Source organism: Paenibacillus glycinis (assembly GCF_009909185.1).
GTDB lineage: Bacteria > Bacillota > Bacilli > Paenibacillales > Paenibacillaceae > Paenibacillus_Z > Paenibacillus_Z glycinis.
The window spans coordinates 227,832-285,502 of the sequence record NZ_JAAAMV010000009.1; the positions used below are offsets into that span (position 1 = coordinate 227,832).

The 57,671-nt window shown below is 52.7% G+C and carries 53 protein-coding genes and 1 pseudogene (2 of these 54 cut by a window edge); 38 read left to right on the plus strand and 16 right to left on the minus strand.

Annotation, left to right across the window (positions count from 1 at the left end):
- The 3 genes from GT019_RS13715 to GT019_RS13725 all read left to right on the plus strand — a co-directional run.
- A protein-coding gene (locus GT019_RS13715) for an ATP-binding protein (RefSeq protein ID WP_161743740.1) crosses the window boundary here: on the plus strand, nucleotides 1-341 show its 3' end. It extends 1,249 nt beyond the left edge of the window; the window shows 341 of its 1,590 coding nt (coding positions 1,250-1,590); the start codon falls outside the window, past its left edge; its stop codon occupies nucleotides 339-341.
- Nucleotides 342-491: 150 nt separating this feature from the next.
- Nucleotides 492-2,336, plus strand: coding sequence for an ABC transporter ATP-binding protein (locus GT019_RS13720; RefSeq protein ID WP_161743741.1), 1,845 nt, complete (start codon nucleotides 492-494; stop codon nucleotides 2,334-2,336).
- Complete coding sequence (locus GT019_RS13725; protein WP_161743742.1) at nucleotides 2,311-4,140, plus strand: ABC transporter ATP-binding protein; 1,830 nt, start codon at nucleotides 2,311-2,313, stop codon at nucleotides 4,138-4,140. The genes GT019_RS13720 and GT019_RS13725 overlap by 26 nt, the downstream gene beginning before the upstream one ends.
- Nucleotides 4,141-4,182: 42 nt before the next feature.
- Here GT019_RS13725 and GT019_RS13730 read toward each other — a convergent pair whose 3' ends face one another.
- On the minus strand, nucleotides 4,183-4,683 hold the full coding sequence (locus tag GT019_RS13730) for a CBO0543 family protein (protein ID WP_161743743.1): 501 nt from the start codon (nucleotides 4,681-4,683) through the stop codon (nucleotides 4,183-4,185).
- Between the two features lie 158 nt (nucleotides 4,684-4,841).
- Nucleotides 4,842-5,282 carry a hypothetical protein gene (locus GT019_RS13735; protein WP_161743744.1) on the minus strand — a complete coding sequence of 147 codons (441 nt, stop codon included), beginning with the start codon at nucleotides 5,280-5,282 and terminating at the stop codon, nucleotides 4,842-4,844.
- A gap of 340 nt (nucleotides 5,283-5,622) precedes the next feature.
- On the opposite strand from GT019_RS13735, the gene GT019_RS13740 reads away from it, so the two are divergent.
- The 3 genes from GT019_RS13740 to GT019_RS13750 all read left to right on the plus strand — a co-directional run bounded on the left by GT019_RS13740 (nucleotide 5,623) and on the right by GT019_RS13750 (nucleotide 9,471).
- On the plus strand, nucleotides 5,623-6,402 hold the full coding sequence (locus GT019_RS13740) for a hypothetical protein (protein WP_161743745.1): 780 nt from the start codon (nucleotides 5,623-5,625) through the stop codon (nucleotides 6,400-6,402).
- A 393-nt stretch (nucleotides 6,403-6,795) separates the two neighbouring features.
- Complete coding sequence (locus GT019_RS13745; protein ID WP_161743746.1) at nucleotides 6,796-8,337, plus strand: RCC1 domain-containing protein; 1,542 nt, start codon at nucleotides 6,796-6,798, stop codon at nucleotides 8,335-8,337.
- A 45-nt stretch (nucleotides 8,338-8,382) separates the two neighbouring features.
- Complete coding sequence (locus GT019_RS13750; protein ID WP_161743747.1) at nucleotides 8,383-9,471, plus strand: mandelate racemase/muconate lactonizing enzyme family protein; 1,089 nt, start codon at nucleotides 8,383-8,385, stop codon at nucleotides 9,469-9,471.
- A gap of 130 nt (nucleotides 9,472-9,601) precedes the next feature.
- Here the strand turns inward: GT019_RS13750 and GT019_RS13755 are convergent, their stop codons facing one another.
- Nucleotides 9,602-10,540, minus strand: coding sequence for a helix-turn-helix transcriptional regulator (locus GT019_RS13755; protein WP_161743748.1), 939 nt, complete (start codon nucleotides 10,538-10,540; stop codon nucleotides 9,602-9,604).
- 147 nt (nucleotides 10,541-10,687) lie between these two features.
- Between GT019_RS13755 and GT019_RS13760 the strand changes: the two genes are divergently transcribed.
- From GT019_RS13760 to GT019_RS13770, 3 genes are all read left to right on the plus strand, one after another.
- Entirely contained in the window at nucleotides 10,688-11,167 is a 480-nt protein-coding gene (locus GT019_RS13760) for a hypothetical protein (protein ID WP_161743749.1), read from the plus strand.
- Between the two features lie 14 nt (nucleotides 11,168-11,181).
- Complete coding sequence (locus GT019_RS13765; RefSeq protein WP_161743750.1) at nucleotides 11,182-11,658, plus strand: GyrI-like domain-containing protein; 477 nt, start codon at nucleotides 11,182-11,184, stop codon at nucleotides 11,656-11,658.
- A 183-nt stretch (nucleotides 11,659-11,841) separates the two neighbouring features.
- Entirely contained in the window at nucleotides 11,842-12,738 is an 897-nt protein-coding gene (locus GT019_RS13770; RefSeq protein ID WP_161743751.1) for a LysR family transcriptional regulator, read from the plus strand.
- Between the two features lie 183 nt (nucleotides 12,739-12,921).
- On the opposite strand, the gene GT019_RS13775 is transcribed toward GT019_RS13770, so the two are convergent.
- Nucleotides 12,922-13,134 (minus strand): alpha/beta-type small acid-soluble spore protein, encoded by a 213-nt coding sequence (locus GT019_RS13775; protein ID WP_161743752.1) that lies wholly within the window; start codon nucleotides 13,132-13,134, stop codon nucleotides 12,922-12,924.
- A 284-nt stretch (nucleotides 13,135-13,418) separates the two neighbouring features.
- Between GT019_RS13775 and GT019_RS13780 the strand changes: the two genes are divergently transcribed.
- The 3 genes from GT019_RS13780 to GT019_RS13790 all read left to right on the plus strand — a co-directional run bounded on the left by GT019_RS13780 (nucleotide 13,419) and on the right by GT019_RS13790 (nucleotide 16,314).
- Entirely contained in the window at nucleotides 13,419-13,910 is a 492-nt protein-coding gene (locus GT019_RS13780) for a quercetin 2,3-dioxygenase (protein WP_161743753.1), read from the plus strand.
- 140 nt (nucleotides 13,911-14,050) lie between these two features.
- Complete coding sequence (locus GT019_RS13785; protein ID WP_161743754.1) at nucleotides 14,051-14,803, plus strand: hypothetical protein; 753 nt, start codon at nucleotides 14,051-14,053, stop codon at nucleotides 14,801-14,803.
- 53 nt (nucleotides 14,804-14,856) lie between these two features.
- A complete protein-coding gene (locus GT019_RS13790) occupies nucleotides 14,857-16,314 on the plus strand; it encodes a hypothetical protein (protein WP_161743755.1) in 1,458 nt (485 codons plus the stop codon).
- A gap of 215 nt (nucleotides 16,315-16,529) precedes the next feature.
- Here the strand turns inward: GT019_RS13790 and GT019_RS13795 are convergent, their stop codons facing one another.
- Nucleotides 16,530-17,075, minus strand: a complete 546-nt coding sequence (locus GT019_RS13795) for a TetR/AcrR family transcriptional regulator (protein ID WP_161743756.1) — start codon at nucleotides 17,073-17,075, stop codon at nucleotides 16,530-16,532.
- Nucleotides 17,076-17,085: 10 nt separating this feature from the next.
- On the opposite strand from GT019_RS13795, the gene GT019_RS13800 reads away from it, so the two are divergent.
- A complete protein-coding gene (locus tag GT019_RS13800; RefSeq protein ID WP_161743757.1) occupies nucleotides 17,086-18,069 on the plus strand; it encodes an alpha/beta fold hydrolase in 984 nt (327 codons plus the stop codon).
- A gap of 67 nt (nucleotides 18,070-18,136) precedes the next feature.
- Here GT019_RS13800 and GT019_RS13805 read toward each other — a convergent pair whose 3' ends face one another.
- Nucleotides 18,137-18,886 (minus strand): IclR family transcriptional regulator, encoded by a 750-nt coding sequence (locus GT019_RS13805; RefSeq protein WP_161743758.1) that lies wholly within the window; start codon nucleotides 18,884-18,886, stop codon nucleotides 18,137-18,139.
- A gap of 197 nt (nucleotides 18,887-19,083) precedes the next feature.
- Here GT019_RS13805 and GT019_RS13810 point away from each other — a divergent pair, with 197 nt between their 5' ends.
- Entirely contained in the window at nucleotides 19,084-21,288 is a 2,205-nt protein-coding gene (locus tag GT019_RS13810) for a malate synthase G (RefSeq protein ID WP_161743759.1), read from the plus strand.
- Between the two features lie 426 nt (nucleotides 21,289-21,714).
- Nucleotides 21,715-22,425, plus strand: a complete 711-nt coding sequence (locus GT019_RS13815) for an MFS transporter (protein WP_235947931.1) — start codon at nucleotides 21,715-21,717, stop codon at nucleotides 22,423-22,425.
- Nucleotides 22,426-22,523: 98 nt separating this feature from the next.
- On the opposite strand, the gene GT019_RS13820 is transcribed toward GT019_RS13815, so the two are convergent.
- Nucleotides 22,524-23,072, minus strand: coding sequence for a TetR/AcrR family transcriptional regulator (locus tag GT019_RS13820; protein WP_161743761.1), 549 nt, complete (start codon nucleotides 23,070-23,072; stop codon nucleotides 22,524-22,526).
- 224 nt (nucleotides 23,073-23,296) lie between these two features.
- Between GT019_RS13820 and GT019_RS13825 the strand changes: the two genes are divergently transcribed.
- The 3 genes from GT019_RS13825 (at nucleotide 23,297) to GT019_RS13835 (ending at nucleotide 25,826) form a co-directional block, all read left to right on the plus strand.
- Entirely contained in the window at nucleotides 23,297-24,301 is a 1,005-nt protein-coding gene (locus GT019_RS13825) for an LLM class flavin-dependent oxidoreductase (protein WP_161743762.1), read from the plus strand.
- 107 nt (nucleotides 24,302-24,408) lie between these two features.
- Nucleotides 24,409-25,401: a CapA family protein gene (locus tag GT019_RS13830; RefSeq protein ID WP_161743763.1), complete on the plus strand. Its 993-nt coding sequence runs from the start codon at nucleotides 24,409-24,411 to the stop codon at nucleotides 25,399-25,401.
- Between the two features lie 125 nt (nucleotides 25,402-25,526).
- A complete protein-coding gene (locus GT019_RS13835) occupies nucleotides 25,527-25,826 on the plus strand; it encodes a hypothetical protein (protein WP_161743764.1) in 300 nt (99 codons plus the stop codon).
- 138 nt (nucleotides 25,827-25,964) lie between these two features.
- On the opposite strand, the gene GT019_RS13840 is transcribed toward GT019_RS13835, so the two are convergent.
- The gene (locus GT019_RS13840; RefSeq protein WP_161743765.1) at nucleotides 25,965-26,576 is read right to left on the minus strand and encodes a TetR/AcrR family transcriptional regulator; all 612 of its coding nucleotides are present in this window, start codon (nucleotides 26,574-26,576) and stop codon (nucleotides 25,965-25,967) included.
- 143 nt (nucleotides 26,577-26,719) lie between these two features.
- Between GT019_RS13840 and GT019_RS13845 the strand changes: the two genes are divergently transcribed.
- The gene (locus GT019_RS13845; RefSeq protein ID WP_161743766.1) at nucleotides 26,720-27,580 is read left to right on the plus strand and encodes an NADPH-dependent F420 reductase; all 861 of its coding nucleotides are present in this window, start codon (nucleotides 26,720-26,722) and stop codon (nucleotides 27,578-27,580) included.
- Between the two features lie 129 nt (nucleotides 27,581-27,709).
- Here the strand turns inward: GT019_RS13845 and arsC are convergent, their stop codons facing one another.
- The 5 genes and pseudogenes from arsC to GT019_RS13870 form a co-directional block, all read right to left on the minus strand.
- Nucleotides 27,710-28,135, minus strand: a complete 426-nt coding sequence (gene arsC / locus GT019_RS13850) for an arsenate reductase (thioredoxin) (protein ID WP_161743767.1) — start codon at nucleotides 28,133-28,135, stop codon at nucleotides 27,710-27,712.
- Between the two features lie 43 nt (nucleotides 28,136-28,178).
- Nucleotides 28,179-29,471, minus strand: a complete 1,293-nt coding sequence (locus tag GT019_RS13855) for an arsenic transporter (protein ID WP_161743768.1) — start codon at nucleotides 29,469-29,471, stop codon at nucleotides 28,179-28,181.
- Between the two features lie 13 nt (nucleotides 29,472-29,484).
- A complete protein-coding gene (locus GT019_RS13860; RefSeq protein WP_161743769.1) occupies nucleotides 29,485-29,799 on the minus strand; it encodes an ArsR/SmtB family transcription factor in 315 nt (104 codons plus the stop codon).
- A 211-nt stretch (nucleotides 29,800-30,010) separates the two neighbouring features.
- Nucleotides 30,011-31,344 (minus strand): annotated as a pseudogene (locus GT019_RS13865) (FAD-binding oxidoreductase).
- Between the two features lie 93 nt (nucleotides 31,345-31,437).
- Nucleotides 31,438-31,839: a VOC family protein gene (locus tag GT019_RS13870; protein ID WP_161743770.1), complete on the minus strand. Its 402-nt coding sequence runs from the start codon at nucleotides 31,837-31,839 to the stop codon at nucleotides 31,438-31,440.
- A 179-nt stretch (nucleotides 31,840-32,018) separates the two neighbouring features.
- On the opposite strand from GT019_RS13870, the gene GT019_RS13875 reads away from it, so the two are divergent.
- The 3 genes from GT019_RS13875 to GT019_RS13885 all read left to right on the plus strand — a co-directional run bounded on the left by GT019_RS13875 (nucleotide 32,019) and on the right by GT019_RS13885 (nucleotide 34,989).
- Nucleotides 32,019-32,615, plus strand: a complete 597-nt coding sequence (locus GT019_RS13875; protein WP_161743771.1) for a TetR/AcrR family transcriptional regulator — start codon at nucleotides 32,019-32,021, stop codon at nucleotides 32,613-32,615.
- A 136-nt stretch (nucleotides 32,616-32,751) separates the two neighbouring features.
- A complete protein-coding gene (locus GT019_RS13880; RefSeq protein ID WP_161743772.1) occupies nucleotides 32,752-32,898 on the plus strand; it encodes a hypothetical protein in 147 nt (48 codons plus the stop codon).
- A 159-nt stretch (nucleotides 32,899-33,057) separates the two neighbouring features.
- Nucleotides 33,058-34,989 (plus strand): fructose-1,6-bisphosphatase, encoded by a 1,932-nt coding sequence (locus tag GT019_RS13885; RefSeq protein ID WP_161743773.1) that lies wholly within the window; start codon nucleotides 33,058-33,060, stop codon nucleotides 34,987-34,989.
- A 209-nt stretch (nucleotides 34,990-35,198) separates the two neighbouring features.
- On the opposite strand, the gene GT019_RS13890 is transcribed toward GT019_RS13885, so the two are convergent.
- Entirely contained in the window at nucleotides 35,199-35,591 is a 393-nt protein-coding gene (locus GT019_RS13890; RefSeq protein WP_161743774.1) for a hypothetical protein, read from the minus strand.
- Nucleotides 35,592-35,805: 214 nt separating this feature from the next.
- On the opposite strand from GT019_RS13890, the gene GT019_RS13895 reads away from it, so the two are divergent.
- From GT019_RS13895 to GT019_RS13930, 8 genes are all read left to right on the plus strand, one after another.
- Nucleotides 35,806-36,993 (plus strand): epoxide hydrolase family protein, encoded by a 1,188-nt coding sequence (locus tag GT019_RS13895; protein WP_161743775.1) that lies wholly within the window; start codon nucleotides 35,806-35,808, stop codon nucleotides 36,991-36,993.
- A 136-nt stretch (nucleotides 36,994-37,129) separates the two neighbouring features.
- The gene (locus GT019_RS13900) at nucleotides 37,130-37,648 is read left to right on the plus strand and encodes an NAD(P)H-binding protein (RefSeq protein ID WP_161743776.1); all 519 of its coding nucleotides are present in this window, start codon (nucleotides 37,130-37,132) and stop codon (nucleotides 37,646-37,648) included.
- A 123-nt stretch (nucleotides 37,649-37,771) separates the two neighbouring features.
- Nucleotides 37,772-40,879 carry an efflux RND transporter permease subunit gene (locus tag GT019_RS13905; protein WP_161743777.1) on the plus strand — a complete coding sequence of 1,036 codons (3,108 nt, stop codon included), beginning with the start codon at nucleotides 37,772-37,774 and terminating at the stop codon, nucleotides 40,877-40,879.
- 39 nt (nucleotides 40,880-40,918) lie between these two features.
- Nucleotides 40,919-42,220, plus strand: coding sequence for a VTT domain-containing protein (locus tag GT019_RS13910; protein WP_161743778.1), 1,302 nt, complete (start codon nucleotides 40,919-40,921; stop codon nucleotides 42,218-42,220).
- A gap of 44 nt (nucleotides 42,221-42,264) precedes the next feature.
- Nucleotides 42,265-42,798 carry an RNA polymerase sigma factor gene (locus GT019_RS13915; protein WP_328803961.1) on the plus strand — a complete coding sequence of 178 codons (534 nt, stop codon included), beginning with the start codon at nucleotides 42,265-42,267 and terminating at the stop codon, nucleotides 42,796-42,798.
- A gap of 6 nt (nucleotides 42,799-42,804) precedes the next feature.
- The gene (locus tag GT019_RS13920) at nucleotides 42,805-43,290 is read left to right on the plus strand and encodes an anti-sigma factor family protein (RefSeq protein WP_161743780.1); all 486 of its coding nucleotides are present in this window, start codon (nucleotides 42,805-42,807) and stop codon (nucleotides 43,288-43,290) included.
- 14 nt (nucleotides 43,291-43,304) lie between these two features.
- Nucleotides 43,305-44,135, plus strand: coding sequence for a hypothetical protein (locus tag GT019_RS13925; RefSeq protein WP_161743781.1), 831 nt, complete (start codon nucleotides 43,305-43,307; stop codon nucleotides 44,133-44,135).
- Nucleotides 44,136-44,481: 346 nt separating this feature from the next.
- Nucleotides 44,482-45,276 carry a class I SAM-dependent DNA methyltransferase gene (locus GT019_RS13930; protein ID WP_161743782.1) on the plus strand — a complete coding sequence of 265 codons (795 nt, stop codon included), beginning with the start codon at nucleotides 44,482-44,484 and terminating at the stop codon, nucleotides 45,274-45,276.
- A 154-nt stretch (nucleotides 45,277-45,430) separates the two neighbouring features.
- On the opposite strand, the gene GT019_RS13935 is transcribed toward GT019_RS13930, so the two are convergent.
- A complete protein-coding gene (locus GT019_RS13935) occupies nucleotides 45,431-46,012 on the minus strand; it encodes a TetR/AcrR family transcriptional regulator (protein ID WP_161743783.1) in 582 nt (193 codons plus the stop codon).
- Nucleotides 46,013-46,169: 157 nt separating this feature from the next.
- On the opposite strand from GT019_RS13935, the gene GT019_RS13940 reads away from it, so the two are divergent.
- Nucleotides 46,170-47,060, plus strand: a complete 891-nt coding sequence (locus GT019_RS13940) for a ketopantoate reductase family protein (protein ID WP_161743784.1) — start codon at nucleotides 46,170-46,172, stop codon at nucleotides 47,058-47,060.
- Between the two features lie 151 nt (nucleotides 47,061-47,211).
- Here GT019_RS13940 and GT019_RS13945 read toward each other — a convergent pair whose 3' ends face one another.
- Nucleotides 47,212-48,402 carry an MFS transporter gene (locus GT019_RS13945; RefSeq protein ID WP_161743785.1) on the minus strand — a complete coding sequence of 397 codons (1,191 nt, stop codon included), beginning with the start codon at nucleotides 48,400-48,402 and terminating at the stop codon, nucleotides 47,212-47,214.
- 269 nt (nucleotides 48,403-48,671) lie between these two features.
- On the opposite strand from GT019_RS13945, the gene GT019_RS13950 reads away from it, so the two are divergent.
- The 7 genes from GT019_RS13950 to GT019_RS13980 form a co-directional block, all read left to right on the plus strand.
- Nucleotides 48,672-50,120 (plus strand): spore germination protein, encoded by a 1,449-nt coding sequence (locus tag GT019_RS13950; RefSeq protein WP_161743786.1) that lies wholly within the window; start codon nucleotides 48,672-48,674, stop codon nucleotides 50,118-50,120.
- Nucleotides 50,120-51,223, plus strand: a complete 1,104-nt coding sequence (locus tag GT019_RS13955) for a GerAB/ArcD/ProY family transporter (RefSeq protein ID WP_235948054.1) — start codon at nucleotides 50,120-50,122, stop codon at nucleotides 51,221-51,223. The genes GT019_RS13950 and GT019_RS13955 overlap by 1 nt, the downstream gene beginning before the upstream one ends.
- A complete protein-coding gene (locus GT019_RS13960; RefSeq protein WP_161743788.1) occupies nucleotides 51,223-52,299 on the plus strand; it encodes a Ger(x)C family spore germination protein in 1,077 nt (358 codons plus the stop codon). Before GT019_RS13955 ends, GT019_RS13960 begins: the two co-directional genes overlap by 1 nt.
- 95 nt (nucleotides 52,300-52,394) lie before the next feature.
- Nucleotides 52,395-53,672: a hypothetical protein gene (locus GT019_RS13965; protein ID WP_161743789.1), complete on the plus strand. Its 1,278-nt coding sequence runs from the start codon at nucleotides 52,395-52,397 to the stop codon at nucleotides 53,670-53,672.
- A 142-nt stretch (nucleotides 53,673-53,814) separates the two neighbouring features.
- A complete protein-coding gene (locus tag GT019_RS13970) occupies nucleotides 53,815-54,117 on the plus strand; it encodes an ArsR/SmtB family transcription factor (protein WP_161743790.1) in 303 nt (100 codons plus the stop codon).
- Between the two features lie 247 nt (nucleotides 54,118-54,364).
- A complete protein-coding gene (locus GT019_RS13975) occupies nucleotides 54,365-55,081 on the plus strand; it encodes an SDR family oxidoreductase (protein ID WP_161743791.1) in 717 nt (238 codons plus the stop codon).
- Nucleotides 55,082-55,409: 328 nt separating this feature from the next.
- A protein-coding gene (locus tag GT019_RS13980; RefSeq protein WP_161743792.1) for an InlB B-repeat-containing protein crosses the window boundary here: on the plus strand, nucleotides 55,410-57,671 show its beginning. The gene runs 3,141 nt beyond the window's last position; the window shows 2,262 of its 5,403 coding nt (coding positions 1-2,262); its start codon is at nucleotides 55,410-55,412; its stop codon lies off the right edge, out of view.

A 57,671-nucleotide genomic window follows, 5' to 3' on the forward strand; every position in this document is an offset into this window, starting at 1 on the left:
TCGTGAAAGTAGAGCGGGATAAAATCGTGCAAGTGCTCGTGAATTTGTTCAAAAACGCGATCGACGCCATGGAGGACCTTGGCCGAATCGGCGTGAAAATATACGGAATCGATCAATCGGTATGCATCGAGGTGTCCGACACGGGATCGGGGATGTCCGAGGCTACGAGAGAAAAGGTATTCGAACCGTTCTATACCACGAAGGGGCATGGCACGGGGCTCGGGTTGTCCATCTCGCACAAGATTATTCAGGATCACGGGGGACGAATGGAAGTCTTGCACACGAGTCCGAACGGCACGGTATTCTCCATCCTGCTTCCGGTCGTTCCGCCAACCGCGTAATCAAAGGTTCCGTATCGGACCGACTCAACCCGCGGTTGAATCCAGGCCGAGGCAGCCATTCAACCAACGCTTTATAGGCTTGCATGCGGGAATGCGCTATGCTCTTCACGACAGTGCGCACTGTTCACGTACAACGAAGGAGGTACTCGCATGTCAAAAGTAAAAACGCCGTATTCCGCATGGTCGAACATCGCTTATTCGATGCGGTTGCACTTGCGGGCAAGGCCACTCACGCTAATCTGTTGCGCCATCACGGCGCTTGTCGGCGTCGCCGTGCCTTTCGTCAATATCCTGATGCCCAAAATCGTCATCGACAAGCTTACCGCACATGTCACGCCGGGCGAGTTTATCCTGTCGGTGGGCATGATGGGGCTGCTCCTGGCCGCGCTGAGCTGCGCGAAAAGCTACGCCGACCTCATGACCAATGAATCCGTGGGTACCATCAGCATATTGAGCCACCTTCAGATCGCCATGCGCAAACTGCTGAACATGGACTTCGAGGTGCTGGAGAGCCCCGGTTACGCTAAGCTGGGCGAGAAGGCGGGACGCGCGATGCAAAGCAATCACTCTCCCGCCTCCAATATCCCGCGCGTGATGGCGCAGCTATTATTGAACCTCTTGGGGTTTCTTACATACGGAGCGGTTATTGTTACCGTACACCCCCTGATCATTCTGTTCCTTGCCCTATCGGCGGGGATGAATTGGCTTGCGCTCTCGCATGCCCGCAAGATCGAGAGGGATACGCGCGAAGAGCGGTCGAAGCTGCAAGGCAAGCTCTGGTATATGCACAAGGCTGCGAAAGAACCTTCCGGCGGCAAGGACGTGCGGCTCTATGACCTTAGCCGTTTGATCCGCGGCGTCTTTCACAACGTGCTTGCCGCGTCAAACGGCAAAGAACGCCAAGTAGCGACGGGCGACATGAACGCGCAGCTGTCGGACGCCTTGCTTAGCCTGATCCGCGACGGCGGAGCGTACGCTTTTCTGATCTACCTGCTGCTGAACGACCAGATCACGTTAGGCAATTTCGTGCTGGCGTTTGCCGCGATCGGCGCGTTTGCGGGATGGCTGTCGGGGATCATGACCCATACGAGCGAGCTGTTGCGCGCCCTCAGCGAGCTGTCGGACATCCGCGTCTACCTGGACGTGCCGGATCGCGCGAATACCGGACCCGGCCACGCGCTGCCCTCCGGCGAGAAGCTGCCGCCGGCCATTACGCTTAAGAACGTCGGGTACGCCTATCCCGATGCGGAGAAGCCGACGCTTTCCGGCATCGACCTCGAGATCGAGCCGGGTGAGCGCATCGCCATCGTCGGCGCGAACGGCGCGGGCAAGACGACGCTGATCAAGCTCATATGCGGGCTTTATCGGCCGACAAGCGGCGAGATTACGCTCGGCGGCGTCGATGTTGCGCGCTATAACAGGGACGAGTACTATACGCTGCTCTCTACGGTATTCCAGGACATCCATCTCTTCTGCGTGGATATCGCGGGCAACGTATCGCAGCAGACCGCCGATCGGACCGACCGCGAGAAGGTCATGAAATGCCTCGAGCTGGCCGGGCTGATCGATAAGGTAAACGGACTGGAGCAAGGCGAGCGGACGCATCTCGTGCGGCGCGTGCACAACGACGCCATCGAGCTCTCGGGCGGCGAGAAGCAGAAGCTCGCGCTGGCGCGGGCGCTGTACAAAGACGCGCCGGTGATCATTCTGGATGAGCCGACGGCGGCGCTCGACCCCATCGCCGAGAGCGAGATCTACCAGCGTTACGCCGAATTGACCGCGGGCAAAACATCGATCTATATCTCGCACAGGCTGGCAAGCACGCGCTTTTGCGACCGGATCCTGTTGATCGACGGGGGCGGCATAGCCGAGTGCGGCACGCATGACGAGCTGATGAGACTTGGCGGAAAATACGCCGAGATGTTCATCGTGCAGTCGCACTACTATCAGGAAGGGGAGGTGGCCGAGCATGAAAACGCGCTCCATCTGGCGTAACCTGTGGCGGGGCTACGGGATCGTAAATCAATTGACGCCTGCCTATATTCCGCTGACGGTCGTCGGCTCCTTCATCAAGGCCGCGCAGCCGTTCGCGGTGCTCTTCCTGTCCGCACGGATCATCAACGAGCTGGCCGGCGACCGCGACATCGGCCGAATAATGCTGTACGCCGCGCTTGCCGTGGGGCTCGCGTTCGTCCTGTCGGCATTAAACGCCGTGGTGACGCGCCGGATTACGACCATGAACAGCACGCTGTGGGCGCGCTTCTATTTCTTCCTCGGCAATCGGTACATGCAGCTGAACTATGATCAGATCGAAGATGCTGCCAATAACGAGAATCTGGCGGATATCGAGGCTAAGGCCAACGGCAACGGGCTCGGCATCCTGCGCCTGCATTGGAGCCTTCCTGAACTGCTCCAGCCCTTGTTTGAACTGGCGGCGGCGATCGTGCTGGTGTTCGGCATGTTTTCCTCGGCCTCGAATTACGAACGGACCTTCATCACGTCGCCGTTCGCCACCGGTTTGTTGATCTTGCTCGTGCTGCTCATTCTTCCCTTTACGTATGTCGTCAAGAAGCGGGAGCAGCGAATCCTGCAGCAAGCGTTCGAGATCAACCCGAAGGCGAACACCTATATCCAGTTTTTCAACGAATATATGCAGGCGAAGAACGCCGCGAAAGACATTCGCCTCTATAAACAAGCGCCTGCGATCGAGGAGCATTACAAGAAATCGGACGGGCTGGCGTACTGGTACAAGTTCTTCGACTACCTGGGCAAAAATAACGCGTTGGCGGCGGGGATGAATGCCCTGCTGGCAGGCTGCGTCTATCTGTTTATCGGCCTGCGGGCGCTGTACGGCATGTATCCCTTGGGCAGCGTGGTGCAGTATATCGGCGCGGTCACCGGCGCGGTCGGAGCCTTGGCCAATCTGATCGGGGTGCTGGGAAACTATATCACCAATAACCCGTATCTCGATCTGATGTTCCATTATCTCGACCTGCCGGACAACATCCGGAAGAGCGGCAGCGCCCGGCCAATCCCGCAAGACGAGCTGGAGTTCGAATTTCGCGACGTGTCGTTCAAGTACCCGGGCGGGAGCGACTACGCCATCGAGCGGCTTAGCATGAAGCTGCATGTCGGCCGGCGGCTTGCCATCGTGGGCATGAACGGCAGCGGCAAGACGACGATGATCAAGCTCCTGTGCCGGCTGTATGAGCCGACGGATGGCGTGATTACATTGAACGGCGTGGATATAAGGGAGTACGACTACGCAGCGTATATGAGGATCTTCAGCGTCGTGTTTCAGGATTTCAAGCTGTATTCCTTCTCGCTTGGACAAAACGTAGCCGCTTCCGAGACGTATGACGCGAAATTGGCGGAGGAGTGCCTGCAAACGGCGGGGTTCGGCGAGAAGCTAAAGGCCATGCCGGGCGGGCTGGAAACCTGCTTGCACAAGGATTTCTCGGATGAGGGCGTCGAGATCTCGGGAGGCGAAGCGCAGAAGGTGGCGCTGGCCAGGGCGCTGTACAAGAACGCGCCGTTCGTGATCCTCGACGAGCCGACGGCGGCGCTGGATCCCATCGCGGAGTTCGAGATCTACGCGCGCTTTCATGAAATCATCGGCGACAAGACGGCGATCTTCGTCTCGCACCGGCTCTCGTCCTGCCGGTTCTGCCATGACATCGCGGTGTTTCATGAGGGGCGGCTCATTCAGCGCGGTTCCCACGACGAGCTTGTCGCCGATAGGGGCGGGAAATACGCCGAGCTATGGAACGCGCAGGCGCAATATTACGTAAGCGCGTGACCATTTTAAGCGAACCGGTTATGTCAAGGGGACAGAGAACGTTCATTTTATCGGAACCTTGAAAACAATCACGATCGCAACGGCAAGCGGTATGGAGATCGCGTACGTCAGTAATGGCCGATAACAATGCAATAGCAGCATCGGGAACATCGTCATATTGAATAGAACGGAATCAAGCATCGTCCAACCGTTAAAATGTTTTATCGCGCCGCAAAACAAATAGATGACCTCAATGCAGGAATACACGGCCACCCAACAAGCAATCCATGCGATCGACTTGCCGACCCCTTTCGGGAATCGACCTAAGTAAATCAGCGTGGTACACGCGAAGCATACGAAACAACATAATTCGACGCCTATGTACGTAGAGATGGGCGGCCAGGGCTGATGCTGCCATAGCAGGCGATTCCGTGTCAGCACCATATAGAGAACGTCGCCAAGCAAGAAATACAAAATGGTCGCATGGTATCGCTGCCAGTGTCGCCAATCTCCCCAGCGCCATGCCGCAAGCATGAAAACGACGTCCAAAGCTATGAAGGGCATTGCGCGTACTCCTTTGACTATCTTTCATGTACCGATTATCGTTCGCAAATCGATCCGTATGTATACGATTCGCTGCAGGGGGGACAACCGGGATAGCGCGCGGGAACTCTCCTCACGTCAGTCGGAAAAACGACAGCCATAATCGGCTGTCGTTTTTTTTAATCCGTATAGACCGACGCATTGAAATTCTCCGGCCCGGACCGCAGGACGAACGGACCCGCATTGGGCGTTTCCAGAAAAAGCGTGTAGACGAGCTCGCCGCCGGCAGGGGCAGGAACGTTGTAGTCCGAGGCAGAGAACGGAATGAGTTGATTGTTGTTGACCGTATCGAAGCTGCTGAAGGATTCGTACACGATGTCGTCCGTCGGCAAGAATCCCCTGACGAGCGTCAAGGTTACGAAGATTCCGCCCGTTGGCGTTTCCGGCAATTGAATGCCTACGATCCCGTCGAATTGAGCCCGGATGATGCCCGGCGTCGTGCTTGGCACGTTCAGCCCGACTTGTCCCACCAGCACGGGCGTGTCCGAAGGAAACGGATCGGGATTGAAATCCGTTGCATTGATCCCCATCGACGTTCGCGCATCGATTAATCGAGTCACATGACCATCCCCTTTCTATGATGCTATATTTATATGTCTATTTTTGAGTTATTGTATCGGCTCGCATGGACTTTAAGAGAGAATTAGGCGTTTGGCGGAAGGGCGTCGAGTCCCCGCGCGAGATATGGAAGCGCGACTGTACATTATGCTTCCGAAGGCACGGTTGTGCTGATCAGCCGGTCGATTGAAGCTCCGAAGATGCCCCGGCTGATCATCCGGCAAGCGAAATAGTTATCATGAATACACGGCGTCCGAAATATATTTGGGTGGAGAAAACGAATGCCCTACGGGCTGCGATGCGACCTTAATCTAATAGCGGATAAATACAGGGGGGAAGACGATGATGGCAAAGCGAAAACCAACGCTCAAAAAAACGCGGGGAACTCGCACAGCCGCGGCATCCCGAATTGCAGCCGCAATGCGCGGCAAGCCCCCGATCGATCCGCTTGTTTCGATTTCGGCTCGACACGAACGTAGTCACGCCCCCGGTTCCGTATCCCAAGAAGGGGCCTCCGGGTCCTTCAGCAACAACGCGATCGCAAGTATGCCGCCCGGACAGCCGGTCCCAGCAACGAAGCCAGAACAGATCCTTGGCATCAAGATTGCGAGAGCGATGTTGTCCGGCCCTCGGAACATCACCCGCGATGCAACCGTTGCGGAAATGGACGCAGACGGCGATCTGGTCATCCTGCGACGCGGGACCAACAACTGGGTTTGTTTTCCGGGCGACGAGAATCAGATCGGCAACCCTCCCATGTGTGCCGATCCCATGGGATTGCAATGGATGATGGACCTAATCGCCAAGAGGCCGCGGCCCACGAATCGGGCTCCTGGCCTCATCTATATGCTGTGCGGCGCATCGCAGCACAGTACCACCGATCCTTTCGACCGAACGAGCCCGGCCATTCCGATCGGTCCCCACTGGATGATCATATGGCCATTCGACGCGAAGCAGAGCGGGCTGCCGACTTCGGTCAGGGATGCGGGCGCCTGGGTGATGTTCGACGGCACGCCATACGCCTATCTGCACATCTGCGGCACGCCATGGACGGGCAATGTGTACGATGAAGGCTCGGAGCCAGTCTGGACCATGGCCTATGGCCCTCGTATAGACTGTTAGTTCGCCGAACGCATGCGCCTGTGATACAAGTTATCGCAGCCAAACGGCTGCCTATAAACCGCGGCGTTTTACGCGGTTTTTTTGTATTCAAGTCCTAGTTCTTCTCAAAGGAATGTTATATTATTGTCCATGATTATACATATATCGCTGTTTTTCTCCGTTCTAATTCTCGGGTACCAGATGCCTGGAGAAAGACGTCAATCTCTAGTATGAGCGCCCTCAGCGACCTATCCCATGCCGCCGCAGCATCTTGCGGTCCTGATCGTTGTCGACGAGAAGCCGCGGGCAAAGTAGTCCCATCAGCACATTGAAACCTGAATTTAGCATGGTAAAATTTAGGTGCTCAAAAGGTTGGTTGTTGACGCGTCCGAGCAGGAGGAGAGGAGAATCAAGATGGTAAAACGATCTCTGCGATTCATGGTCATCGTCTGTCTGGTTGTGGGTCTTGTATCGGTATCCAACGTAGCGGCGGCTGCGGAAAAAACGACGCAACGGGCTGACGGAGGGGCATTTCATACGATCGCGCTCTCAAGCGACGGTACGGTATGGGCATGGGGAGAGAACTGGAATGGCCAGCTCGGCAATGGAAGCATGGACATCGGCAGCAACGCTCCCGTGCAGGTCGATGGCGTCACGGATGCGGTCGACGTAGCTGCGGGAGCTGCGCATAATTTGGCGCTCAAAAGCGATGGAACCGTTTGGGCTTGGGGATTGAATTACGCCGGACAAGTCGGCGACGGCACAACGACAACGCGCACGACTCCCGTTCAAGTCCAGGGTCTCGATTCGGTAGTCGCCATCGCTGCCGGCGCCGTTCATAGTTTGGCACTCAAAAGCGACGGAACCCTCTGGGCTTGGGGAGCGAATGATCAAGGACAGCTCGGTGACGGAACAACGACAAACCGCGCGGCGCCCGTTCAAGTCATCACGCAAGATTCGGCCGGCCATGCGCTCGATGTCGTGGCCATCGCTGCTGGCGATTACGCTAATTTGGCGCTCGATCGCGACGGTACCGTCTGGGCCTGGGGATCCAACGATAACGGCCAGATCGGTACGGGCTCCCTAGGGAAACCGTCGAATCTCGTTCAAGTACCCAACCTCGCTTCGGTGGTCGCCGTCGATGCTTCCATGTTTCAATGTCTGGCCCTCGCAAGCGACGGGACCGTCTGGGAATGGGGCGGACTTCAATCCGATTACGAATGGGGCGGAGATCGAATCGATCCGCCGTTCAAGGTGCAGGGTCTCGACTCGGTCGGTTCCATTGCTGCAGGCGGTTACATTAATTTGGCCGTCAAAGACGACGGGAACGTCTGGGCGTGGGGATCCAGCGAAGGCGGTCAACCGATTAAACTGGGCGATGAGCTGAGAACGGAACCTCCGGTTCAGGTGCGGGGTCTTCGTTCGGTAGCTGCCATCGCCACAGGCGATTACCATAATTTGGCCATCGAAAGCGATGGAACCCTCTGGTCGTGGGGGTTGAACGGCCAAGGCCAACTCGGCGACGGAACGACGGCAGACCGTAATGCCCCCGTTCGGATTGCACTGAACCAAACGGGTTCTTTCCAGCTTTCCGATACCAAATCCGCTTCGAACGGAGGGGTCATGAACGAGTATGCGTTATATTACGGATACGTTTCGTCCCCTGGGCAAGAGCTGAGCGGATCTTGGAGTCCCCCTGCGGGTTTCCACGGAACCGTTACGGTCTCCATGGTTTCTCCGGAAGGCAAAATGTACGACCTCAGCATGGAGACCGCGGTTGACGGTCGCCAAGTTCCGATTACGGTGAAGAAGCTCCCGGATGGTACCGCGTACGGCACGGCGGAAATACCTGAAGGGTACGCCGCATCGTGGAGCGTTAAAGGACATACGGCCCAAGATTACAGTCCGAATCAGAAGGTTTTCGTATACGTCAGGTTCCAATATGATAATCGCTGAAGATATGGCTAGGTTCCCATATTCGAGATACAAGGAGGTAGTCCGATGAAGATAACCGACATGACCACGTACCTGTTTCCTTGGGGCAGTCTGTTCATCAAATTGGAGACGGACGAAGGGATTAGCGGATGGGGGGAGTGCTCGCCCATGGGCGGGCATGTTCTTCAAGCGATGGCCGTGCATGCCTTGAAGCCGCACGTGATCGGCGGCAACCCTTTCGATGTCGAAGTGCTGTGGCAGAAATTGCTGCTTGCGCCTTATAAGCTTGGTCCGTCCGGCGCGCAGTCGGAAGCGATCTCGGGCATTGATCTGGCCATGTGGGACATTATCGGCAAAGCGACGAACAAACCGATCTATCAGCTGCAGGGCGGGCGTTTTCGGGATCGGGTGAACATTTATTACAGCTACGGATGGGATGGACGGGCAACGATCGAAGAGGTTGCCCGCATCATGAGCGCCCAGGTAGAAAATGGTTATACGGTGCTTAAATTGCGCATGAATTACGGGCCATTAAAGGGCGAAATCGCGAACGATCCGGCGATTCCGATGATGAAAGCGATTCGCGCCGCGGTAGGCGAGGAGGTGAAAATCGGCTTCGATGCGAACAACGGCTATACCGCCCATAAAGCCATTCAGATCGGGCGCTATCTGGAAGAGCATGTCGGTCTTGCATGGTTCGAGGAACCGACGCCGCAATACGATTATTTGGCCATGGCGCAGGTAGCGGATGCGCTCGATACTCCGGTCAGCGCCGGGGAGCATGAATATACGCTATGGCAATTCCGCGATCTCATCCTGCAAGGCAAGGCGGATATCATTCAACCGGATCTGGTCAAATGCGGCGGATTCACCGAAGCCAAGAAAATCGCAGCCTTATGCGAAGCTTGGAGTAAACCCATCGTCGTCCATAACACCCAGCCGACCATCGGAACCGCCGCAAGCTTGCACTTCTGCGCAAGCGTCTCCAATGCCATGTACCATCAGGAGTTTACCGGACATAACGAGAAGCTGTCGGCGCTATTTCATAATCAATTGGAATTCAAGAACGGCTATCTGTTCGTGCCCGACGGTCCGGGGCTCGGATTAGAGGTGAACGAACAGAAGGTGAGAGAAACGGCGATTTCGATCATGTAATCAAGGCGAACGACTTGTGCGAACTGGATAACGGTCATGCAATGGCAAAAGAAGCTGCCGGCAAATTTGTTGCCGGCAGCTTGCTGTTTACTGAAGATAACGAAGGCTTGCCAACAAATCCGCATTTCCGTTAAAATGCCGGCGGTACCTTTAATCGCGCTTCCAACATCGCGCGCAGCTCATCGGGAATCCGTTCGAACGCGACCCCTTTCCCCAAGAACAAAAGCCAATCCGCATAATACGCCAACGACTCGACATCGTTCACATCCAGTTGAACGTTGAACATCCCGCTCGACTGGAACATTCCGGTAAAGGACAGAATAATCCCCGGGGGGTGCAGGCGCTTAAAGCGCAGAATCCCAGTCGCATCGAGCTTCACGATCAGATTGGACTCACGCGCGCCAAACCGTTTTTTATTTACGATTTCTTGTTCGGACCATTTCATCGCTTGATCGGAAATGGCCGAATCCCGCAGCATCTCAACAGGCAAATAACGAAATTCATCCGTGCCGAAATCATAAACCTCGGCAAGCCACCGCGCGTTCGAGTTGAAAATATGCAGCAAAAATACGTCTATCAACTGCGGCCAGCCAGGACTCTCCTCATACGTCAAGCGCAAGTGCTTGTCCCGCACGGCAAGCGATATCAGCTGGTTCAGCTCCGAAGGCGCCGAATCATCGAGCTCCAAGAGATTCGGATTGGCGGGATTCGTATTTTCGAAGAGCAAAATATTATTCAGCTCGATCAGCTCGTCCTGCTGGGTTTGCGACGCGATGCCGATGAGCTTTTCGGTGATGGAACGGCGATTTTGCAGATATGGCAGCTGGGAATTTTTCGAGGCGATAAAGCTGATAAAAATCGCTTTCAACTCTTCCGGCGTGAAGCGGACGGCAGGCAGGTACTGATTTTGCAGGACATGGTAGCCGCCGCCGCGCCCAAGCTCCGTCGTCAGCGGAAAGCCCATCGCCTGAATCTCGTTAATGTCGCGGATCGCCGTCGCGCGGGAAATCTTGAACTCCCGCTGAATCTCGCCGATCGTAAACTGCGCGCGGTTATTGATGTAGCGCATGATCAGGTTCACTCGTTCTGTTTTTTTCATGCTATTATTGTAGCAAAAACGCAGCAAAAATACCTTCCGAATAAAAAGTATCACTTTTTGATACATTCTCGAAATAGAATCAATCTTGTAAAGACAAACCACAAAGGAGCGAATAAAATGACTACCTACGCGATCAAAACCATCTCGGATAACTACAAAATGACGGCTTACGGCGTTTTGCTCGAAGACTACAACGACTGGGCAGGGAATGCGGCGAAAACTGCGGCGAAAAAAGCCGAAATCACCGAAAACGGCAAGCTTGCCGAACTACTCGCGCTCGCCGACGGGCAAGAATATCAAATCAACTACGTCATCGGCGGCAAGGCTTGGCGCGGCTTCGGCGTGATGGGCGAGTTCGACGCGGAGGGCACGGTCGTGCTCGACTTCCTCGCTGGCGACTACATCGTCGTGCCTGGCACCGGCGACGATAAAGACCGCCTGGCGGACGAAATCACGGGCAGCGTATTCGGCGGCCTCCTGCAACAAATCACGGACTACAAGTACGTCGGTCCGGGTAACTCGACCTTCGTCAAAGCGGCCGATAACGGTGGATTCTACGGCGAAATGTGGCTACGCGCAAATAAAATCGAAGGCTAAAAAGGAGCATTCACATGGCAGATTACACGCTGGAACACAAAAAATCATTCACGTTGACCGCTTATGGATTTTCCATCCAGTCGAATTTCCAAGACATGCCGGCCATGCAAAAGGAAAAAGCCGCGTTTTGGGGAGGACTCAAGGCCGACGGGCGGTTCGATAAGCTCAAAGGCGCCGCGAAAGACGATCGCGAATGGTCGGTCAATGAGGTCTATCAAGGCAAACCGTGGAATTATTTTGCGGTGGAAGCCGGAAAGTCCGTGGCTGACGCCACGCGCATCATCGAGTTTCCGGAGAGCGAGTACATCGTGGTCGCGGGTCACGGCGACAAGGAAGCTTTGTTCGATCAGCTGACCTACCGTGCTTTCGGCGAAGTCTTGTCCCAAATCACCGACTACGCTTACATCGGCGGTCCAAATGCGACGTATCGCAAAGATAACGGCGACGGCACGTTTTACGGCGAATTTTGGGTGCCGGTGGTAAAAAAATAACCATGCACTGACTCCGTAAAATAAGATGATGTTTTATGAGGCAACCGTTAGGCATGCGTTCGGTCTTGTACCGGGCTCATGCCTTTTGTAGTCAAGGGCGAATCGGCACCACCTATCATTCATTCCAATACATTTCATGGTATACTCTGATTTATCAGAAAGAATGAATGGAGGCGTGCGAAATTGGAGCTTCTTCAACTGCATTACTTTCTCGCGGTAGCGCGCTCGGAACATATGACCGAGGCCGCCCGGAGCCTGCACGTAACGCAATCCTCCTTAAGCAGGACGATTCAACGCCTGGAGGAAGATCTGGGAGTCTGCCTGTTCGATCGCGTCGGCAGGAAGCTGCAATTGAACGAGTTCGGACGAAGATTTCTTCGGCGTGCGGAAAGGGCCTTGTTCGAATTGGAGCAAGGGAAGCTGGAGCTTAGCGAATTGGCCAGTCCCGATCACGGCACCATCGAATTAGGGGTGACCAGCGCAAGCGTACTGCACGACATTCTCCGGAAATTTCGAAGCAAGCGGCCAAATATTCAATTTCATGTGCAAATGCTGTCTACGCAGGAAATGATTACGCTTCTGGAGAGGGGCGAGGTCGATTATTGTTTGTCCTCGCCTCCGGTCGAACGGGATGACATCGAATGCCAGGTCGTGTACGTCGACCCCATCCTGGTCGCCGTTCCAACGGGGCATCGGTTGGCGGATCGAAGCAGCGTGTCCTTGACCGAGCTGAAGGAGGAATGGTTTGTCGGAGTAAAGGCCGGTTACGGCACGCGCGATTTAGTGGACGCGATATGCAGATCGGTTGGTTTTGCGCCTCGTTACGTGTATGAGGGGGATGAGCCGGCAAGACTGGTCAATCTGGTGGAAGCCGACATCGGCATCGCCTTCATACCGAGCACGGCAAGGAATGAACGCGCGCACATCAAGTATTTGCAGATCGAGACGCACGAAGTGGTGCGGGAAATCGCTTTACTGTGGCATAAGAGTCGTTACATATCGCCGGCTGCGCTGGAATTCCGGGAGGTCGTACTGGAATATTTCGCGGCCTTGTCCAAACAGAAGAAAAATCAAAATTAACCGGCAAAGGCAATCATGCACGCCTGGAAGCGGCAGGTATGAACAGTGGTTGAATAAAGCTCGCGCGACATCTATACGCTGTTCGACAACGGCGATTATATCGCGCTCCTTGGTTGGCGCGCCGAGGAAAACGGCGAATTGCAAAAAAAACAGGACAGCTATCCGCTGCCCTGTTTTTGCGTCTTAACGGAAGCTTTGCGCTCCCCCGAGGCTTTGTTCGGCAATTTGAACCAATCTGCGCGTGATCGAGCCGCCTATCTTGCCGGCATTGTACGTTGTTAAGTTTCCGTTGTAACCATCGGGAGAAAGCTGAATACCGAGCTCTTGAGCGATTTCGAACTTGAGTTGATCAAGCGCGTGAGACGATTGTGGTACGACCAACGAATTTTTTGCCATTTGAATGCCTCCTATATTGGGATTGGCGTTAATTTCCCCCAAAAAAACAAAACTATGCAGGCAGGCACGAGCTCCGCTGCGTAAAGTTGTTGACCTTCGTCGATCGCGGCAGAATGTCCGTTACGATTATTCGGAAGCGCTCAGCGGCATTTACATATTATTAATGTCAGAATTGTTGACATAAAACAAAGGGAGTAGTTATACTCAAGTAGTTGCAAAAAACTTACCGGCCGGTTAGTAAGCACGATTCACATGATTTCACATCAAGAAGGAGCCTACAAAAGATGAGTAATCAAAGCAAAGCAGGCATGATGTACCGAAATATCAACAAAGACAATACGTACCTGTTTCTAAGCGACATTAATTCCATCTTGGTGAGCGGCGACGATACGAACGGAGAGTTCTGCGTCGTGCATTGTTCCGCGAAGAAAGATGATGGACCTCCATTGCATTTGCATGAAAAAGAAGACGAATCCTTTTACGTTCTGGATGGAGAAATAGAGATGACGCTCGGTACGGAGACGATTTCGGTGAAGACCGGCGAATATGTGTTCGCGCCTCGCGGCATTCCGCACACGTTCAAGGTGAAATCGGATACGGTTAAGTTTCTGGTTACCGCCTACCCTGCGGGATTTGATTCTTTTGTGAAGGAACTGGGCGTCCCTTACGTGGAAGGAATGGAGGCTCATATCGAGCCGCCTACGCCGGAAGCCATGCAGAAACTGCTAGAAGTTTCCACTAAATATCGTATCTCGTATCCTGGTCTTTTATTATAAAGAAAATACCGGAATTGAAAATAATTTAAAGGCTCGCAAAGTTATATAAAAACATCGGCCTGCTGGGCTAATGGTTCCTTCGTGGGACGATTGGCCGCAGGCCGATGATTTTCAGTGCGAGACGCATGGAGGACAACAAGATGAACACAGGTCTCAAAAAACAAACGGCAGCGTTAATGGCGGCCGCCGTTATCGCAATCAGCTTGCCTGCGGTTGTATCCGCAAGCGAAGGGGAACTCACGATCTCCATTAATGGCACGAAATTGGTATCGTCCGCCAATCATGTTGCAGACGGCAGGGTCTACGTCGATCTGAAAAAATTCGCCGCTTTCACCGGATTTACATACGCTTACGACGGCAAAAATCATTCCGCGACCATAAATGGAAAAGTAGTCAAGGCCGTGGAAACGAATGGCGCGCCAACGGTGGCCATTAAAGAACTCGCGGACGCAGTAGACGTGAACGATCTCTCCTGGAACGGAAAGACCAAAACGGCGCAGCTTTCCTTCGCATCCAAACTGGTCGTCTACGGGGATGTCGTATCCGAGCTCGCAGGTTGCGTGCTGCAGAACCGGTTCACCGTCGGTGACGGCATCGTCTTCCGTATGAAAGCATTAAACCCGGTTACGGGCAAGCTGGCCGAAGACGCGAAACTGCAAGTTCATCTCGCCACGGGCGAAGTGCTTGACATGCAGCTGGGGCTGCACCCGCCGGACGCGCCTGGCGGCGAGAAGTTTTGGACCGCGAATTACAAAGTAACGGATAAAACGCCGAAGGGAACGCTCGGCTACTACATTTCCGCGCAATCGGGTTCCATGAAAGGCGAATACAAGCCTTTCCAAGTCATGCCTTCGCTCATTACGATCGTTGACCCTGAACCGGCGGCAAAGTAAGCCCCGATGAATAACGAACAGCTATGATCTACAGACGAAAGAGGTTAAATGCATTGCATGCGATGATACGAATGGTCAAAACCTACGCAATTCTAAGTTCGCTGCTTTTGCTTGCCGCCGTTTTTTTCGAGTCGCACGCTTCGGCCGAAAAAAAGTCAGCGTCCGTTACGCCGACCGTTACGATCGAGGAAAACAACGGCACGGTAGGCGCTGTCGTTCATTTCTCGTCCAAAGGTCTGGAACCGAACGCGCCGGTCAAGCTGCAGTGGGAAACCGAAAAGGGCCGTTATGACATTCAAGGTATTTACAGCTTCATCGGCCCGTCCTACCAGCTTGAAGAGTCTACGATGACGATGGGCACGACCGACAGTACGGGCAAATGGAATGGAAGCTTTGTCGTGCCGAAAGGCTTCGGGGGAGACCATACGATATACCTAAGACAGAACAACAAGAAAGTCGCCCAAACGAATATATTCGTTGCTCCGACCTTCCGTTTGTTCCCGGAGTCGGGACCTGTCGGCACGGAAATCACGGTGCAGGCCGAGGGCATCAGCTACGCGACCATGGAGAGCAACTGGCAGTTGTCCTACGATAACAAAATGACGGGACTTATCTCCGCCGTGTCCACGAACGGGAGCGCAAGCGCGAAGATACGAGCCGCAGGTCCCGCCGGCAAGCATTCGATCACCATCTGGCATGGTTACTTAGGGATGCCGTACGTGAACTTCACGGAAGCTCCGAACGCTTATCTGCCGGTGCCAAGCTTTACGTTTACCGTCACGGATGCAGCGCCGATCGTCCGTAACGAAGTAGAAGCGCAACCGATAGCCGCCGGGGGCGGCGTGCAAATGCCGACGCTCGCGAACAAGTCCGGCGTCAACGCGACGTTGAGCCGATCCATCGGCCATGTCGGGGATTCGGTGACGTTGAAGGCTAGCGGATTGCCTGCAGGCAAACAAGCGGACGTGGTTTGGCATACCATGGAGGGCAGCCGGATTACGGGCGCGGGCTTCACGGAGAAGACGAGAAAGCTCGGAACGGCCCGCACGGACGGCAACGGCAGCTTGAGCTATGACTTTCCGATCCCGGACGATCTGGGAGGCGTTCCCCACCGAATTGAATTGAAGGTGGGAGGCCTCGCGTATGCGGAGGTATACTTGGCGATTTCGCCGTCGATTACCAAAATCACGCCATCCGCCGGGCCGGCAGGGACCGAGATCGCCATTCAAATTAAAGGCGTCGGCTGGACGGAATACGACAACGCGTATTATTTGGATTACGATAATGCCTATCTGGGGTATATGTGCGGATTCAACAGCCAGGGAACCGTGACATTCACGGTTACGGCTACCGGCGAGCCCGGTTATCATATCCTCGATCTGTATCCGGGCATTTACCGGGGCAAGCAGGCCAATCCGGACGTGTACGTCGCGCCGCAATTGACCTACGGTGCAGACCATCCGGGTTCGGCGATACCCGCTATTCGTATGGGCTTCACGCTTACCGAGTAATGGTTGGTTCTATAGGAAGACGAACACGCGTACTTTGAGGGAAGTTGAAGGTTAGTAACCGCATTAAGGGATTAAGTTCTGGCCGTCCGCAGTTTATCATGGCCAGAACGAATCTCATTTATTAATTCGCGTTTGGAATCGACGATGAAGACAAGAAAAAGAGCCGCATTAGGCAGCCCATGATTTTTTTGCGCTTATCTTGCGCATTCGCGCGACTATTTTAATAGACGATTAATTCCATACAGGATATCGGGAATGAAATTGTCACGCATGGAGCGATTGTACAGCAGTGCTCCCTTGACCGCGGACAGGATTGTGATCGCCAAAGCACGCATATTGATTGCAGGATCAGTTTGTCCTTTCCTAACGATTTCTTCGATGATACACAGTTCTAATTCAGCTATCTCTAGCAGTTTTTGCCTCATTGATTCCGGCAGTAGTTCATAATCAGACGTCAACGAAGTGAGCGGACATATGTCATACTCTTCAAACCGTTTGGACCGGTAACGGAAATATTCGATGAGCTTCTCTTCAATCGACTGAGACGGAAGTTGAACAATAGACTTAAAGTTGATCAAACTCTGATAAGATTGATCCAATACGGCCAATCCTAAATCTTCCTTTTTCCCGAAATGATAGTGAATGCTTGCCTTCGTAAGGCTTAAATGCTTTGAAATTTCGTCAAAAGTAAAGGTCGAATAACCTTTTTTTCGAATCAGCGATGTTGCCAGATCTATGATTTGCGTTTTTCTGTTATCCATGTAGCAATTATTGCTTACGGCAATACAAGAGTCAAGTACTTTCTATATGAAACTGTATACAAAGAATCCCGTATTTGAACATGAACCGAAAGAGGGAATAGCCATGACTACATTTAACTTTCAAGCCTCCAATGAAGCACTGCCTACGCACGAGGTCGTCATCGACGGTATCCGACAAGCGTATCATATTGCGGGGGAAGGACCGGTTTGTCTCGTTCATGCGGGAGGCCCCGGTTTTCATTGGGGCTACATGCGCATGCCGCTGCTGGAAAAATCCATGACCGTGATCTATTTGGAGCCCGTAGGCACCGGGAATTCCGAAAACCTTCCCGACGGAGATTATACGATGTCGAGGTACGCTTACTTCGCTCATCAAGTAGCCAAGCACGTCGGAGCACGTCAGCCCTATTTCCTGGGCCACTCGCATGGCGGTTTCGTTGGACTTCAATATGCGCTTGATTATCCGGATGAGCTCGGGGGCCTTATGCTCTACAGCTCGGCTCCGTGCATGAATCAAGAACTTGGCATGGAACAAGTTCAACAACTCGAGACGTTCGCGCAGCGTTGGTCGGATCGACCCGAAGCTCTGGATGCGAAGCAGGCTTGGATGGATATGATTACGGGCAAAGCGACGGATAGAGAAGCGATCCTGAACGTTTTAAAGCGCTTGATGCCTGCATTCTTCGGCAACTATTGGACGCTTCCGGCAGGATTCGACGAATGGCAGGAGGGGTTGGATTTCTCCGTCGATCCGAATCGCAAGCCGTATACGTGGGATGTTCGCGAAGTCTTGGAAACCATTCGAACCGCGACGCTAATCCTCGTCGGCGAGCACGATTTCAACTGCGGACCGCGATGGGCCAAGGAGATGGATGAGCGAATACCGGCTTCGCAGCTCAAGATGTTCGAACAAGGCGGGCATATGAACCATGTGGAGACGCCGCAGGCGTTCGTGCAAGCAGTGAATGATTTTGTTTCGCAAACCTTGAAATAACGCCTCATTCGCTTGATACGAAGCAAACAAAGACGCGTCCATGGCCGATGGACGCGTCTTTTTGACATTAAATGCCGGGTGAAAGCAGGCGGGCAAGCGCGACGATTTCCCTTGTCGCGTCTTCCTTCTTGCCTTCCCAATGATGGATCGGCATCGAGCAGCTGACCGCGGCCAGCGTCGTGCCGTCGGGCCGGCGGATCGGAGCCGCCACGCAGCAAAATCCCATGACGCCTTCCTGAATATCCGTCGCATAGCCGTTCTCGTGCGCCTGGCGGATATCCTGCAGAAGCGCATCCCGCGAGCCGATGGTATGTACCGTCGATTTCGGCAGCGCCGCCTGCGGAAATATTTGCACGATCGCTACTTCGCCGAGACCGGTCATCAAGGCTTTGCCGAGACCGGTCGCATGGGCGGGGAACCGAACGCCGGGACCCGACACCATCTGCACGGGGCCGCTGGCCGCCACCTTGGCCAAATACAACACGTCGGCGCCTTCGAGAACCGCCAGCTGTACCGATTCCTTCAGCTTCAGCATGACGGGCTCGGCCAGCCGCTTGAAATCTTCGGTCAAATCGAACTGGCGGAAGAACGCCCCGCCAAGCTGCCCCAGGGCTCTGCCGACCGCATAGGTTTCGTTGCGGTCGCGGCTGATCCATTGCAGGCGTTCCAGCGTCTGCAGCAGGGAAAACAACGTGCTCTTGCTGATGTCGAGCCGCTTGGAGAGATCGGAAAGCTTCCACGCATAGGGCTGCTCCGAGAGGAGCGTCAACACGGCGTTGGCGCGTTCCAGAGCGGGGACGCTGTATTTATGTTCCATGACTCACCTTCCTTGTATTTGGAGCGACGTTCGGTATTATGAACTGATCTGATCCTAACACCGGCGACAAGTGCAGTCAATTTAAGCTTGGCGCGGATTCAAGGAAGATAAATTGACCGATCCGAGGACGGGTGATAGTATCTAATAAACAACGTTCATTATTATGAACGCAAGCAGCACTAAAAGGAGGAAAGATGATGACACACTGCGTCAACGTGCAGCGTCTTCAGGTAGACCGTCGTTTATTTGAATTCGTTGAAAAGGAAGCGCTTCCGGGAACCGGCGTCCAGAGCGATGCGTTCTGGTCCGGATTCGATCGACTGATCCATGACTTGTCGCCACGCAACGCGGAATTGCTGCAGCGTCGGGATAAGATGCAGCGCCAGCTGGACGAATGGCATCTGGAGAACCGGGACCGCTTTGACTTCGCAGCCTACAAATCGTTCCTGCTTGCCATCGGATATCTCGAACCTGACGTTGAAGAGGTTCAAATCTCCACGACGAACGTCGACGACGAAGTCGCCCTGCAGGCCGGACCGCAGCTCGTCGTTCCCGTGAACAACGCGCGGTATGCGCTGAATGCGGCCAACGCGCGCTGGGGCAGCCTGTACGACGCGCTGTACGGCACGGATGCGATCGGCGATGAAGACGGCGCGGGACGAACCTCCGGCTACAACGCCGTGCGAGGCGGCAATGTCGTGGCGTTCGCGCGTGCGTTCCTGGACCGTGCGATTCCGCTCGCGCAGGGATCGCACGCGGATGCGGCGAACTATGCCGTGTCGGGCGGCCGGTTGGCGGTTCGGCTGCGAAGCGGGGACGCGACCGGACTTCGGGAGAACGGCAAGCTGATCGGCTATCAAGGGACGCCGGATAGCCCGTCCGCGCTGCTCTTCCGCAATCATGGCCTGCATGTTGAAATCCAGATCGACCGCAGCCATCCCATAGGGGGGGCCGACGACGCCGGTATCAAAGACATCCTGATGGAGGCGGCGCTGACGACGATCATGGATGCGGAAGATTCCGTGACGGCCGTCGACGGAGAGGACAAGGTGCTTGTCTACCGTAACTGGCTGGGGCTGATGAAGGGCGACTTGGAATCGACCTTCCTTAAGGACGGGAAAGAGGTCGTGCGTTCTCTCCGCGCGGAGCGTGACTATTTGTCTCCCTCCGGCGAAGCGTTCAGCGTTCGCGGCAGATCGCTTCTATTCGTCCGCAACGTCGGTCACTTCATGACGACCCCCGCGATACTGGGCCAGGACGGCCGCGAAGCGTACGAGGGCATGATGGATGCCGTGATCACCGCGCTCATCGCCAAGCACGATTTGCTCGGAAACGGCAAGTTTACGAATTCGGCCAAGGGCTCGGTCTATATCGTCAAGCCGAAGATGCACGGCTCCGAAGAGGCCGCATTTGCAGGCGAGCTGTTCGACCGCGTGGAAGACCTTCTCGGACTTGAACGGCACACGCTCAAGATCGGGGTCATGGACGAGGAGCGTCGAACGTCCCTGAACCTGAAAGCCTGCATCCGAAGCGTGAAGGAACGGGTCGTCTTCATCAACACCGGATTCCTGGACCGCACCGGCGATGAGATCCATACGTCCATGGAAGCCGGCGCAATGATTCGGAAGCACGAGATGAGAACGGCGAGATGGCTGCAGAGCTATGAACAATCGAATGTTGCCGTGGGATTGGCCAGCGGGCTTCAAGGAATCGCTCAGATCGGCAAGGGAATGTGGGCGATGCCGGACTTGATGCAGGAGATGCTGAAGCTCAAAATCGGCCATCCCCGGGCCGGCGCCACCACCGCCTGGGTTCCGTCCCCGACCGCGGCCGTGCTGCATGCGCTTCATTACCATGAAGTGGACGTCACGGCGGTTCAGAACCGGTTGAAGGAGGCCTTTGCCGATCGGCGTGACGACATGCTGAGCATCCCGTTGGCGCAGAATGCCGACTGGAGCGAGACGGAAATCGCGCAAGAGCTGGACAACAACGCGCAGGGAATTCTCGGCTACGTCGTCCGCTGGGTCGAACAGGGGATCGGGTGCTCGAAAGTGCCCGACATCCACGACGTCGGACTGATGGAGGACCGGGCCACGCTGCGGATATCCAGCCAGCATATCGCCAACTGGCTCCGTCACGGGATCTGCACGCGGGAGCAGGTCATGGATACGCTGAAGCGAATGGCCGCCGTCGTGGACGCGCAGAACGCCGGTGATGCCGCGTATCGCCCGATGGCCGCGAATTTCGACGACTCCATTGCCTTTCAAGCTGCTTGCGAGCTTATATTCGAAGGCGCGAGCCAGCCAAACGGGTACACGGAGCCGATTCTTCACCGCAGGAGAAGGGAATTCAAGGCGAAGCAATCGGACGCCATTCCGGCTGCGGAACGGCGCATGAAATAACGGCTATGCCGCCGGCCGGGAGGCTGGGCGCCGGGACCGCGCGAACGCAAACGCGACTGAGCGCAAAAATCATCCATGCGTAATGTCCGACGTGTACGAACGTTCGGCGAATAGGGGGACGATCGTCTGCCGATCGGATCAGCCGGGAAGCCTGAAAGGCACGACACGACAAAGCTACTGCAATTGCAGCAGCTTTGTTTTTCCAAGCTTATAAAAGGCGATACCAAAATGGCGTGAAAGAACTTCTATTTTCTATTTCAAATTAGTTCTTGTCAGCGATCAAGCTTACGGGTGCCGAGCCTTTTCACCATTTCAGGGTCGCGATGCGAAGCCGGGAAATCCGATGACAAGACGCTCGCGATCTCTACGATGCGTTCTCTCGTTTCGTTTGGATTTTTGATTGGCCCTTTAGGCGGGGCCCTGCTTTTGGGGGCGCTCTCCTATAAAGGGCTGTTTTGGGGAACGGCCGTCGTTTATCTGTCCATAGCCGCTTCCGTCATGCTGTTCCTGCCAAGCGGGCTTCACGGGAGCACAAGGAAGAACAAGGCGAAGCGCATCTCGGCGTTTCGCGATAAAAAGTTCCGGCAACCGATGTGCGCGTTTATCTTATTGTTCGCCGTCAATGCCGTCAATAGTATCAACACGCCATTATTCATCGTGAACGAGCTGCAGGGAACGCATGCCGAGGTTGGACTGGCGGTAAGCGTTTGCGCCGGCTTGGAAATTCCCATCATGATCGTGCTAGGCGCGTTGAACAGGAAAATATCCAACCGCATGCTGATGATTGGCGGCTGCCTGATCGCCATGCTGTATTTCTTGCTGCTAAGCGTATCCACCCAATCATGGGAGTTGATTGCGGCACAGCTCCTGCAGGCGACGTTCGTCGCGATCGTCATGGGAAACGGACTGAGTTATTTTACAGGCTTGCTGCCCCATGCTCCGGGAATCGCCACGACGTTCTATGCCAACAGCTCGACGATCGGAAGGTTAGTTGGAAGTTTGGGGAGCGGATTTATCGCGCAGTACATCGGGTTTCGCTACGTGAATGAAGTATGCCTGATCATTGCCGCTTTCGCTTTGTTGATTTTTTGGCGATCGAGAGCTCAAGCAACGGCAAGCATGGATGGAGCAGCTTGAGTTTCGGTTGACTTCATTCATCGAGATGGGGGGATTTAGTGGGCGGGGGTAAGGAAGCGTCCTGGTTCGTGATCGTTCGCCTCATCGAAGCCTGCCAGTCATAGATTCCGATCCAACAAGCGTCCGACTTGTTGGGCCACGACGTCGGCCGGTTCCGATAACCCATCGTTAAACCACGATTCGACGATCCCTACGACCGCGTTTCCAAAAAAATGCAACAAAACATCCTTGCTTAAGCCTTGATTTACGCCCTCGCTTACGTTCAGATGATGCGCTAACCGTTCGATTACAAACGCAAAGAAACGGCTGCGGAAGGAGGCGGCTTCTTTACTTTGCAGCATCGACGAAAAAAAAGCATGCTTGCGCTCTAGATAAGCAAACCATATGGAGCCGCCCTCGGCAAAACTCATTTCGCTTCCCGCCGTTTCGCAGATAGTCCTTAGTTCGTTGATATGTTCCAAAATGATGTGATCCAAAAGATCGTATTTATCCAGGTAATGGAGATAAATCGTTCTTCGGCCAACATTGGCCCGGCTTGAAATATCCCCGATCGTGATTTGATCGAACTTTTTTTCGGTCATCAATGCGATAAGAGCGCTCTTGATTGCTTCTTGGGACTTCAGTATTCTTCTATCTGCCGTAGACATGATGATCCTCCAAAAAATCCTCGCTATTCGCGCAATGTCAAGCCATTTGTGCATTAATGCACCCATCGTCGCCATCTGGTCATTGAAGCGATTCTGTTTCCGATTATAATCAGTTGTGCAACCCTATAGCAAGATGCATGTCTCATGGCATGCTTTTGACCGCAATAAACAGCTGAAGCTAATTATTTCGACATTTCGGCCACAACGACTTCGAGGTGAACATCATGTTAAAACTTGGCATCTTAGACCAATCTCTTGTCGGAGAGGGCCATACTGCCATCGAGACCCTTGCCGCAACTACCCGGTTGGCCATTGAAGCCGACACTATGGGGTACTCGCGATATTGGGTGTCCGAGCACCACGGCTCCAAAGGACTCGCCCACTCCAGCCCGGAGGTGCTCATCGGTTATCTCGCTTCGCATACTAACCGGATTCGCGTTGGTTCAGGCGGTATTATGATGCCCCATTACAGCGCATATAAGGTTGCCGAGAACTTTAAGCTGTTGGAAGCTCTGTACCCCGGCCGAATCGATCTCGGCATCGGCCATGCAACCGGCAGTCTTCCCTTGGCGACAAGCGTTCTTCAGGAAGGGCGCGACCCGGAAAATAACTATTCGCGACAGGTCGGCGATCTCGTGGCTTACCTGCATGATGCCATGCCGGCCAATCATCGCTTTCCCGAGCTTGTCGCTTCTCCTTCGGTGCCAACCGCGCCGGAGCTGTGGTTGCTTGGTTCAAGCGGCAAAACGGCCGAGCTTGCCGCCGAGGTTGGCGCGTCTTACGCGTTTGCCCACTTTATCATCTTTGCTGCCGGCGGCCCTGAAGCGACCGCGTTGTATCGCGAGCGATTTAAGCCTACCTTGATGAAGAGCAAGTCGCAATCCTTGGCTGCCGTCATCGTCATCTGCGCCGACACGGAAGAGGAAGCGCGGAAACTGGATTCCAGCGTAGCGTTATATTACCAGGAACTAGCAAAGGGCAAGGAAATACCGTTCTTTCCTACGGTCGAAACTGCCGAGCGCTACCCTTACACGGAAGACGAACTCGAGAAGCTCAAAGCCGGTCGCGCAAAACGAGTGGTCGGCAATCCCGAGCAAGTCAAGCAAGGACTCACGATGCTGGCCGAGGAGTACCAGGCCCATGAATTGCTCCTGTTATCGCCGATTCATGATGTTGAAGCGAGACTACGATCTTATCGACTCCTTGCAAAAGCTTTCGGCATGCAATAAACAGGCTCATTCGAAATCCTATATTCCAGCGGAGATTATTTACGGGATTGAACGATTTTCTTGCCTGCGAATAGAGTATTAGAACAGCTCGGAAAGGGGAAGCGCTCATGGCAACCATTACGGTAGCGGCAGTCGGCGACCTGCTGATGCGAGGGGTCATCATCGAGTCGGCAAGGCGTACAAACCGAACCGATCAGAAGGAAAGCTACGCGTTTCGGCCGATATTCGCGAAGGTCAATTCCCGTCTCAGAAAGCCTGACGTGACGATCGGCAACCTGGAGACGACCTTTTCCGGAAAGCGGTGGTTCGCGCAAGGCGCCGGGAAACCTTACAAATACGAACGGGTAAGCCGCTTTGGCAACCCCATGTTCAATTGTCCGGATGCGCTCGCCCGTGACTTGAAGCAGATCGGCTTCGATGTCCTGACGACGGCGAACAATCACTGCATGGACGGAGGCCCGGCCGGCTTGAAGCGAACGCTGCGCGTGCTCGACCGGCACGGTCTGCGTCACACGGGCACTGCCCGTTCGCCTAAGGAATCGAGGCGTCTGCTCATCGTTCGCGCCAAGGGAATCAAGCTCGGCATTCTCGCCTACACATACGGAACGAATAAGTTTTCGGTACCGGACCCATGGCTCGTGAATCGAATCCGAGACGACCGCATTCTGGCGGATCTAAGGCGGATGAAGAAAAGGACGGATGCCGTTCTCGTCTGCATGCACTTCGGAACGGAATACAAGCGCACTCCGAATGACCGGCAGCGACGCCTTGTCCGGCTGCTGTTCGAGCATGGCGCTAATGCCGTGATCGGCGCGCATCCCCATGTTCTCCAACCCGTTACGACGAGCAAGATCAAAGACGTCGACGGCAAGGTTCGCACGCGAGTCGCCGCTTATTCGCTTGGCAACTTCGTCTCGGACCGGTTGTACGGAAACGTACACACGCTGAGCGGAATGATTTTGACGCTGTCCTTTCGGAAGGATCGCAGCGGGAAGACCGATATCACGAAAGTCCGGAAGCTCCGAACGACCTCCAAGCAGAGCAAAGCGAATGGGCGGTCCGTATTCCGAATCGTTCCGCATGCATCCTCCAAATCCTAGCGACGATTTCGATGCCGTAGTCCCATCGGCACATGGAAACCCGGAGCAATTCCCATGCCAGGTCGGTACGGGAGCACGACAACCCGGGATAGCCGGCACAAGCCCCTGACAGGCAGGTGCCGGTTTTGTTTGCGCGGATAGAAATCGCGGTCTGCATTGCTCGTAAGCTAAATGCTCTTAGATCGTACAAGGGCGGTGGACTTGCTTTGGATGACGGAAACAAGAATGACGAGCTCGATGCATACGCCTCGCTGGAAGGCTTGGTATCCAAGCATCGCGATATCGCGCATATTCATATCGATGGACATTTCGCGGAACTTCGGCAGGGCAGCGACTATGTACTAAAGCCGGGTCAACTCATTGAAGCCGCCGTTCATTCGCTTGACGAACGCGGGTTAATGAAAGCGAATGGTCGATACTCGTAGTGGCCAGGAATAAGTATGGGTTGGAAAAAGGCTGGACCAAGGCGCATGAGACGCCTTGGTCCATTTTTTATCAGTGGCGCCAATGAACTCATTAACGCAAGCGAGTCCGTGATCCATCAGCGATGTCTTATTGTGTAATCAATCTCGCAGACCTTTGATCAGCGCGTCCACGTATTTTTCGCTTTCTTTGCCGATGTCGTAGTCGGCTTCGGAAAGACACCACGTGATGCAGGCGCCTGTCAAGAAAGAGTAAACATAATTCACGATTTCTTCGGTGGATAGATCTTTTCTGAATACGGACTGCGATCTTCCCTCGTCGATCGTGTCGAATAACAACTCCTGTTTGATGCAGTCCGAAAAGAACGAGCCTTCGCTTGATTTAAGGGAGAGGTAGACGATATAAGTGAGCTTGGTAAGTTCCTCGCCGACGATGACGGGAAATTCAAGCGCGACCATGATAAACGTTTTAAGTTTGTCGGCGGGAGAAGCCTCTTTATTCTCCCGGATGTACGTTCCGAAATTCTCTTCCATATATTCGGACATATCGTCCCGGTACAATTTTTTGACGATGTCCTCTTTGGACTTATAGTAGATATAGAATGTCCCTTTGGAAATCTCGCATTTCTCGCAAATTTCATCGACCGTAACGTTGTTATATCCCTTGGAGAGGATGAGCTCTTTCGCGACTGCGAATATTTTTTTCTTTGTCGCTTTTCCTTTCAATTGCCGGCTCGTTTCTTTTTTGAGCATCCCAATTCACCCCACGCTTAAACTATAACGCATGTTCGGGGATTTGACAAAATAAATATGACCGTAGTATGATGACTTCAGTCAATGACTACGGTCATATTTGACTAACAGCACAAAAAACCTAAGAAAGAAGGTCGTTCAATATGAAAATTTCCATTGTCGGAACGGGGAATGTCGGAGGAAGCCTAGCCCGGATTTTCACGCGAAAAGGCCATGCGGTTACGATCGCCAATTCAAGTCAATCCCCGGCGCTGCACCAATTAGCCAAGGAGATTGGCGCAACGCCTGCAACGGTCCAGGATGCAGCTAAAGGGGCCGACGTCATTATTATCGCTATTCCTACGAAAGCAATTCCCGATTTGCCCGCGACATTCCTCGATCAAATCGCTCCGGGAGCGGTTGTGATCGATGCCGGCAATTATTATCCTTTGCACCGCGACGGCGCAATCGAGCCCATCGAGAACGGTTTGCCCGAGAGCCGCTGGGTCGAGCAGCAAATCAAGCATCCGGTCATCAAAACGTTCAATGCCACGAACTGGTATAACCTGACCGAGGAAATTCAATCGGGACTGACTCGCCGCTTTGCTTTGCCCGTGTCCGGCGATGACGCTGCGGCGAAGGCAATCGTATCCCAGTTGGTAGCCGAGGCAGGCTTCGATCCCGTAGATGCAGGCGGGCTTGACGAATCCTGGCGCCAGCAGCCCGGATCGCCTGCTTATTGCACGGATCTTGGCGCCGAAGACCTGCGTAAAGCGCTATCCCAAGCAACCCAGGAGCGGAAACCGGAATCGTCGGGCGTCCGCGCGAGCGAAGAAGAACTGAAAGCGGCAAGGGAGATGTCGATCGCGTTTTTCAAGAGCTTCGACGACGCGATTCAAGTTCTGGCGGAATCGAACAAATGGTCCAATGCAGCTGCAACGAAGGGAATCGTCGATCAATTTATGTCGGGCAAAAACCCGGGAGAAATTCTGGCCCACGTATTCGAGCATAAACGATTGGCCTAAGCAAGGTTGGGGAATCACGCTAACCGCATGCAGAAAAGCGCAACTGGCGAATAAAGCCGTTGCGCTTTTTGCTGCCTATATGGATAGTTGGCGAAGGTCAGGTACATGCGTTGACCGTTGAAGTCGAGGTTATTCGCCGTGCGTCAAGAATTGTTCGATGCGGGTTTTAATGGCGTCGCGCACGTTCCGGAATCGAGTCATTATCTCTTCTTCCGTCCCGGTCGCTTTGGCGGGATCCTCGAAGCCCCAATGCCATTTGACAACCTTCTTGTTCATGATTACGGGGCAATGCTCGTCGGCATGCCCACAAAGCGTAATGACGTACGTTGCGCGGTTTAACGTCTCCGTATCGATGACATCGGAACTATTGCCGCTGATATCAATGCCGGCTTCATTCATGACCAGAACGGCACGAGGATTCAATCCGTGCGCTTCAAGCCCTGCGCTTTTCACTTCGTATTTGTCGCTTCCGAGGGCGTTCAGGAAGCCGTCGGCGATTTGGCTGCGGCAAGAATTGCCCGTACATAGAAAATAAACAAGCGGTTTGTTGCTCATTTTGAAATGCCCCTTCGCGATTGAAATGTTGGTTTACGAAATATCAGCCTGCGATTATTAGCCAAAGATAAAGTCCGGATAGCGTTATGAACAACACCGGAACCGTTAGAATAATGCCGGTCTTGAAGTAAGCGCCCCAAGAGATCTTCACGCCTTTGCCGGCTAGCACATGCAGCCAGAGCAAGGTGGCGAGCGACCCGATCGGCGTAATCTTGGGACCCAAATCGGATCCGATTACGTTCGCATAGATGAACGCCTCGCGCATGATGCCCGTCGGGTTCGTACCGCGAATGGCCAGCGCATCGATCATGACGGTCGGCATGTTGTTCATGATGGAGGAAAGAAGGGCCGCGATGAAACCGGAACCTACGGTTGCGACGAACAATCCTTGTTCGCCGGTCCATTCGAAGAGCTTGCCCAGCTCATCCGTCAAGCCGGCATTACGAAGACCATAAACGACGACGTACATGCCGATCGAGAAGACAACCACCGTCCACGGTGCGCCTTTCACCAGCTTCCAAGCATGGATTTCTCGGCTCCTCCTGGCAAAGAACATGAACACAAGTGCCGCTGCGCCCGCAAAGACGGATACCGGCACCTCGATAAACTCGCTCGTTAAATACGCGAGGAGAAGGACGGCCAAGATGAACCAAGAGATCTTGAATAATCGCCTATCCTTAATCGCATCGACCGGTTTCTTCAGCTGAGCCAGATTATAATGCTTCGGTATGCTTCTCCGGTAGAAAAGGAAGAGCACGAGCAAGCTGGCCGCGACCGAGAAGAGCGTCGGAACGATCATCCGACTGGCGTACGCCGCAAATCCCACGCCGAAGAAGTCCGAGGACACGATATTCACGAGGTTGCTGACGACGAGCGGAAGCGAAGCGGTATCGGAGATGAAGCCACTTGCCATGATGAAGGGAAGAATCATGCGTTCATCAAACTTCAGCGCCCGGACCATCGCCAGAACGATCGGGGTCAAGATGAGCGCGGCGCCGTCATTTGCGAAGAATGCGGCAACCGCGGCACCGAGCAGGATGACATAGACGAACATGAGATGGCCGTTCCCTTTGGCGAAACGAGCCATGTGAAGCGCTGCCCACTCGAAGAAACCAATCGCATCGAGTATAAGCGAGATCAGAATAACGGCCACGAACGCAAGCGTGGCGTTCCAAACGATTCGGGTAACGTCCCCTACGTCGTGAAAATTGACGACGCCGAAGATCAGAGCGAGGACGGCGCCTCCGCAAGCGGACCAGCCGATGCTGAGGCCTCTCGGCTGCCAGATAACGAATACTAACGTGACAAGAAAAATAATCGACGCAATTGCCGGCATAGTTCCTCCCGAATCAGGTACAGTCTTGTGGTTTCATCGCGTTGATTCGTTCCTCCATGGAAGGAAGGTGATCGATAACCTGCTTCAAATACGGCTTGTCCTCCACGTTCAAGGAATAATACACCCATTGGCTTCTCCGTTCCTCATTGATGAGACCGCCCGTTTTTAGTTTTTTCAAATGCTGGCTGACGTTCGGCTGCGAAGCTTCCAGAAAATCGACGATATCGCAGACGCACATTTCTTTATGGCGGAGCAGCGCCATGATCGTCAATCTGGTCTTATCGGAGAGAAGCTTCAGGGATTCGGACACTTCTTCGATGGCTTGCATATTCGTCTTCGCTCCTTTCCATCCGTTGGCTGTTCGTTATGTATTATACACGTTTGATTATATAAGTAAATCATTATATAAATGCATACTAATGTTCGAAATCGAGATAACATGCGCCTAGATCACGAATGGCTGCTGAAAAATCAGCAGCCATTTTATTCGAGGAGCGGAATCAAATTCCAATCAGTCCAAGCATAACCAACGGAACTAATTATTTGCCTTTGCTTTTGGCTGCCGGCGGGATGCTTTGCGGATTATGAAACACGTTTCCCGGATCGTATTTCGCCTTTACCCGCCGCAGACGAGGGTAGTTCGCGCCGTAATACACCGGTCCGGAATTTTTGATGCCTTGATCCGGAACGTTGATGTAGGACCCTACGATGTAAGGCTGCAGCTTCCTGCGCAAACCGCGCGCGATGGCAATGTTTTTAGCGGCATCCGATTTCTTCACCCATGAGCTGTTCCACTCGACATAAAATTTCGCTTTGCGCCAGTAGAACGCCGTCGCCCGTGGAGCTACGCGACTTACCGCTCCGCCCCAGTTGAGGAAGAAGAAGCCTGCGAATTCGCCTTCGACCTGCTCCAAGAACCGCCGCATGTACTTGATGGCTTTATCCGGGAACGGCCGTCGGCCGTAACCGCTGGAGAATTGGTTGCTTTCCCTTTGCGTAAGGATAGGATCGGGAGGTAGGAGGAAGTCCACGACTTTCGGGTAAGCCAATAAACGAATGAGCTTGCTCGTCGGCGTTCCTACGCCGAGCATGGGTCGCAGCAGGCGAAGCGCCTCCGTTTTCGATCCGAGGAAGAGCCCGTTCATGGTGACGTTGCCGCCTTTTTTCGGACCGATCGAAAATTCGCTGCCCAGCCTCGTATCCACGCATGGCGCCCAACGCTGCCAAGCTTTGAGCAATTCGGGAAACTGCTCCCATGGCCAGGTGATCCGATATACGGTGGCCTTCGCCGGAGCGGCATGCACCTTGAATTTGTATTTGGTGTATACGCCGAAGTTGCCGCCGCCGCCGCCTTTGGTGGCCCACAGGAGATCCGAATTGCGTTTCTTGCTGGCGCGAATGACCCTGCCCTTCGCGTCGACCATCTCGAGCGCGAGCAGATTGTCGCTGACGAGGCCGACCGTCCGTTGAAGCGGTCCGATACCTCCGCCGGCCGTGATGCCGCCGATTCCTACGGAAGGGCTGTCGCCAAACGCGCGATAAAGCCGAGCGGCGCAAGCGTTTTGGCAATTCTGCCCACGGTGTTGCCCGATCCGACGATAGCGGTGCTTTTCTTTCGATTCAGGTTAATTTGCTTCATCTTGCTGACATCGATGACGATGCCGCCGTTGACCTGCGAGAGATTGACTTCGAGCGAGTGTCTTCCGCTTCTCGGCCGAATGGGGACGTTATTCTCGTTGGCCCATCTGATGGCATTGGCTACATCCTGCGTGCGCTTCGCAAACACAAACACTTTAGGGAATTTGTCCGTCTGGGGGTCCCAATTTCTATCGTCATCGAACCGAAAGACGAGTCGCGGGAATTCATTCAAGATTGGGCTCCAGGCGCGAACATCGAAAACGTGCTTCTATCCGCGGTTATTAAAGCTACCAAATAAACGCCGCTCCCTGATAACGAACGACAAGCGTTAATGCCGGCTGAACCGCTCGAGCGCTTCCTCGGTAACCGGAGCGAAGAGGTTGACGAGGTTGCCGTCGGGGTCGCGAAACAGCGCAGAGCGGTTCCCCCATGGCATCGTGGTCGGTTCCTGCACCCAATCGGCGACAAGCGGCTTCAAGCGCGCATACTCGGCATCGACGTCGCGGACGCGAAACTCGATGATGACGGAGCGGTTGTCGGCCGCGCGCGCCGAACCGGCGCCGAACAATTGCACCGTCTGGGAGTGGCCGATCGCCAAGGTGCACGATGGCAGAACGAACTCGGCGAAGACAGGCGCGGGGCGCTTCGCCAAAACGCCCGTGATCTTCTCGTAAAACACGACGAGTCGATCCAAGTCGTCGGTAATCATGCGTACGGAAGCAAAATCCATGAAATATCATCCTTTCAATTTATATAACAATACGATACCGTATCGTATCGTAACATATCGGTCCAAGAAATACAAGCAGGCGTGATCCCGAGCGCCGAGGATGCGCTCATGGTATAATGTGAAAGACTTTTTATCCGAAGGCAACGCATTCAAGTCTACGACTTTTAGTTGAAGGGATGATGGTGACTACGTCTAAGAAATCCGAAAGCATGCCGTCGACCAATATAAATAAACGCGTCGAACGTTCGCGACATGCCGTCCTGACCACCGCGTTCGAACTCCTCGGCGAGGGCGGCGTGGCCAGCTTCTCCGTCGACGAAGTCGCGCGTCGATCCGGGGTCGCGAAGACGACCATCTACCGCCACTGGCCGACGCGCGAAGCACTGGTGATCGACGCCTGTTCACGGATGATCGCCGAGCAGGAGACGCCCGACACCGGCTCGCTCGAAGGTGACGTCACGGCGATCCTGATGGAAATCGCACACCTGCTGCCGACGGCGAATTGGTCCTTCGTCCTGCCGTCTATCGTCGACACGGCCGAGCGCAATCCGGAGTTCGCGGAGATCCACAGTCGGATTCAGCGCGGACATACGGCCCCGCTGCGAGAGGTCCTGCAGCGCGCAATAGGCAGAGGCGATCTGTCGGCAGAAGCCGACGTGTCGACGATCGTCGCGTCCCTGATGGGGCCGCTCTTCTACCGCCGCTGGTTTTCGCGCGAACCGATCGACGACCGGTTCGTCCAAGCGATCATCCGCCGCGTACTCGCTTCGCTTTAGCAGGAGACGCCTACCGCTGCTTGGCCGCACATCGACGGCGAACCGGCATTATGAACGAGGAATCGTTACATAAATTGGCCGATCGCGGAAAAGATACAGATTGGGGTTTCATCATTTGGAGAAAGGGTGATTGCAGATGAACAACGAGGAAATAACGGATCCCGCGCAACATGTTAACCAAGATCGGAAGAAAAACGCTCAAGCGATGAATGAATCAGGCATCGACTTCATCTGGGGCAGCGACCAGGATGAACTCGTCCAGAAGCAGGAGAAAGAGGAATAAACCCCGGGCGAACAGGCTGCGGATGCAAAGCGATGGAACGGCTCCATCGCTTTTTTTGCATTGCGGCGCCGAATGGCGCGATCGGACAGGATAGCGTGGGATATTTTAGTTATAATAGCTGATAGTACGCGTACTTTTCCTTGAAGGGGGATTTCTGTTATGGATGCGCAGTTTCTAGATTTATTGGCCCGGGAATACGATACGGAAGAAAAAGTCGTAACGGAAATCATCAACCTTGAAGCGATCTCCAACCTCCCCAAGGGAACGGAGCATTTTGTCAGCGATTTGCATGGGGAGTTCCAGGCTTTTCAGCATGTACTGCGAAACGGCTCGGGTACCGTAAAGGAGAAAATCAAAGCCTTGTTCCGCGAGGCGTGGACGGAGCATGAGATCAATGATTTTACGGCGTTGGTTTATTATCCGGAAGAAAAAATACAGTTGGTCAAAGCAGAGTTGTGCAATAAACAAGCCTTGAACCGATGGTACAGGCAAACGATTGAACAAATGCTGAAGCTCATCTCCAATGCCTCTTCCAAATATACGCGCGCGAAATTGCGCAAAGCCTTGCCGGAGCAGTTTGTCTATATTATAGAAGAGCTTCTGTACAAGACGGATTCGACCAACAACAAGGACCCTTATTATGAGGAAATCTACCGGCAAATTATTTCCTTGGGCCAGGCGGACAAGCTCCTGATCGGCCTTGCTTATACGACCCAGCGCCTCGTCGTCGACCATCTTCACGTGGTCGGAGACATCTATGACCGCGGGCCGGACCCCGATAAAATCATGGACACGCTGATCAACTACCATTCCGTGGACGTTCAGTGGGGGAACCATGATGTCCTGTGGATCGGCGCCTATGCGGGTTCCTTGGTCTGCCTCGCGAATATCATCCGGATCTGCGCCAGATACGACAATCTGGACATCATCGAAGACGTGTACGGCATCAACCTTCGCCCGTTGTTGAACTTGGCGGAGAAATACTATCGCGACAATCCGGTTTTTAAACCGAAGCTGCAGACCGACCATAACGGTTCGGAGCAGGAAATCCTGCAGATCACCAAAATTCACCAAGCCATTGCCATGATCCAGTTCAAGCTCGAGATCCCGATTATCAAGAGACGCCCTTACTTTAATATGTCCAGCAGGCTGCTGCTGGAGCAGATCGATTACGACAAAAACGAAATCAAGCTCGGCGGGAAAACGTACCCGCTGGAAAATACGTGCTTCGCAACCGTCGACCCGCAGCAGCCCGAACGACTGCTGGAGGAAGAACGTCAGGTGATGGAGAAGCTGCTGTTCTCCGTGCAGCATTCCGAAAAGATGGCCAGACATATGAATTTCCTGATGAAAAAGGGCAGCCTGTATTTAAAATACAACGGGAATTTGTTGTTTCACGGCTGCATTCCGTTGGATGACGAAGGCAACATGGAAGTCATGCAGATTGAAGACAAGACGTATTCGGGCCGCCAGCTGCTCGATGTGTTCGAATATTATTTGCGTTACGCCTTCGCGCATCCGGAAGAAACGGAGGATCTGGCGACGGATATGGTATGGTACATCTGGACGGGGGAATGCTCCTCGCTCTTCGGCAAGCGGGAAATGACCACCTTTGAACGGTACTTCATCCAAGACAAAGAAACCTACAAGGAGCGAAAGAACCCGTATTACCATTTGCGCGAAAACGAGGAGACGTGCCGGAAAATCCTGCTGGAATTCGATATGGATCCGGATCACGGCCATATCATTAACGGCCATACGCCGGTGAAAGAAATTCGCGGCGAGAACCCCGTGAAAGCAAACGGGAAAATGATCGTCATCGACGGCGGTTTTTCCAAAGCTTATCAATCCACGACGGGCATCGCCGGCTATACCTTGTTGTTTAATTCCTTCGGCATGCAGCTCGTCGCCCATCAAAAATTCATTTCAAAAGAAGATGTGTTGTGTAACGGAACGGACGTATTGTCCGTAAAAAGGCTGGTGGACAAGGAACTGGAGCGGAAGCTGGTGCGGGAAACCAATATCGGGGAGAAGCTGCTGCAGAAAATCTCGAATTTGAAGAATCTCCTGGAATATCGCTACATGAAATGAAACTTACGCCCAAAAAGCCGTTAATGAACCAGGTTCATTCACGGCTTTGCTATGTTCGAAGAGTAAAAGGCGGATGCGACGGTGACAGCTTACGAGGAAACCTGGTTGGACAAGCAAGAAAGCGAAATCGCTCTCGGAACAAAAAAATCCCTCGGAACGACGCTGATCAAGTCGTCCCGAGGGAGGTGCGATGGATGTTGACCACAGTCTTACTCTTTATCGATTGACGTGATCGTGTTTTCTTTGTACTGATACTTGATGTTCGTGCCTTTTTCCCAAGCAGATACCTTGTCGGCAATCTCGGCGCTGACCTGGTAGGAAATCGGACCTACGCCGGTTTCGATTTCAACGGTCTTGTCCGCATTGAGGCCGTTGAATACGCCGGATACCTCGGTAGGAGCGTCTTCTTCTGAAACGGTATCGTTTGTAGACGAACCGTTATTCGCGGCAGCCGCGTTGTTGTCGCCGGCGGCGTTAGTCGATGCGTTCACCGCCGCATTGTCGCCGGCATTGTTGTTGCTGCTTCCGCACGCCGTTCCAAGAATAGCCAATGAGAGGATGACAGCAGTGAAGGTCAGGTTTTTGACGAGTTTATTTTTCATGATTTTCACCTCCAGCGAGGTTAAACGCGGCGTATTAGGAAAAGTTTCGCAATTCATTCGTTAATAATTTGTAAATGAATCCAAGGAAGCAGGGGCAAACGGATCGGCTCGCGGGTTCCGTATTCATCGATTTCTATCCGGATATCGGGCATAATTCGGGTTTTACCCTCGTATCAATAGGCAAAAGCTGCCAAGGGTAAAAAGGAGATTGCCGATGAAAGACAATACCGCCGTTCGACCGTTTCGTCCCGGATTCGCTCCGGAGTCGGCGCTTGCCGACCTTCGCCGGCGCGTCGCCGCGACGAGATGGCCCGATAAGGAAACCGCTCCGGCTCAGTCGCAAGGCGTGCCGCTCGAGACGATTCAAACCATCGCGCGCTATTGGGCAACCGCATACGATTGGCGCAAATTCGAAGCATGGCTGAACGCCATCCCGCAATTCGTGACGGAAATCGACGGCTTGGACATTCAATTCATTCACGTGCGTTCGGGTCACGAGGGAGCGATCCCGATGATACTGACGCACGGGTGGTCCGGCTCGATCGTCGAACTGCTGAAAGTCATCGATCCGCTGACCCGGCCGACGGCTTACGGGGCGTCGGCCTCGGACGCGTTCCACGTCGTCATTCCTTCGCTGCCGGGTTACGGCTTCTCCGGCAAGCCGACCAAGCCCGGTTGGAACGTTCCTCGAATCGCCCGGGCCTGGGCGGTGCTGATGAACCGGTTAGGCTACGCGAAATACGCGGCCCAAGGGGGCGATTGGGGCGCGCTCGTCTCGGACACGATGGGGGTGCTGCAGGTTCCGGGATTGTTCGCCATTCACAGCAACATGCCCGGCACGGTGCCTCCCGCCTACGAAACGGCGATCATAAACGGGGAGCCGATGCCGCCCGATCTAACGCAAGAACAGAAGAACGCCTGGATGCAGCTGGATTTCTTCTATCGGCATGTCGGTTACGCCCAGATCATGGGGAGGCGCCCGCAGACGCTGACCGGACTGGCGGATTCGCCGGCGGGTCTCGCGGCATTCAATCTCGATCATGACGCGAAAAGCCTGGAGCTGATATCGGGCGCATTCTTCGGTCATCCCGGGGGCATTTCGCGAGACGATTTCCTCGATAACATCACGCTCTATTGGCTGACGAACACGCCTGTCTCGGCTGCGCGTCTTTATTGGGAAAACAAGCTCCCGTTCTTCTCGGTCAAGGGCGTACATAATATCCCGGTCGCCATCAGCGTCTTTCCCGACGAGCTCTATCAGGCCCCTCTTAGCTGGGCGAAGGAAGCATACCCGAAGCTGTTCTATTACAACCGGGTCGCCAAGGGGGGACACTTCGCCGCGTGGCAGGTGCCGCTGCTGTTCTCCGAGGAGCTCCGCAAGGCGTTCCGTCCGTTTCGTTGACGAGGATCTCGAAGAAGCCCGAATCCGGTTCGGGCTTTTTGTTTTTCTTAGCGCTGATTCGCAGTTCGGAGACTCTTCGCAGCATGCCTGACGATGGTTATTGACCAGTCGTTCCATAATGGTTGTGATAGAAGCCATGAGCAGACCAAGGGAACTCGATTATGCTGCTGCGCTGCATGCCGCAATGGACACTTTTTGGGAGCATGGCTATACCGCTTCCTCGTACGACATTCTATCGAAAGGAACCAAGCTGAAGAAACAAAGCCTGTATGGCGCCTTCGGGGATAAAAAAGCATTGTTCCACAAGTCGTTGTCCTTTGAACAACGCGGAGTATCTGGAACGATTCAGGAATTGCTGAGCCACGGCACGACTGCAGCGGAAAAGCTGCGTTATTGGCAACGGCATTTATTGGCTTCCCATGACAAGCGCAATATCGGCTGCCTGATCACCGGGCGTGCCGCCGTTGAAACCTTACTCAATAAGAACAAGCCCGTACGGGCTCTGGTTCGCGAGGACGACGCGCACGCGGCGGAGCTTCGAGCGCGCGGCGTAGAGATCGCCGTCGGTGACCTCTTGGATTTCGATAGCCTTCGGCGTGCGATCGAAGATCCGTTCGGATACCCCTTGATTCTGCGCCGTTTTTTACACGAATAAAAAAAACTGATTCTAGTTCAAAACGGAAATGCCTTCTGACGGGGGCTTTTTTTTTTGCGACGATGAACAATCCGGCCCAGAACGAAGTCTTTCCCTATATAGACAGGAGAGGAGACTTCAATCATGAAACGATTTATCGAATCAGTGATGCAACGATCGACCATCATTTTAGTGTGCGTCGTCCTTATATTGGGCTGGGGGGCCGTCTCGGCCTTGCAAATGCAAAGAGACTACCTGCCCGGCATCAACAACACCACCTTAATGGTGTCGCTGCGTGCTTCATCTTACCAGGCGGATCAAGTGAAGCATGATATTACCGCACCGCTGGAGGATGCGATCCGCCGGACCGATGGGATAACCGACCTCGAGACTACCTCGTATGACGGCGGGGTCTTGATGAATATCTACTACCCCATGGATTACGATATGAACAAAGCGGAAAGCGCGCTTAATCAGGCATTGAATGGTGCCGTATTGCCCGATGGGGTCAACAAACCTGCCGTAACCCGATTAACGTCGAGCACGTTTCCCATTTTGAGTTACAGCTTAACGGCCAATAGCAGCAAAGTAGACGATCTAACGCTGCAATCCACCTTGCAAACCGATATTGTCAAGCAATTGAAATCCGTACCCGGCGTATCCGATGTCCAAACCGTCGGCGGAGCAGGTCGGGGTTATGTCGTCGTCCTGCGCATGAAAGATCTCGTGGCGCATAACTTGACGCTGGACGATTTCAACAAATCGATTACCGCGGATGTACCTAGCCTGCAAGGGAGCATAGCCAATGTGAAGGCTTCGTTCCCGATCCGGATAGAGGGATGGGATCTCACGGAGAGGCAGCTGAACATGCTGCCGATTACGAACAAAGATGGGAACCGCATCCCTTTGTCTGCCGTTGCCTCGGTTTCTCAATCCCTAACCGATGTGAAAACCGTCTCGAGAACGAATGGTCAAGCAAGCGTCATGATCAATGTGATTAAGACGCCGACCGCAACGATTACGGACGTAGCGAAGCACGTGAAAGAACGCGTAGCAGGCATTTCGGCTGTTCAAAGCGACGACGTCGCGATGACGCTCCAAACCGACCGCGCGCAGGATCTGAACGGTTCCTTGACGGGTCTGGTTCGCGAAGGGTTACTGGGCTGCCTGTTCTCCATGCTCTGCGTGCTGTTCTTCTTCCGAAACGTACGGTCTACGCTATTGATCGCGGTCACGCTGCCGATTTCGCTGCTTGCGACGACGGCGATCTTGAAATCAATGGGGGTCACGCTGAACATCTTGACTGTATCAGGTCTTATCGTCGCGATGGGACGTATCGTCGACGATGCGATCGTTATCTTAGACAATATGTACAGACGCGTACAGGACAACAAGGGGAAACCGGTGTTAGGCGTGTTGTCTGCTTCGGCGGTCGAGATGCTTCCGGCTATTTTTGCTTCTACGGCAACGACGGTAGCCGTGTATGTCCCGATTGCGTTAGTCGGCGGTATCATCGGTGCGTCTTACTCCGGATTTGCCTGGTCGGTCGTCATTGCATTAGCGGTGTCCTTCCTCGTGGCAATGCTCGTCATTCCTGCATTCGCGTTCATGGGATGGAGGGAGCCGAAGGCGAAGGCGGTCACGCTCGAACCGTTCATGAAGCCGCTCCTTCAATCGGCATTGAAACACAAGAAAACCGTCATCAGCCTCTCGCTGATTTTGTTTGTCGCCGCGGGGGTATTCGCGTCGCAGCTTCCATTCAGCCTGCTGCCAAGCACGGCAAGCGGCCAAGTCGCCGTCAAAGTGGAGCTTCCGAAAGGCACGCCGTTGTCCGAGGTGGACAAGGAAGTCAAGGTTGTGGAGAGCGTCCTGCATAGCAATGCCCGAATCGCTTCCTATTCCGCTACATTTGGCTCGACCTTCGCGCCTACGGCAGACGACGTGTTCGACCAGGGCGGAGGTTTCATTCAACAGCCGAACGTGGCGAATTTGTCTATCCAGTTGAAAAACAAAAAGGATGTCAATACCGTCATTCCAGCATTGCAGGCCGATTTGAATCAAGTGGCCAATAATTCGGCGATTACGGTAACCAATCAGAATATCGCCGGCGACGATTCCACGATCACTATCATGTTGACCGGGGCGGATCAACCCACGCTGGAAAACGCAGCGCAGCAGGTCCGCACGAAGCTGGTTGATATCCAAGGCCTAAGCGTGACAGGGAAAACGGATCTTACGAATGGCATACCGAAATATGCGATCACGCTGGATAAAGCTAAGGCGCAGCAATACGGCATCAATCCGGATGACATCAACAAACTGTTGGCGCGTTACACGTCCAAAGCGAAAGACTTCGACATATCAACGTCCTCCGGCGCGATTCCGGTCGACGTGTATATCGATTCCGTCAAGACAGGCGCTTCGAACGATCATTCCGTACCCGTGTATACGCCGGAACAAGTATTGGCCTCGATGGCTGCCGAGACGGTATCCGGAAGCAACGGGCAAACGTATCGCCTGGACCAATTCGCGTCGATTCAGAAAAGCGACGCCGTGTCTTCCATTCAAGAACGCGACGGTCAACCGTTCTCCGTCGTGCAGGTTCAGATCACTTCAAGCGATATGAGCAAAGTGTCGAAAGAAGTCTCGCAATCCTTGAAAGCCATGAAGCTCCCGAACGGAGTCACGTATTCGCTTGGCGGGATTACCCAACAAGTGAGGCAAATGATCATTGAAATTACGATCGCGGTCATGATTTCGATCCTGCTCGTATTGCTTATTACCAGCTTCGTTTTCAAAGGGTGGAAAGCGCCGTTTGCCGTATTGATCAGCATCCCGCTGGCTTTATCGGGCGTCGTGCTCGCGTTGTACGCGATTCATGGCCAATGGAATCTCGCCGCTTTCATCGGCGTATTGATGCTTACGGGAATCGTGGTCACGAACGGCATCGTCCTCATCGATAAAATCGAACGAAACCGCAAAGAAGGCATGGGACTTCGGGAAGCCGTCATGCAAGGCAGTCTCTCCAGGGTTCGTCCGATATTCATGACCGCGGGCACGACCGTTCTGACTTTGATCCCGCTGGCTCTATCGCATAGCTCCGATACCGTCATATCGCAAGTGCTTGGTATCGTGGTCATCGGGGGCATGATCACGTCCACGCTCAACAGCTTCGTCGTGATCCCGATTATCTACGAATGGATGCAAGGCAAGGCTATCGGGAACGCGAATGCCGGAAACCGGATGAACTGATTATTTTGGGAGAAAACTACGGGAACAGGAGGGGTATCGATGTGGGATTGGACGGCTTGGCTCGAACAATACGGATACGGAATGATTGGCTTGGCCGTATGCCTTGAAATACTCGCATTACCTCTTCCTGGCGATGTGATGCTCAGTTATACCGGACTCTACGTGTATGAAGGGAAGATGAACTGGTTCCTCAGTATCCTGTCGGCAGGCGCTGGCGCGGCGGTCAGCATCTCGTTGTCCTATTGGATCGGTTATCGTCTGGGGAAACCTTTCATCGTCAAGTACGGACACCGCATCCACTTGGGCGAGGAACAACTGTCGCGGATTACGGCATGGTTCGAGAAATACGGAGTAAAGTTATTGTTCATCGCTTATTTCATTCCGGGCTTAAAGCATATTATCGGCTATTTTTGCGGAGTCACTCGGATGCCATTCCGGCGCTATGCCGTCTTCGCGTATTCGGGCGGACTTTTCTGGGTCAGTTTATTCATTTCTCTCGGCCGCGTGTTAGGGCCGAAATGGGAAGCTTACCATTCGACGGTCAACCGGTATATGATTATCTTCGGCATTGCCGCTGCCTTGCTGACGCTGGCGATTTATTTTTACCGGAAATACAAACGACGCGTGCTGGCTTCGGTGATGGACTTGCTGATCGACGGCGTTCGCCATTTTAATTCGCTGGGCAAAGTCAGATTCTTGGTTTTGGCTTCATTCGCATTATTGGTAGTGTTCGTCTCGTTGATGCTGGGGATGATTCAGGATTTTCTGGCGCATGAATTCAGTCGATTCGATGAAGTGACCTCTTACGTGATCCTAACGGCATACGGTCCCGAGTGGCATGATCGAATGCAGCTATTCGCGAAGCTGGGAACCATTTACCTTTATGGGCCGCTTATCGTTACGACTTCGATTTGGATTCTGTTCAGAGGCCGCAACAAAGGCTTAGAGCTTTTATTCCTTTGTTGGGTCGTCATTGGCGGGGTATTGCTTGAAGACGGCTTGCGCATGCTGTTTCACCGTGCTGGGCCGGCGGCAGCCGGCATCCAGCTCTCCAATACTTTTCCGAGCGAAGCAACGCTGACCACAATAACGGTATGCGGGTTCTCCGCCTTTTTATTGCTTCGGCATTATAGCGCGAGTTTAATCCGGACGTTTGTTTTCCTATTTGTTATTCTTGTGTGCTTGCTGGTCGGCATTAGCCGCGTTTATTTCAACGTACAATTTCCAAGCGATGTCGCTGCCGGTTACGTATTCGGCGGCGTATGGATAACATTGAACGCCATTCTGCTTGAAGTGCTGAGGAAGCTTCAAGATAACGATGCGGCGATAGTAGCGAATTGACGTGAATCCTCCTGGTTCCGTTTCGGTAGGAGATGAGTGCGCGAGTGGTGGACGAGGAACTGAAGCATGTCATTCATCGGGCCAAACGTGGAGACCGGGAAGCTTTTGCGGATCTAGTCCGACGTTTTAAAGGCCATGTCTATCGATATGCGGCGGGGATGTTAGGCGATCGAATGGATGCGGAAGACGTCTCGCAAGAGGTGTTTATAAAAGCCTATTATTCCTTACCAAGTTTGGATAACGAGTTTGCCTTTTCTTCCTGGATCATTCGGATTGCGGCCAATCTCTGCAAAGACCGATTAAAAAAACGAACGCATGCGCCAGAGCATGGGATGAATGACGAACAAAAAGAGCGAATAGCGGATGAACATGCAGCCGACCCGTTGGAGAAGGTATCGATTGAAGAAGGACTAAGCAGACTATCCGTGGGTCATCGGGAAGTTCTATTATTACATGAAATCCAAGGCTATAATTATGAGGAAATCGCGAAGATGACCGATGTTCCTCTTGGAACGGTGAAGTCAAGGCTGTTTGCAGCCAGGATGAACTTACGGAAAGAATTAAGAAGGGAGGACTGACTGGGAATGGACAAACATCCGGAAGAACAATTGTCGGCCTACCTCGACGATGAGCTGAATCCAGACGAACGCAGGAAAGTCGAAGATCATCTTGCGACATGCGCGTCCTGTCAGGCGCTGCTGGAAGAACTGGCATACACCAAGCAAGATCTCGCGCAGACGTTCAGCCGTATCGAAGCACCCATGGATTTCGAGGCCCGGGTCATGCAAACGATCGGAGATGACAAAGCGCGCTCATACGCAGGCAAGGGGCGGATCGTTGCGCTTTTATTGGGATTGCTGACAATCGGATTATTTTATCTCATGACAGTAGAGGTTGTCGGCAAACTCATGCATGGATGGTTCAAATTGATGATTACGCTGATCTACGCGGCGTCGCATTTCATTCTCAGCGTCCCCGCCTTAACCGGGGGAACGATTGTCCTCTCGTTAATTATCCTTGTGACATCCGTTGTCTCGCTCAGGCGGCTGCTTCAAGCCTCAGCTAATTGAAGGGGATGGTCGGATTGAGAAAACTAACCTGCGCCTTTTGCGGCTTTATGCTCCTCCTGCTGCTCATCCCGGGTTTGGCATCGGCGACAAGCATTTTCGAGCATCAGCATACAACCGTTCCCGCAGGGCAAACCGTCGACGACGTGTACGTCGTGGGAGGCGATGCCGATATCCTCGGCCAAGTAGAAGGCATCGTTGTCGTCGTTAATGGCAACCTGCATCTAGGCGGCACGGCCAAGATTACCGGCGTGATTGTCGTAATAGGAGGGAAGGTGAACCAAGATCCGGGAGCCTCGATAGGAGACGATATCTATGACCTTTCGCTGGATGGCGCGACGCAAAACAGTCTTCTGACCGGTGGCGGAATCGCACTGAGCCTATGGGCGCTGCAGCTCGCCGGAAGCCTGCTTTTAGTTCTGATCCCCGTCCTAATCAGGGTTCTCGGCAAACAAAAAACAGCCGCTTTTATCGATCGATATCAGATCGAAACCATGGGACGGCTCTTATATACCGGTTTGTTAAGCGGCTTGGTTATTGCGGCCTTAAGCGCGTTGCTGCTCGTTACCGTGATCGGCATTCCGATCTTGGTTCTGATGCTGCTCGTGCTTCTCATCGCGTTGGCAATGGGAATAACGGTGATCAGTTATCGAATAGGCGAAATGATCAAGGGATCGGAGCACATGCCCGATTGGTTGAAAGTCCTTATCGGCGCCAGCATGCTAGCCGCTTTTTCGAGCATACCCCTGATTGGCTGGATGCTCTTGTCGGCCGCTGGATTGATCGCTTTGGGAATATGCACGCAATGGCTTGCAGGGAAACGAAACAAAATAAAAAAGAAAACGTAACCGCTGGTCTGGAATCGAAGCCGACTTTAAAGGAAATGCATCGGAGCATTTCCTTTTTTTTAGTTGCTACACTGTACGGGCAACTTCGGCTTTACGAGAAACGTCCCGTACAGTTTGATTACAATCGTTTATAACCTAACATGATGGCTGGGAAATAGCTGGAAACCATGCTATGGTAAAACCATCCCAGGGAAAGCGAGTGATCGCCATGACTTCAGCACCCTTAATTTCGGTTTCGTGAGCGCAGCCAAATGGTTTGGCGAATATCGCAACGGTAGCGATGGAACGACTTGACGGGTAGGTATCGCGATTGATTTTCACCCACTATCAGGGAGGTCATCCGACTATGCAAAGACCCCGAATATGGCACTATGGCCTTGTCGCGCAATCGTGGGCGAATGCCACCGAAGCCGGTCCGGAAGGGGCGTACTTCAAGAAGCTGATCGAGACGTCCGGACAACCGGCGCTTGATCTGGGCTGCGGCAGTGGACGCTTGCTGCTTCTTTTGTTGCGGGATGGTCTGGATGTGGACGGCTGCGACTACTCCGAGGATATGCTCGCCGTCTGCCGGGAGCGAGCAGCCAAGCAAGGCCTTTCACCGCGGCTCTATGCGCAGGCCATGCACGAGCTGGATTTGCCCCGGCGCTACAGGACGATATTTGCCTGCGGGGTGATCGGTCTCGGCGGGGAGCATCGTCTGACGATGCAGGCCATGCAGCGATGCCATGAGCATCTGCGTCCAGGCGGCGCGTTCGCATTCAACTATGCGGTGCGATGGAACGATCCGCCTGCTTGGATGGCGAGGTTGCCCGAGTACAGGCATGCTGAACGCGAGGAATGGCCCGCATCCGGCGAGCGCCAGCGCTTGGCCGATGGCACGGAGCTGGAAGTAGCTGCCCGGTCGCTTGAGACAGATCCGTTGGAGAACGTTGCCACCCGTCAGATACGAGCGCGGCTGTGGCACGAAGGAAACCTGATCAAGGAGGAAGTTCACACGCAACGGTTGGATGACTATACGAAGAACGAGTTGGTGTTGATGCTTGAGCGCGCGGGCTTCGGCGACATACGGATCTTTGGGGATTTCAGCGACGAGCCCGCTAACTCCGACCACCATGAACTGATCTTTATCTGCCGAAAATAAAATCGGGCCCAAGACCGGCGGACTCATGCCGAAACCGCGGCAGCAGCTGTCGGCGGACAAGAACATATGCCTATTAAGATCCGCGCGTAGCGCGGCTTTTTTGTTTTAGCCATTGGGACAAGAAGATTTGCCATGGGTAACGAAACGTCGAATCTCATCGCTCGCGATACGAACCCAGACCGTTCATTACGTAAGGACGAACAATATTGACGAGTAAATCCGCTCGATCCTGTTCCCCATCCGTTAACCAACGATATGCGGCACTATAGATCGTCGAGCTTGTCATGGCGGAAAGGATCTTAATATGATCGCAGGTTGGCAATCGGCGGTTATCTTCATTTAAGAATATGCCCTCGATCGTTTGCTCCAACATGTTCTTTATTTTTTCATCGACGTGCGAAGCGATCGACTTGGAATCCATTCTGCATATTCGATAAAAATCTACCATGTAGCCATAGGTCATCAAGATCAATTGTTCGCATCGTTCTGCCGTGAATGCCTTCGCCAACTTCACTTCTTCGGGGATCATCGCGTGAAAAGCCTGTTCAATCGTCTCGTCAAGCAAGGCATATTTATCTACATAATGATCATAAAAGGTAGCGCGGTTAATCGTGGCATGCCGAGCGATATCCTTTATGGAGATTGCATCGAATCCTTTACTCCGCAGCAATGCACGGAATGCATCCCTGATTAACTGTCGTGTACGCAATACCCTTGGATCCTGCAAATTCACCACATCAAACCCCTTCTAAAACATCAGATAGCCTCGCGTGTTGTTTAAGCTGCTCTCCGCAACATCTGCGGGTTGAATTCATGCGCGCGCGGTATTACTATCATAAACAGCAGGTGTTGCTTAAGCAAACACTGACTATTTAGCTGAAGGAAGGATCCTGATGGGCATTAGACAACATAGGCTCTTGATCTTTGGTGCTGGCGTGATTGGCAGTGTCTACGCGCTCCGATTTGCACGGTACGGACTGGACGTAACCGTGTTGGCACGCGGAAAGCGATTCGATGAGCTGACACGGAACGGACTGCGATACAACGAGAATGGCACGATCAAGCAATTGCCGATCAAGGCGATAGATAAGCTGGAAGACGATGACGTCTACGATTACATTTTTGTTCCCGTACGATATGATCAGGCAGAATCCGCCTTAACCGCGATGAAGAACAATCAGAGCAAGACCATCGTCACCTTGACCAACACCATGGGCTATGACCGTTGGTTGGCAATCGTGGGCGATCGGTTGCTCCCTGGCTTCCCGGGTGCCGGCGGAGACATGAAAGAGGATGTTCTATACGCCCGATTCGGATCGGAAAAACATCAAGGAACCATCTTTGGCGAAATAAATGGCCTGGTAACCGAACGAGTAAAAAAACTTGCCACCATACTTGAAGCGGCGAATTTGCAATACGACATCCAAGACAACATTTTGGCCTTCCATATCTCTCATACTGCTTTGGCTATCGTCAACAAGCATTTCTACGCAGAAGACGGCATGGTGGATGTAGAGACAGCGAGAAGCGAAAGCATTCTGCGCAGGATCGCAGCCGATATCAAACAGAACATTCAACTGGTCGAACGCGCCGGAATACCGGTAATCCCGCCCGAAACGAAGGCGATGGGGGAATTGCCGGACGAGGCTATTATTTCGCGTTACCGTCAGATGTTGAGTAATGACTTTATCATCGACGTTAAGCTTGGCACTCACGCCGTAAATCAAAAAGCGGAAATCATGTTGTTGGAGAAGACGTTTCGCGAAGCGATGTCGCAAGGTTAATCGTAATGCTTTACATGAAGGTCTTCTCATGGAGGTCTTCCAAGTCTACTTTATGAAGTTTCATCTATCTTAAAAAGCGACAGCCTAGGACTTAATTCTCGTCCCTGGCTGTCGCTTTTCAATTTCTGGCGGTTCGACGAAATCAAATTAATCAAGCAGCGGCTTTAGTGACGGCATTTGCTTTGGCTTTACGCGTAAGCGAGATGAAGAACAGGGTGGCAAGAAACCCAAGGGCCAAGAAGACGATTCCGGACCACATGATACTGCGCGTCCCCAAGCCGCTAATGAATGCTCCGCCAACGAATGTACCGATCGTGACTCCGAGATTGGCGAAGGCAACAAACAACCCGTTCGAAAAGTCAGGCGCTTCGGGAGCGGAAGAAGTGATCATATATTGCGATATGTTAAGACCGAAGGTAAACAGCACGCCCCATAAAGCGATGAAAGCAATCATCGGGACGGTAAAGGCACCGAACAAGAACAGGATCAAGTAAGTGGCCACAAAGATGAACGGGAATATAAAGGCTGTCTTCAATGCGTTGTTCGACAGCAGCTTTCCGGCGAGCAAATTACCTGCAATGCCTGTCAAACCGAAAAGCACAAGCATCACGGTTATCATGTCCGAAGACATGTTCGTTACGCGTTCGAGGTATTCGGCAAAAAAGCTAAACGTTGCATACATGCCCGAAAGGATGAAGATCGCGCTGAATATGGCCGCCCAGACCCTTCCCTTCTTCAGCACGCGAACTTGACTGCCATAGGATTGTTTTTCTTTAACGGGTTGAGAGGGGACAAAGATAAGAATCGCCAGAAAAGTCAATGCATTGACGACGGCGAAAAATAACATCGCGATATCCAGGTTCGTTGCGCTTGCGATGAAGGAAGTGATCGGAGTACCGATAACCATCCCTGCGGTAACCCCCATGAATACACGGCCGATCGCTTTAGGAACTTGATCTTGGCTGACCGAGGAAGCGGCGGAAGTAAAGGCGACCGAAAAATAAACGGGATGAAAAAATGCCGGAACGATGCGAGCGATCAAAGCGACGGTGAAGTTAGGCGCGAATATGGACACGACGTTACTGACCACGAATAGGCCAATAACCAGGAGCATGACGCTCTTGCGGTTAAATCCGGAAAACATCAGCGGTAAAAATGGGCCGGATATGGCAACGGCAAGCGCAAAGAGACTGACCAGCAAGCCGGCCGTAGAAACGCTTATGCCAAAGTTATCGGCGATGAGCGGCAAAATTCCGATCACGCCCATCTCGGTATTGATGATTCCGAAAATACCGAATGCCAAGATTAAAATGATAAATGCCTTTGATTTATTTGCAGCCAAGTTAAGCTCAACTCCTATTTTTTATATTAGAGCCCGGATCCTTCGTTAGCGGTTATCAATAGGGAAGCATATCTCGCTAAGTCAACTGACTTGTCCTCCTTTAGTTAGACGCTTATAAAAGTGTATTATAGTTAGACGCATGTATGAATATAACATCGAGGAGGAAATTCGTCAATTCATGAATGCAAGCAAATCATGCAGGTCTGAATAAGTTCTTCTTCCTGGGAGATAATTATCGTTATGATTGGTAATCAGGAGGCACGAATACCGTGAGTTCGACGTCTAGGATATGGGGGGAATGTCAGGAATCTACCGATTTTGTCAGCTACGAGCACAAAAATAACGATGCGCATTACTTTATTGGCTTTTTTAAAACGCTAGTTGATCCGAAAGCGCTGAATGACCATATTCTTGATTGCGTCACAAAGAATCCCGAGGCCTCTTTAAACGATCTTTATCACTTGATCCCCCTAGCGGAAAAAGAAATCTCCCATGAATCAAATCACGTTAAAAATAAACTCCTGCAAGGCTTTGTAGCCATTCAACAGGGTTTGGATGCCAATGTTTGCCTCTTGGCCGAGGCCGCCTTATTCAAGGGAAGGGATGTCAGCACGCCCGAGATCGAGTTCACCGTGGAAGGTCCGAAGGAAGCATTCGTGGAATCGCTCGGCATTAATCTGTACTTGATTCGAAAACGCATTCCTTATCCCGAGTTTCGCGTCAAAGAACTCGTCGTCGGAAGTATATCGAAGTCGAAAATCGCGATCTGTTATATTGAGGGGCTGACGAATGAGGAGTATCTACATACGGTTAGGCAGCGCATTGAAGACATACAATTCGATCAACTCTCCGACATTACCTTGCTGCAACAAATGATCGAAGATAATTCCAATTCCGTATTTCCGCAGACAATCGGGACCGAGCGACCTGATTACGCTACCTGGGCAATCTCGTCCGGACAGGTTTGCGTTTTGTTGGATGGCTCCCCGATCGCGCTATTCGCGCCGGTGACCCTTGGATCATTTTTCATCTCGTACGAGGACTATTACTTGCCTTGGATCGTGGGCTCGATCGTTAGACTTACCCGCATGCTTTCGGTCGTTTTCTCCATTTTTGCCACGCCTCTATATGTGGCCATGATCACTTACCATGGTCATGGCATCTCGAATATCTATTTGCCCACGCTTATTTCCTCCAGGATTAGCGTTCCGTTTCCCCCTGTAGTGGAAGTGCTCACGATGGAGCTCGTCATTGAGCTGTTAAGGGAAGCCGGCGCCAGATTGCCCAATAAAATCGGACAAACAATCGGCATCGTCGGAGGTATCGTGCTTGGAACCGCCGCAGTCGAGGCATCGATAACAAGCAATTTTTTGTTGATAATCGTGGCTTTATCGGCCCTTGCCTCATTCACGACACCTATTTATCGAATGAGCGCCACGATACGCATACTTCGGTTTCCTTTTATCATCTCGGCTCAACTATGGGGGATATTGGGGATTGCCATCTGCGGCTTTGCCGTAATTACTCATCTCTTGCGTTTAACGTCTCTCGGCATGCCCTACTTAGTGCCGTTCTATCCTTTCCGCCCGTCAGACTTATACGATAGCGTGATCCGAGCTCCATACACGAATTTCAACCGTCGATTTAGTTTTTTCAGATCAACCAACCCCATAAGGTTCGACAAGCACAAAAAAGCAAGGAAAGATATCGACGAGTGATGGCGGGTGGATATGAATTGCGCAGCGTACAAAATGAACGATTAACGGTCTCGCCTTACCTTGCTCTCGTCTTGATTCACTCTATTCAGTTCGGGCTGGGCTATTTATCGATGTCGATAAAGCCGGTTCAATTCGCTGGACACGACGCCTGGATTTCCGTTCTTCTGACCGGCATCGGTTTTCACATCATCATCTGGATGATTTATCAACTGCTCAACCGTAATCGTTCGGATATCATCGAAATCCATCGTCAGTTTTTCGGAAAATGGGTGGGAGGCGCGCTGAATTTTCTATTTATCGTTTATTTTTTGATAAATTCCAGTTATCAATTGCGGCTCTTTATCGAAGTCATTCAAGTGTGGCTTTTTCCGGAGCTTGAAACCTGGGCCTTGGCGCTCGTATTGCTGTTGCTCATTTATTACATCGTATCCAGCGGATTCAGAGTGATTCTGGGCATTTGCACATTAAGCCTGGCACAACATACGCTTATCTTTTCCATGTTATTCACGGCGCCTTTTTTTCATTTTGCCAATTTGAAGCCCGTGCTGGATCATTCGTTAAACGACCTCGTACTCGCCGCAAAAGAAATGACCTTTCCCTACATGGGGGTAGAAATCCTCTTGTTCTGCTATACGTTTATCAAAAACCCTGAAAAGTCGCAAAAGTGGGCGCAGATAGGGAATGCAATTACGATGTTTTTTTATCTGCTCGTTATTTTCTTCTCCATCTTGTTGTTTAAATACGAGCAGCTCGCCAAGGAAATTTGGCCGGAATTTACGAAATATAAATTTGTTCATATGCCTTTCATAGAGCGATTCGACTTTATAGGCGCCACATGTTTGATTTTTGGTTTATTCCCAATTAGCTGCTTATTCTTATGGGCTTCCAGCCGTACGATGAAAATAACGTTCGGTACCAGACAGTTGACGGCGTTGGCGATTTTTATCTTGCTCGTGTTCATTGTCGTATGCTGCATACCTAACCGTAAAACAATCGAGTCCGTTCAAATGGGGCTATCCAAAGTCGGACTCGTCATCGTTTATGTCTATATTCCATGCATGTATCTGACCGACCTCGTTCGATGGAAAGCGAGAAGAGCGTGATGAAGCGATCGTTCTTGATCATTTTGGCGTGTTGCTTGCTATTGACCGGATGCGTAAAGCAACAAATTTTAGATCGAGTCAACCTATTTATCGTGTGCGCGTTCGATAAAGCGGTTCGCGAACAAATTGAATTTACGATGGCGGCAACGAAATATCGTTCCAAACAACCCGGTGCCGTTTCGAACAGGCTGCTTTCAAACGTTGGCGAAACGAGCGTGGGAATCAAGGGGTTAATGGATTTACAATTAAGTCGCCCGATCAATACGGGGAAAGTATCCGTCATTTTATTCGGTAAAGACCTGGCAGAGAAAGGAATTTCCAAACAGCTGGATGTGGTATCGCGAGACGCCCAGGCCTCGCAAGTGATGTACTTGGCCATTGTGAATGGAAACGCAAAGGAGTTATTGCATGCCAATTTCAGTTCGGATGAGGAAAAAGGGATGTACTTGTTCAACTTGCTCGATTCCAACGTGAAAAACGGAAGTGTTCCCAGACAAAACTTGCACGAGTTTGAATACGCCTATCTTGGAAAGGGACTCGACCCGTTCTTGCCGCTTCTTCAATTGCAAGGCGAACATGTGAAAATATCCGGTTTGGCATTGTTCAAGAACGACAAGCATGTGGCTTCGCTCAACGAAAAGGAAATGTTTATTTTTAAATTGCTGTACCGCAATCTCCGTCAAGGCACCATTGAGGCTGATTCCGGCAATGGTTCCCGTCTGGCCATGAAAATCGTTCGATCCAAGGTTCGCTATAAGGTGATGAAAGGCATACAGGGTCCCCGTATATCGATAAACCTCAGCATAAAAGGCGAAGTCATAGACGCCATGCAAAATAAGTCTCCCGATCAAAATCTCCAACAAATACGACGACTATTCGAGAAAGATCTTACGAAGAACGGAATGAATCTTATTCATGTCTTTAAAACGGAAAAAATCGACCCGCTCGGATTAGGGGACTTGGTACGGAGCCATACAAGGGGATGGAAGGAAGAGGAGTGGCTGAGGCAATATCCGCAGACAAACGTTGCATTGGACGTAAACGTCGAAGTCGTAGAAACGGGGATTCAAAAATAAGGGCCGCCGATGATCATTGCCCTGAACGTATGTGCGACATGGATTTTTCACATACTCATTAATGATTCGACATTCCGCCATTAGAGGAACCTAACATGCCTCAGCAACCAACCGAACGTTATTCGCACCTGGTCCATAATAATTCTACGAATGCGAGCATCCAGTACCCGATGAACCCGTGGATACCGCTATGGTGGTCGGCCGCATTTCCCGGATACGGTCATTGCATGATCAATAGTCCCTTGATTGGCTTCTCGCTGATTATCTTTGAATTCAGCATCAATAATCTTGCGAAGATCAATCAAGCCATATTTTGTTCCATGCTGGGGGATTTCGAGGGTGCGATTCGAATTATCGATTTACGCTTTTTCTATTTGTATATCGGCGTTTACATTTTTTCGATGTTCGATTCGTACCGACGTTGCGTCGACATGAACAACAATTACGTTTTATCCTTTCGTACGACCGCGTACACCAAGACAACCAAGGCGTCTTCCGGCGCCGTCAATACGCTTCATAAAGTGAGTCCTATGACAGCCACCTATTGGGAAATGATCATGCCCGGGTTAGGCGCGCTGTACTTAAATCATTTGTATTCATTCTTTTTCAGCGTAATCTCATGGGCGGTAACGATCGCCAAGTCGCGTTTGTTCGTGGGAGTATATTACACCTGTATCGGTAATTTCGACAAAGCCAAAGAGGTCGTCGTTCCTCAGTGGTTCCTATTCATACCGTCGATTTATGGCGGATACATATACTTCGCTTACTCGCAATCCGTGATTAATAATATCCAGTACAAGCTTTCGCAAACGCAATTTCTGCGCTCCGAATATCAGAACCCCCGGTTTAGACTTCCATTGCCTCCGGCGGAAGGGAAGCAGTCCATGTATATCGTCGCTTCGTTCGAGCATTCGGTCGCAATTGAATTAGCCTTAACCGAGCTCGAAAAAATGGGCATTTCGAAATCAAACCTCTTCACCTTGCCGCTGCAAGTTCGGAACGAGAAAAAAAGGATCTTTGATAGCGCCCATTACTCCGATGGCGTCAGTTTTATCGATCTTGCCGCGATTTTGGGTTCGGCTCTCATGCTGGTTGGCGGTATTTACGGGTTCGTATTAAAGCAAGGTCCGATTCTTTGGGCGCTGTTCGGACTAGTCTCGGGCGGCGTTCTTGGGTTTCTTATCAAATGGATCTCCGTTAAGAAATTGCCGACGTTAGATCCCTTCGGCAGAACCCGATCATCCGAAATCGTTATGCTGGTCCGGTGCGATGCCGAGGATGACGAGCGAGTCAAAACGATTTTATGGCATAATAAAGCACTCGGCGTTGCAGCGTATAATTCCGAGAACGGAGCTCTTGAGGAAGAACGATAAGACGAGTCGGCGTAGAATCGAGAAGATCGGCCGGCAATGAAGGGAATACTTGTTATTCGCCAAAACTTGCAAAACACAATTAGATGGATATATAATTATATAATCATAAAGGAGATTTCATTTGAACAGGAGGAGAGAGCCGATGCCGGTCTTGACCGAGCCCCAGTTTGCAAGAATTTCACGAGCGCTTGCCGAACCGAGACGCTATCAAATGCTCAAAGAAATTAAAGAGGCCAATCAACCTTTAGCCTGCAGTACGTTGCATGAATCTCATAACGTTAGCGCCGCGACCATATCTCACCACATTAAAGAGCTTGAAATCGCGGGACTGATAACGAGCATACGCGAGGGCAAGTTCTTGAGCTTGGTTTTCCAACCTGAAGTCTTGCAGGCTTACATCGATGAATTATCCGAAGTCCTCATTCATAACCACGTTCAAGCATGAAAGAAAAAAGAAGATCGTAAATTATTCGGCCGGCAAGGCGAGTAATTTGCGATCTTTTTTTCATGAACCAACTAGAATGATACGATTTATACACGTCTAACTATAAAGCATGAAAAGTTTCGTCAAGCCCTGAGCTTGGCTCATTATTTGCGTTCAAATTGCTTTTTGGAGGGATTGACAAACGTATAAACTCTTACTATTATGCTTGTATAACTATCTAACTAATATGGTTTGGAGGAAATTCATTATGTCTCTACAGGGAAAACGTGTTGTTATTATTGGCGGAACATCGGGTATCGGCATGGCGACCGCACAGGCGTTCCTTGCCGAACATGCGAAAGTCGTTATCGGCAGTCGATCCAGCTCTAAGTTATCGGATGCTGTTCAAGCGCTTCATCAACATGTCGAAGCGTACGAGCTGGATTTTCGTCATTTAGATGACGTCGCCAATTTCTTTGGTAAGGTCGGTGCTTTTGATCATTTAGTCGTAACGGCGGGCGAAGGCGCGATGGGCGACTTTCGCGAATTACCGATTGCGGAAGTCAGAAATGCTTTTGAAAGCAAGTTCTGGGGACAGTACCATACCGTTCGAGCCGCGATCCCGTACTTGAACGAAGCAAGTTCCATTACTCTGACTTCCGGCGTGTACGGCAAGAAGCCGCCTAAAGCTGCATCCACGCTGGCAGCAATCAATTCGGCTGTCGAAGGACTAATGAGAGGGCTAACGTTAGATCTCGCTCCGATCCGGGTTAACGTCGTTTCCCCTGGGCTAGTGGATACGCCTCTATATGCAGGAATGACGGAAGAGCCGCGTACCGGCTTGTTCAACCATGTCGCGGGGCAATTACCGGTAGGAAGGATCGCGCAACCTTCAGATATTGCATCTACGTACGTATATCTCGCGAAAAACGGATTTACCACAGGTTCCGTTATCATGGTTGACGGTGGAGCAATATTATCATAAAGCCTTTCATGGACGAGACTGCCACCTATACGGTCGGCGGTCTTTTTTTTGTACCCGCAAAAAAGTGCAAATGAACGACGTGTGTATTCGATAAAGCGGCTGAAGCATTCTCGTCGATAAGCCATAGAAAGTAAACGAAAGGCAATAAAATACAATTTTTACTGCCGTTAGAATGTGTTACTTTATACGCACCGGGCCCGACGTCGAAAGTCAAGCGTCGCCAACCTCGCGGAAACAGGGCTATGTTTCTTATGCATTTTGCCAGACGCGCGTGGGACCACCAGTTTGAAGAGGGGGAATGATGATGAAACGCAGGCTATTGGCAGTTATGATTGTCGTAATCATGATGTTGTCGACGAGCATTCCGATCCCGGCTTTTGCAGGCACAGCGGCAGGGATCGACGTGTCCGTGACTGCGGATAAAACATCCGTGGAACCGGGCGATACGGTAACCTATACGGTCGTCGTGTCCAATAACGGCAGCAAGGGTACCTACAACAATATCGGCATCGTCGCGGGAGAGCACGCCTGGGACATCAAACAGATCAAAAAAGGCAAGTCGCAAACCTTTGCCTTTACGGCTGCCTATGACGAGCCGGGAGCATACACGCTTATCGGCAAAGCGCTGGACAAAAAAGGCGGCCTGATCGCCCAGTCCGGCCAGCTGACCGTTCAGGTGACGAGCCCTGCCGCCGACGACGGATGGGTCACCATAGGCGACAGGGAGGTCGTCGACGTGGAAAGATCCTGGCTGGGCGAAAAAGGCGAGGATACGACGCCCGGCAACCCGTATCTGCTGTTCCGCGGATACGAGACCTATAAGGACTTCAAGACGTTCGACCAGATCAGCGCAGCGAGTCCGTCCGGCTATTGGCCCGTACTTAGCCAGGACGACAAGCTGATCCCGAACGGCAATACCGACAAGGTCTGGAGATCGGGAGCCGGAGCAGCATGGGATACGAACAGAACCCTCGAGATCGAGCTTAAACAGCGTCATGATCTGGATGAGCTCTGGTTCTTTGACGGCGGCGCGTATCGCCCCTCGGCGTATTGGAACTTTACGGATCCGGATCATCCGGTTCCCGACGTCCCGGACGATCCGGAAGGCGCGGGCAGCAAGTGGGAGGTCGTCGGCGGGTCTATCAATGTGTACGGCTATCTGGAAGACGAGCAGCGGTACGAGCTGCTGTTCTCCTACGATATGAACAATTCTGACAGCTGGGTGCAGGCAGATCTCCATGATCTCAGCGGCTTCGCCAATCATACGAACCTCTCCTACGATCAAATCAAGCGAGTCTCGAAAATCAAAATCGAGAAGGTGAGCGAGGATAAATACCACTGGTGGGAAGGCGCCGACGTCTACCGAAATTTCGACACCGACGTAAACCTTTCGAGCTTTGTCATGGTCGGCGAGCCGATCACCCGCAGCAAGGTGGCGGCGGTGCAGCGCCCTTGGCTGGGCAACGACGGCAAGGCCGAAGGCGACGGATCGCCTTACCTGCTGTTCGACGGATACGAGCACTACAAGGACTTTACGACGTTCGAGCAGATCAGCGCAGCGGCCCCGAACGGCTACCGGCCCGTGCTCAGCGACGAAGAGAAAGCGCTTCCAACCAACGACAGCGTATGGAGAACGAGCGAGGGCGGCAGCAATACGCTGGAGATCGCGCTCAATCAGAAGCATACGCTGCAGGAGATCTGGTTCTTCGACGGCGCGGCGTACGGCGCCACATCGGACGCCATACCGGACCAGACCAGCGAATGGCAGGTCGCCGGCGGTTCCGTCAAGGTGTCCGCTTATGCGGATGACCATTACGTGGAGCTGTTCACCTACGCGATGAACAACGACGACGGCTGGGTGCGCATGGACCTCGCCAGCCCCGCCAGCTTCGGCGGCGGTTACGACTACGACGAGATCAAGAACGCCTCGAAGATCAAAATCGAAAAGCTGAGCGGCGGTACGTACAAATATAAGAATTTCGCGGACGATATCATTACGGTCGACCGCGACGTCAACCTGTCCGAGTTCGTTATGCTCGGCCTGCCGCTTGAACCGCTGATCGCGGATACCGGCAAAAGGGACATCGTACCGATCGACTGGAACAAAGAACCACAGACGGTACCCGACTTCGATATTGACTTCGGCACGTTTGTCGGCACCAACAGCTTCTTCAATGATCCCGACCTGGGTGGCAACGTCGTCCCGGTCAGCGGAACGACGAGAGAATACCACACTTGGGCCTGGACGGAATACATGGCCGGAAACGACGCGGGCGCAGGCGACAACGATCCTCGCATGATTGACGATCCGGAAAGGCCGCTGGTGGCGTTCGCCAACACTTGGGGCAGTTTTGACGCTTTCTACCGAAACATGAAGGCCGCCGGCGCAATCGTATATCTGTGCCTGCAGAATCTGCATGTCGGGGACGCCGAGCGAACGGATCCCGCGTACAACATGCCCAATTACCAGGGCGACGGGGACAAAGAGAACCCCAATTCCTATCTGGGCCACGCCATGAGCTTATGGCAGCACGTCGCTAGATACGGAAGCGCCAAGAGCACGGAGGAGGGCGGCACCATCGATCCGGAT

What these genes read in the sequence shown, in the direction of transcription:
- GT019_RS13720 (WP_161743741.1), top strand. Translation starts at nt 492, where the DNA reads ATGTCAAAAGTAAAAACGCCGTATTCCGCATGGTCGAACATCGCTTAT.
- GT019_RS13725 (WP_161743742.1), top strand. Translation starts at nt 2,311, where the DNA reads ATGAAAACGCGCTCCATCTGGCGTAACCTGTGGCGGGGCTACGGGATC.
- GT019_RS13730 (WP_161743743.1), bottom strand. Translation starts at nt 4,683, where the DNA reads ATGCCCTTCATAGCTTTGGACGTCGTTTTCATGCTTGCGGCATGGCGC.
- GT019_RS13740 (WP_161743745.1), top strand. Translation starts at nt 5,623, where the DNA reads ATGATGGCAAAGCGAAAACCAACGCTCAAAAAAACGCGGGGAACTCGC.
- GT019_RS13745 (WP_161743746.1), top strand. Translation starts at nt 6,796, where the DNA reads ATGGTAAAACGATCTCTGCGATTCATGGTCATCGTCTGTCTGGTTGTG.
- GT019_RS13750 (WP_161743747.1), top strand. Translation starts at nt 8,383, where the DNA reads ATGAAGATAACCGACATGACCACGTACCTGTTTCCTTGGGGCAGTCTG.
- GT019_RS13755 (WP_161743748.1), bottom strand. Translation starts at nt 10,540, where the DNA reads ATGCGCTACATCAATAACCGCGCGCAGTTTACGATCGGCGAGATTCAG.
- GT019_RS13760 (WP_161743749.1), top strand. Translation starts at nt 10,688, where the DNA reads ATGACTACCTACGCGATCAAAACCATCTCGGATAACTACAAAATGACG.
- GT019_RS13765 (WP_161743750.1), top strand. Translation starts at nt 11,182, where the DNA reads ATGGCAGATTACACGCTGGAACACAAAAAATCATTCACGTTGACCGCT.
- GT019_RS13775 (WP_161743752.1), bottom strand. Translation starts at nt 13,134, where the DNA reads ATGGCAAAAAATTCGTTGGTCGTACCACAATCGTCTCACGCGCTTGAT.
- GT019_RS13780 (WP_161743753.1), top strand. Translation starts at nt 13,419, where the DNA reads ATGAGTAATCAAAGCAAAGCAGGCATGATGTACCGAAATATCAACAAA.
- GT019_RS13785 (WP_161743754.1), top strand. Translation starts at nt 14,051, where the DNA reads ATGAACACAGGTCTCAAAAAACAAACGGCAGCGTTAATGGCGGCCGCC.
- GT019_RS13795 (WP_161743756.1), bottom strand. Translation starts at nt 17,075, where the DNA reads ATGGATAACAGAAAAACGCAAATCATAGATCTGGCAACATCGCTGATT.
- GT019_RS13805 (WP_161743758.1), bottom strand. Translation starts at nt 18,886, where the DNA reads ATGGAACATAAATACAGCGTCCCCGCTCTGGAACGCGCCAACGCCGTG.
- GT019_RS13810 (WP_161743759.1), top strand. Translation starts at nt 19,084, where the DNA reads ATGACACACTGCGTCAACGTGCAGCGTCTTCAGGTAGACCGTCGTTTA.
- GT019_RS13820 (WP_161743761.1), bottom strand. Translation starts at nt 23,072, where the DNA reads ATGTCTACGGCAGATAGAAGAATACTGAAGTCCCAAGAAGCAATCAAG.
- GT019_RS13825 (WP_161743762.1), top strand. Translation starts at nt 23,297, where the DNA reads ATGTTAAAACTTGGCATCTTAGACCAATCTCTTGTCGGAGAGGGCCAT.
- GT019_RS13830 (WP_161743763.1), top strand. Translation starts at nt 24,409, where the DNA reads ATGGCAACCATTACGGTAGCGGCAGTCGGCGACCTGCTGATGCGAGGG.
- GT019_RS13840 (WP_161743765.1), bottom strand. Translation starts at nt 26,576, where the DNA reads ATGCTCAAAAAAGAAACGAGCCGGCAATTGAAAGGAAAAGCGACAAAG.
- GT019_RS13845 (WP_161743766.1), top strand. Translation starts at nt 26,720, where the DNA reads ATGAAAATTTCCATTGTCGGAACGGGGAATGTCGGAGGAAGCCTAGCC.
- arsC (WP_161743767.1), bottom strand. Translation starts at nt 28,135, where the DNA reads ATGAGCAACAAACCGCTTGTTTATTTTCTATGTACGGGCAATTCTTGC.
- GT019_RS13855 (WP_161743768.1), bottom strand. Translation starts at nt 29,471, where the DNA reads ATGCCGGCAATTGCGTCGATTATTTTTCTTGTCACGTTAGTATTCGTT.
- GT019_RS13860 (WP_161743769.1), bottom strand. Translation starts at nt 29,799, where the DNA reads ATGCAAGCCATCGAAGAAGTGTCCGAATCCCTGAAGCTTCTCTCCGAT.
- GT019_RS13870 (WP_161743770.1), bottom strand. Translation starts at nt 31,839, where the DNA reads ATGGATTTTGCTTCCGTACGCATGATTACCGACGACTTGGATCGACTC.
- GT019_RS13875 (WP_161743771.1), top strand. Translation starts at nt 32,019, where the DNA reads ATGGTGACTACGTCTAAGAAATCCGAAAGCATGCCGTCGACCAATATA.
- GT019_RS13880 (WP_161743772.1), top strand. Translation starts at nt 32,752, where the DNA reads ATGAACAACGAGGAAATAACGGATCCCGCGCAACATGTTAACCAAGAT.
- GT019_RS13885 (WP_161743773.1), top strand. Translation starts at nt 33,058, where the DNA reads ATGGATGCGCAGTTTCTAGATTTATTGGCCCGGGAATACGATACGGAA.
- GT019_RS13890 (WP_161743774.1), bottom strand. Translation starts at nt 35,591, where the DNA reads ATGAAAAATAAACTCGTCAAAAACCTGACCTTCACTGCTGTCATCCTC.
- GT019_RS13895 (WP_161743775.1), top strand. Translation starts at nt 35,806, where the DNA reads ATGAAAGACAATACCGCCGTTCGACCGTTTCGTCCCGGATTCGCTCCG.
- GT019_RS13900 (WP_161743776.1), top strand. Translation starts at nt 37,130, where the DNA reads ATGAGCAGACCAAGGGAACTCGATTATGCTGCTGCGCTGCATGCCGCA.
- GT019_RS13905 (WP_161743777.1), top strand. Translation starts at nt 37,772, where the DNA reads ATGAAACGATTTATCGAATCAGTGATGCAACGATCGACCATCATTTTA.
- GT019_RS13910 (WP_161743778.1), top strand. Translation starts at nt 40,919, where the DNA reads ATGTGGGATTGGACGGCTTGGCTCGAACAATACGGATACGGAATGATT.
- GT019_RS13920 (WP_161743780.1), top strand. Translation starts at nt 42,805, where the DNA reads ATGGACAAACATCCGGAAGAACAATTGTCGGCCTACCTCGACGATGAG.
- GT019_RS13930 (WP_161743782.1), top strand. Translation starts at nt 44,482, where the DNA reads ATGCAAAGACCCCGAATATGGCACTATGGCCTTGTCGCGCAATCGTGG.
- GT019_RS13940 (WP_161743784.1), top strand. Translation starts at nt 46,170, where the DNA reads ATGGGCATTAGACAACATAGGCTCTTGATCTTTGGTGCTGGCGTGATT.
- GT019_RS13955 (WP_235948054.1), top strand. Translation starts at nt 50,120, where the DNA reads ATGGCGGGTGGATATGAATTGCGCAGCGTACAAAATGAACGATTAACG.
- GT019_RS13960 (WP_161743788.1), top strand. Translation starts at nt 51,223, where the DNA reads ATGAAGCGATCGTTCTTGATCATTTTGGCGTGTTGCTTGCTATTGACC.
- GT019_RS13965 (WP_161743789.1), top strand. Translation starts at nt 52,395, where the DNA reads ATGCCTCAGCAACCAACCGAACGTTATTCGCACCTGGTCCATAATAAT.
- GT019_RS13970 (WP_161743790.1), top strand. Translation starts at nt 53,815, where the DNA reads ATGCCGGTCTTGACCGAGCCCCAGTTTGCAAGAATTTCACGAGCGCTT.
- GT019_RS13975 (WP_161743791.1), top strand. Translation starts at nt 54,365, where the DNA reads ATGTCTCTACAGGGAAAACGTGTTGTTATTATTGGCGGAACATCGGGT.